At 62.1% G+C, this 57,671-nt stretch carries 45 protein-coding genes and 3 pseudogenes (2 of these 48 cut by a window edge); 27 read left to right on the top strand and 21 right to left on the bottom strand.

What is annotated here, in order from left to right:
• Together PW947_RS03960 and kdsD are read right to left on the bottom strand one after the other, a co-directional pair.
• A protein-coding gene (locus tag PW947_RS03960; RefSeq protein WP_299629764.1) for an HAD hydrolase family protein crosses the window boundary here: on the bottom strand, positions 1-242 show its 5' end (the start). The gene continues 295 nt to the left of window position 1, outside the view; the window shows 242 of its 537 coding nt (coding positions 1-242); its start codon is at positions 240-242; its stop codon lies off the left edge, out of view.
• Complete coding sequence (gene kdsD / locus PW947_RS03955) at positions 242-1,225, bottom strand: arabinose 5-phosphate isomerase KdsD (RefSeq protein WP_299629763.1); 984 nt, start codon at positions 1,223-1,225, stop codon at positions 242-244. The genes PW947_RS03960 and kdsD overlap by 1 nt, the downstream gene beginning before the upstream one ends.
• 148 nt (positions 1,226-1,373) lie before the next feature.
• Here kdsD and PW947_RS03950 point away from each other — a divergent pair, with 148 nt between their 5' ends.
• The 5 genes and pseudogenes from PW947_RS03950 to purU form a co-directional block, all read left to right on the top strand.
• A complete protein-coding gene (locus PW947_RS03950) occupies positions 1,374-3,374 on the top strand; it encodes a monovalent cation:proton antiporter family protein (RefSeq protein WP_299629762.1) in 2,001 nt (666 codons plus the stop codon).
• Positions 3,375-3,453: 79 nt separating this feature from the next.
• Positions 3,454-4,020 (top strand): adenine phosphoribosyltransferase, encoded by a 567-nt coding sequence (locus PW947_RS03945; RefSeq protein WP_299629761.1) that lies wholly within the window; start codon positions 3,454-3,456, stop codon positions 4,018-4,020.
• 69 nt (positions 4,021-4,089) lie between these two features.
• Positions 4,090-4,704, top strand: a complete 615-nt coding sequence (locus tag PW947_RS03940) for a LysE family translocator (protein ID WP_299629760.1) — start codon at positions 4,090-4,092, stop codon at positions 4,702-4,704.
• Positions 4,705-4,712: 8 nt separating this feature from the next.
• Positions 4,713-5,564 carry an NUDIX hydrolase family protein gene (locus PW947_RS03935; RefSeq protein ID WP_299629759.1) on the top strand — a complete coding sequence of 284 codons (852 nt, stop codon included), beginning with the start codon at positions 4,713-4,715 and terminating at the stop codon, positions 5,562-5,564.
• Positions 5,565-5,653: 89 nt separating this feature from the next.
• Positions 5,654-6,520, top strand: a pseudogene (gene purU / locus PW947_RS03930) (formyltetrahydrofolate deformylase); the annotation flags it as partial.
• A 953-nt stretch (positions 6,521-7,473) separates the two neighbouring features.
• Here purU and PW947_RS03925 read toward each other — a convergent pair.
• Positions 7,474-8,694, bottom strand: coding sequence for a PepSY-associated TM helix domain-containing protein (locus PW947_RS03925; protein ID WP_299629758.1), 1,221 nt, complete (start codon positions 8,692-8,694; stop codon positions 7,474-7,476).
• Here PW947_RS03925 and PW947_RS03920 point away from each other — a divergent pair.
• The gene (locus PW947_RS03920; protein WP_299629757.1) at positions 8,693-8,839 is read left to right on the top strand and encodes a hypothetical protein; all 147 of its coding nucleotides are present in this window, start codon (positions 8,693-8,695) and stop codon (positions 8,837-8,839) included. The genes PW947_RS03925 and PW947_RS03920 overlap by 2 nt on opposite strands.
• A 280-nt stretch (positions 8,840-9,119) precedes the next feature.
• A complete protein-coding gene (locus PW947_RS03915) occupies positions 9,120-11,330 on the top strand; it encodes a TonB-dependent receptor (protein WP_299629756.1) in 2,211 nt (736 codons plus the stop codon).
• A gap of 78 nt (positions 11,331-11,408) precedes the next feature.
• On the opposite strand, the gene PW947_RS03910 is transcribed toward PW947_RS03915, so the two are convergent.
• Together PW947_RS03910 and uvrA are read right to left on the bottom strand one after the other, a co-directional pair.
• Positions 11,409-12,494, bottom strand: a complete 1,086-nt coding sequence (locus PW947_RS03910) for a hypothetical protein (RefSeq protein WP_299629755.1) — start codon at positions 12,492-12,494, stop codon at positions 11,409-11,411.
• A gap of 60 nt (positions 12,495-12,554) precedes the next feature.
• Positions 12,555-15,428 carry an excinuclease ABC subunit UvrA gene (uvrA, locus tag PW947_RS03905; protein WP_299629754.1) on the bottom strand — a complete coding sequence of 958 codons (2,874 nt, stop codon included), beginning with the start codon at positions 15,426-15,428 and terminating at the stop codon, positions 12,555-12,557.
• Between the two features lie 278 nt (positions 15,429-15,706).
• On the opposite strand from uvrA, the gene PW947_RS03900 reads away from it, so the two are divergent.
• The 5 genes from PW947_RS03900 (at position 15,707) to PW947_RS03880 (ending at position 19,610) form a co-directional block, all read left to right on the top strand.
• Complete coding sequence (locus PW947_RS03900; protein ID WP_299629753.1) at positions 15,707-16,897, top strand: MFS transporter; 1,191 nt, start codon at positions 15,707-15,709, stop codon at positions 16,895-16,897.
• Positions 16,898-17,013: 116 nt separating this feature from the next.
• Positions 17,014-17,562: a single-stranded DNA-binding protein gene (locus PW947_RS03895; RefSeq protein WP_299629752.1), complete on the top strand. Its 549-nt coding sequence runs from the start codon at positions 17,014-17,016 to the stop codon at positions 17,560-17,562.
• A 691-nt stretch (positions 17,563-18,253) separates the two neighbouring features.
• Entirely contained in the window at positions 18,254-18,646 is a 393-nt protein-coding gene (locus tag PW947_RS03890; protein WP_299629751.1) for a hypothetical protein, read from the top strand.
• A gap of 71 nt (positions 18,647-18,717) precedes the next feature.
• The gene (locus tag PW947_RS03885) at positions 18,718-19,071 is read left to right on the top strand and encodes a hypothetical protein (protein ID WP_299629750.1); all 354 of its coding nucleotides are present in this window, start codon (positions 18,718-18,720) and stop codon (positions 19,069-19,071) included.
• A gap of 95 nt (positions 19,072-19,166) precedes the next feature.
• Entirely contained in the window at positions 19,167-19,610 is a 444-nt protein-coding gene (locus tag PW947_RS03880) for a lytic transglycosylase domain-containing protein (protein ID WP_299629799.1), read from the top strand.
• Positions 19,611-19,642: 32 nt separating this feature from the next.
• Here the strand turns inward: PW947_RS03880 and PW947_RS03875 are convergent, their stop codons facing one another.
• The 3 genes from PW947_RS03875 to PW947_RS03865 all read right to left on the bottom strand — a co-directional run bounded on the left by PW947_RS03875 (position 19,643) and on the right by PW947_RS03865 (position 21,649).
• Positions 19,643-20,446, bottom strand: a complete 804-nt coding sequence (locus PW947_RS03875) for a hypothetical protein (RefSeq protein WP_299629749.1) — start codon at positions 20,444-20,446, stop codon at positions 19,643-19,645.
• A gap of 94 nt (positions 20,447-20,540) precedes the next feature.
• Positions 20,541-21,281, bottom strand: a complete 741-nt coding sequence (locus PW947_RS03870) for an LrgB family protein (protein ID WP_299629798.1) — start codon at positions 21,279-21,281, stop codon at positions 20,541-20,543.
• On the bottom strand, positions 21,281-21,649 hold the full coding sequence (locus PW947_RS03865) for a CidA/LrgA family protein (RefSeq protein ID WP_299629748.1): 369 nt from the start codon (positions 21,647-21,649) through the stop codon (positions 21,281-21,283). The genes PW947_RS03870 and PW947_RS03865 overlap by 1 nt, the downstream gene beginning before the upstream one ends.
• A gap of 365 nt (positions 21,650-22,014) precedes the next feature.
• Here PW947_RS03865 and PW947_RS03860 point away from each other — a divergent pair, with 365 nt between their 5' ends.
• Positions 22,015-23,580 carry a methyl-accepting chemotaxis protein gene (locus PW947_RS03860; RefSeq protein WP_299629747.1) on the top strand — a complete coding sequence of 522 codons (1,566 nt, stop codon included), beginning with the start codon at positions 22,015-22,017 and terminating at the stop codon, positions 23,578-23,580.
• Between the two features lie 1,061 nt (positions 23,581-24,641).
• Here PW947_RS03860 and PW947_RS03855 read toward each other — a convergent pair.
• The 6 genes and pseudogenes from PW947_RS03855 to PW947_RS03830 form a co-directional block, all read right to left on the bottom strand.
• Positions 24,642-25,505, bottom strand: a complete 864-nt coding sequence (locus tag PW947_RS03855; RefSeq protein ID WP_299629746.1) for a c-type cytochrome — start codon at positions 25,503-25,505, stop codon at positions 24,642-24,644.
• Positions 25,502-27,131 (bottom strand): annotated as a pseudogene (locus PW947_RS03850) (b(o/a)3-type cytochrome-c oxidase subunit 1). The gene PW947_RS03855 and the pseudogene PW947_RS03850 overlap by 4 nt, the downstream one beginning before the upstream one ends.
• Positions 27,118-27,690, bottom strand: a complete 573-nt coding sequence (locus PW947_RS03845; RefSeq protein ID WP_299629744.1) for a cytochrome C oxidase subunit II — start codon at positions 27,688-27,690, stop codon at positions 27,118-27,120. Before PW947_RS03845 ends, PW947_RS03850 begins: the two are co-directional and overlap by 14 nt.
• 2 nt (positions 27,691-27,692) lie before the next feature.
• On the bottom strand, positions 27,693-27,869 hold the full coding sequence (locus tag PW947_RS03840; protein WP_299629743.1) for a hypothetical protein: 177 nt from the start codon (positions 27,867-27,869) through the stop codon (positions 27,693-27,695).
• An 83-nt stretch (positions 27,870-27,952) separates the two neighbouring features.
• Complete coding sequence (locus PW947_RS03835) at positions 27,953-29,224, bottom strand: cytochrome c (protein ID WP_299629797.1); 1,272 nt, start codon at positions 29,222-29,224, stop codon at positions 27,953-27,955.
• Between the two features lie 146 nt (positions 29,225-29,370).
• On the bottom strand, positions 29,371-30,150 hold the full coding sequence (locus tag PW947_RS03830) for a c-type cytochrome (protein ID WP_299629742.1): 780 nt from the start codon (positions 30,148-30,150) through the stop codon (positions 29,371-29,373).
• A gap of 691 nt (positions 30,151-30,841) precedes the next feature.
• On the opposite strand from PW947_RS03830, the gene PW947_RS03825 reads away from it, so the two are divergent.
• From PW947_RS03825 to PW947_RS03805, 5 genes are all read left to right on the top strand, one after another.
• Entirely contained in the window at positions 30,842-31,501 is a 660-nt protein-coding gene (locus tag PW947_RS03825) for a response regulator (protein ID WP_299629741.1), read from the top strand.
• Between the two features lie 154 nt (positions 31,502-31,655).
• On the top strand, positions 31,656-32,348 hold the full coding sequence (locus PW947_RS03820; RefSeq protein ID WP_299629740.1) for a response regulator transcription factor: 693 nt from the start codon (positions 31,656-31,658) through the stop codon (positions 32,346-32,348).
• A 138-nt stretch (positions 32,349-32,486) separates the two neighbouring features.
• The gene (locus PW947_RS03815) at positions 32,487-33,131 is read left to right on the top strand and encodes a response regulator transcription factor (RefSeq protein ID WP_299629739.1); all 645 of its coding nucleotides are present in this window, start codon (positions 32,487-32,489) and stop codon (positions 33,129-33,131) included.
• Between the two features lie 235 nt (positions 33,132-33,366).
• Positions 33,367-34,122 (top strand): aquaporin Z, encoded by a 756-nt coding sequence (gene aqpZ / locus PW947_RS03810; RefSeq protein ID WP_299629738.1) that lies wholly within the window; start codon positions 33,367-33,369, stop codon positions 34,120-34,122.
• A gap of 14 nt (positions 34,123-34,136) precedes the next feature.
• The gene (locus tag PW947_RS03805; RefSeq protein ID WP_299629737.1) at positions 34,137-38,594 is read left to right on the top strand and encodes a transporter substrate-binding domain-containing protein; all 4,458 of its coding nucleotides are present in this window, start codon (positions 34,137-34,139) and stop codon (positions 38,592-38,594) included.
• A 133-nt stretch (positions 38,595-38,727) separates the two neighbouring features.
• On the opposite strand, the gene PW947_RS03800 is transcribed toward PW947_RS03805, so the two are convergent.
• Positions 38,728-39,663, bottom strand: coding sequence for a LysR family transcriptional regulator (locus PW947_RS03800; RefSeq protein WP_366146090.1), 936 nt, complete (start codon positions 39,661-39,663; stop codon positions 38,728-38,730).
• 479 nt (positions 39,664-40,142) lie between these two features.
• On the opposite strand from PW947_RS03800, the gene PW947_RS03795 reads away from it, so the two are divergent.
• The 3 genes from PW947_RS03795 (at position 40,143) to PW947_RS03785 (ending at position 43,130) form a co-directional block, all read left to right on the top strand.
• Complete coding sequence (locus PW947_RS03795; protein WP_299629736.1) at positions 40,143-41,279, top strand: porin; 1,137 nt, start codon at positions 40,143-40,145, stop codon at positions 41,277-41,279.
• Positions 41,280-41,478: 199 nt separating this feature from the next.
• Complete coding sequence (locus PW947_RS03790; RefSeq protein WP_299629735.1) at positions 41,479-41,913, top strand: CHRD domain-containing protein; 435 nt, start codon at positions 41,479-41,481, stop codon at positions 41,911-41,913.
• Positions 41,914-42,113: 200 nt separating this feature from the next.
• Positions 42,114-43,130: an alpha/beta hydrolase gene (locus tag PW947_RS03785; RefSeq protein ID WP_299629734.1), complete on the top strand. Its 1,017-nt coding sequence runs from the start codon at positions 42,114-42,116 to the stop codon at positions 43,128-43,130.
• On the opposite strand, the gene PW947_RS03780 is transcribed toward PW947_RS03785, so the two are convergent.
• Positions 43,100-43,948: an EcsC family protein gene (locus PW947_RS03780; protein WP_299629733.1), complete on the bottom strand. Its 849-nt coding sequence runs from the start codon at positions 43,946-43,948 to the stop codon at positions 43,100-43,102. The two genes, PW947_RS03785 and PW947_RS03780, sit on opposite strands and share 31 nt — an antisense overlap.
• Before the next feature lie 134 nt (positions 43,949-44,082).
• Here PW947_RS03780 and PW947_RS03775 point away from each other — a divergent pair, with 134 nt between their 5' ends.
• Complete coding sequence (locus PW947_RS03775; RefSeq protein ID WP_299629732.1) at positions 44,083-45,678, top strand: MDR family MFS transporter; 1,596 nt, start codon at positions 44,083-44,085, stop codon at positions 45,676-45,678.
• A 36-nt stretch (positions 45,679-45,714) separates the two neighbouring features.
• Entirely contained in the window at positions 45,715-46,215 is a 501-nt protein-coding gene (locus PW947_RS03770; RefSeq protein ID WP_299629731.1) for a MarR family transcriptional regulator, read from the top strand.
• Positions 46,216-46,305: 90 nt separating this feature from the next.
• Here the strand turns inward: PW947_RS03770 and PW947_RS03765 are convergent, their stop codons facing one another.
• Complete coding sequence (locus PW947_RS03765) at positions 46,306-47,583, bottom strand: amino acid deaminase (protein WP_299629730.1); 1,278 nt, start codon at positions 47,581-47,583, stop codon at positions 46,306-46,308.
• A gap of 143 nt (positions 47,584-47,726) precedes the next feature.
• Here PW947_RS03765 and PW947_RS03760 point away from each other — a divergent pair, with 143 nt between their 5' ends.
• Genes PW947_RS03760 through PW947_RS03750 form a run of 3 tightly spaced genes read left to right on the top strand, consistent with a single transcriptional unit; the run spans position 47,727 to position 50,537 of the window.
• Complete coding sequence (locus PW947_RS03760; RefSeq protein WP_299629729.1) at positions 47,727-48,623, top strand: MurR/RpiR family transcriptional regulator; 897 nt, start codon at positions 47,727-47,729, stop codon at positions 48,621-48,623.
• 3 nt (positions 48,624-48,626) lie between these two features.
• On the top strand, positions 48,627-50,105 hold the full coding sequence (locus PW947_RS03755; RefSeq protein WP_299629728.1) for a D-aminoacylase: 1,479 nt from the start codon (positions 48,627-48,629) through the stop codon (positions 50,103-50,105).
• A gap of 54 nt (positions 50,106-50,159) precedes the next feature.
• Positions 50,160-50,537, top strand: coding sequence for a RidA family protein (locus PW947_RS03750; protein ID WP_299629727.1), 378 nt, complete (start codon positions 50,160-50,162; stop codon positions 50,535-50,537).
• Between the two features lie 688 nt (positions 50,538-51,225).
• On the opposite strand, the pseudogene PW947_RS03745 reads toward PW947_RS03750, so the two are convergent.
• The 4 genes and pseudogenes from PW947_RS03745 to ilvA all read right to left on the bottom strand — a co-directional run bounded on the left by PW947_RS03745 (position 51,226) and on the right by ilvA (position 56,173).
• Positions 51,226-52,453: pseudogene (locus PW947_RS03745) on the bottom strand (IS256 family transposase).
• A 419-nt stretch (positions 52,454-52,872) separates the two neighbouring features.
• Positions 52,873-53,697: an NADPH-dependent 7-cyano-7-deazaguanine reductase QueF gene (gene queF / locus PW947_RS03740; RefSeq protein ID WP_299629726.1), complete on the bottom strand. Its 825-nt coding sequence runs from the start codon at positions 53,695-53,697 to the stop codon at positions 52,873-52,875.
• Positions 53,694-54,611 (bottom strand): 5'-nucleotidase, encoded by a 918-nt coding sequence (locus PW947_RS03735; protein ID WP_299629725.1) that lies wholly within the window; start codon positions 54,609-54,611, stop codon positions 53,694-53,696. Before PW947_RS03735 ends, queF begins: the two co-directional genes overlap by 4 nt.
• A 38-nt stretch (positions 54,612-54,649) precedes the next feature.
• Positions 54,650-56,173 (bottom strand): threonine ammonia-lyase, biosynthetic, encoded by a 1,524-nt coding sequence (ilvA, locus tag PW947_RS03730; protein ID WP_299629724.1) that lies wholly within the window; start codon positions 56,171-56,173, stop codon positions 54,650-54,652.
• Positions 56,174-56,711: 538 nt separating this feature from the next.
• On the opposite strand from ilvA, the gene PW947_RS03725 reads away from it, so the two are divergent.
• On the top strand, positions 56,712-57,671 hold the start of the coding sequence (locus tag PW947_RS03725; RefSeq protein WP_299629723.1) for an FAD/FMN-binding oxidoreductase. The gene runs 3,135 nt beyond the window's last position; only the first 960 of its 4,095 coding nucleotides appear in the window; the start codon lies at positions 56,712-56,714; the stop codon falls past the right edge of the window.

Raw genomic sequence — 57,671 nt, 5'->3', positions numbered from 1 at the left:
GTGATGCGCAATTCCTTTGCGCGCACCGCGACGATGCCGGATTTGCGGCCGGTGATGATCGCCGTTTCGATGCCGGCTTCGCGCAACAGCTTCACGCCGTGGCCGTCCATCGAGTTGAAGACTTTCATCGTGTCGCCTTCGGCCGTGAACAGCAGGCCGCCGTCGGTCAGCACGCCGTCGACGTCGAAAATCATCAGCTTGACGCGGGCTGCGCGTTCAGTGGCGGTAAGGGTCGCGGCCATCAGATCACCTTTTTCGAGAACAGGTCGTGCATGTTGAGTGCGCCGATCAGCTTGCCTGCTTCGTCGACGACCAGCATCTGATTGATGCGGTGGCGCTCCATCAGTTCCACTGCTTCGACAGCGAGCTGATCCGGACCGATGGTACGCGGACCCGCCGTCATCACCGACGAGATCGGCAAATCGCGGAAATCTCCCGCGCGTTCGAGCACGCGGCGCAAGTCGCCGTCGGTGAAGATTCCGGCCACGCGGCCTTCCGGATCGACGATCGCCGTCATGCCCATCCGCTTCGCGGTCAACTGGAACAGCGCGTCGCGCACGGTGGCGTCGGGTTCGACCTGCGGAATCTGGTCGCCGGTGCGCATCACGTCGCGCACGTAGGTCAGCAGGCGGCGGCCCAGCGCGCCGCCCGGATGCGAGCGCGCGAAGTCGTCCGGGCCGAAGCCGCGGGCGTCGAGCACCGCGACCGCGAGCGCGTCGCCGAGCGCGAGCGCGGCTGTCGTGCTGGCGGTCGGCGCGAGATTCATCGGGCAGGCTTCTTTCGCGACCCCCGAATTCAGATGCACGTCGGCGAGCTGCGCGAGACTCGATGTCGGGCGTCCGGTCATCGCGATCAGTTTTGCGCCGAGCCGCTTGATGAGCGGCAGGATCGACATCAGTTCTTCGGTTTCACCGGAATTCGACAACGCAATAAACACATCGTCGGCCGTTACCATGCCGAGATCGCCGTGACTGGCTTCCGCCGGATGCACGAAGAACGCGGGCGTGCCGGTGCTCGCGAGCGTTGCCGCCAGCTTGCGGGCCACGTGGCCGGATTTGCCGATGCCGGACACGACAACGCGCCCCTTGCAGCCAAGAATGAAGTCGATCGCGCCGACGAATGCATCGTCGAGCTGATCGCGAAGCGCGCGCACGGCGTCCGCTTCGATGTCGAGCACGTCCCGGGCAAGTGCGAGTGCCCGGTCGCCATTGATTTTCGCTATCATGCGCGGAGTATAGCAAAGGCGTTTGTTCGCCGCGCCGGCTCCGCTGGTCCCAGCCGCTGCCTTCACCGGCCCCTCAACCTTGTCGCACGGGCGTTTCGTGCGACGGTTCCGTTGACGAACGAGGACGCTTTCCAATGCTTTTTTGCCGATGATTTCCCCGCTCGAAATGACGCTGTTCCTGCTGCTGGCATCGGTGGCAGGGGTCGTCGTGTTCCGTTTTCTGAATCTTCCGCCGATGCTCGGTTATCTGACCGTCGGCATCATCGTCGGGCCGCATGCATTCGGGATCGTGCCGGATTCGGCCGGTGCGCAGAACCTCGCGGAATTCGGCGTCGTGTTCCTGATGTTCTCGATCGGGCTGGAATTTTCGCTTGCGAAGCTGCGCTCGATGCGTCGTCTCGTGTTCGGACTCGGTTTGTTGCAGGTGCTCGGCACGATCATCGTCGCGCTGATCCTCGGTTTTGCGCTGCAACGATGGGTGCATATCACGTGGCAGGCGTGTATCGCGCTGGGCGGCGCGCTGGCGATGTCATCGACGGCGATCGTCAGCAAGATGCTCGCGGAACGGCTCGAGATCGAGACCGAGCACGGCCGCAACATCTTCGGCGTGCTGCTGTTCCAGGATCTGGCGGTGGTGCCGCTGCTGATCGTCATCGCCGCGTTCGGCGGCAAATCCGAAGATCTGGTCGCCGCGCTCGGCATCGCGGCCGTCAAGATCGTGATTGCGCTGGCGTTGCTGCTGATCGTCGGACAGCGCTTCATGACGCGCTGGTTCAACGTGGTCGCGCGACGCCGCTCGCAGGAACTGTTCATCCTGAACCTGCTGCTGGTCACGCTCGGGGCGGCGTTCATCACGGATAAATTCGGCCTGTCGCTCGCGCTCGGCGCGTTTATCGCGGGCATGTTGATCGCCGAGACGCCGTACCGGCATCAGGTGGAAGAAGACATCAAGCCGTTTCGCGACGTGCTGCTCGGACTGTTTTTCGTGACCACCGGGATGCTGCTGAATCCGCGCGTGATCTGGGAGCATCCGCTGATCGTGCTCGCGTTCCTGATCGGCCCGATCGTGCTGAAAGCGGTGATGGTGACGGGTTTGTCGCGGCTGTTCGGCGCGTCGCCGGGCGTGGCGATGCGCACCGGTATTGGCTTGGCGCAAGCGGGCGAATTCGGTTTCGTGCTGCTGAACCTGATTCTCGACAAGCATCTGGTCGATGCCACGCTGCTTCAGGCGATCCTCGCCGCCATGCTGCTGTCGATGCTCGCCGCACCGTTCATGATCCAGAACGCCGACCGGATCGTACTGCGGCTGTCGTCGACGGAATGGATGATGCAATCGCTGCAGATGACGCGTATCGCCACGCAAAGCCTGAAGCAGAGCGGCCACGTGATCATCTGCGGGTACGGTCGTGCCGGTCAGAATCTGGCGCGGATGCTCGAACACGAAGGCCTGTCCTACGTCGCGCTCGATCTCGACCCCGACCGTGTGCAGGCGGCGGCAGCGGCCGGGGAGTCGGTGGTGTTCGGCGATGCCGGCCGGCGCGAGTCGTTGCTGGCGGCCGGTTTGCATCGCGCGGCGGCGGTCGCGATCACCTATGCGAACACGCCGTCGGCGTTGCGGGTGCTGCACAACATCCACGAGGAAGAGCCGACCTTGCCGGTGATCGTCCGTACCGTGGACGACGCCGACCTCGAAAAGCTGCTTGCGGCGGGCGCGACGGAAGTGATTCCGGAGATCGTCGAAGGCAGTCTGATGCTGGCGTCGCATACGCTGGTCGTGATGGGTGTGCCGATGCGGCGCGTGGTGCGGCGCGTCGAAGAACTGCGTGACGAGCGTTACAGCCTGCTGCGCGGCTACTTCCACGGCGCCGACGATGACGACGACGACGGCCACGAACAGGTGCGGCTACAATCGGTGCCGGTCGATCCCAGCTCGGACGCGGTGGGCCGTACGCTGGCCGAACTCGGCCTGTTCGACGTCGGCGTGGATGTGACGGCAATCCGGCGGCACGGCATTCGCGGCGTCGAACCCGATCCGTCCACCAAACTGCGCGCGAGCGACATCGTTGTGTTGCGCGGCTTGCCCGAAGCGCTCGCGCTGGCCGAAGAACGGCTGTCGAAGCACCGGCGCGCGGGCGCCGCGGCGGTCTGATCGACGCGCGGGCCGCCGGTCGGCCTTGCGCAATCGGGCCGCACCGTCTACGTTCAAGAGCTATCTATCTGGAGTCATCATGTCCAACGCGCCAGTGAGCGCGCCGCTCGACGCGGCCGGGTTCGTCAAGAGCAGAATCCGCACGGTGCCCGACTGGCCGCAAGCCGGCGTGCAGTTCCGCGACATCACGCCGTTACTGCAAGACCGTAAATCGTTGCGGGTGCTGATCGATCTGTTCGTGCAGCGCTATATCGACGCGAAGCTCGATTACATCGCCGGACTGGACGCGCGCGGCTTCATCATTGCGCCGATCATCGCGTATGAACTGAACCTCGGCTTCATCCCGATCCGCAAGGCGGGCAAGTTGCCGTACAAAACGGCATCCGAGTCGTATTCGCTCGAGTACGGCACCGCGACCGTCGAAATTCACGTGGACGCGTGCAGTGCGGGCGACCGGATCGTGATCGTCGACGACCTGATCGCGACCGGCGGCACGATGATGGCGGGCAAGACATTGCTCGAACGGCTTGGCGCGGTGGTCGTGGAAGGTGCGGCGATCATCGATCTGCCCGAACTCGGCGGCGCGCAACTGCTGCGCGGCGCGGGTTTGCCGCTCTATACCGTGACGACTTTCGCCGGCGACTGACGACTGATAGCGTTCCCACGTGATGCAGACGTGTCGCCCGATTCTCTGTGTTGATGATCGACTGAGCCTATGCCCAACTTCCTGCTGTTTCTCGCCACGTCCATCGCGATCACACTCGCGCCCGGTCCCGACAATCTGCAAGTGCTCGCGCGCGGTATTTCGCAAGGCCGCGCGGCGGGTCTCGTCGCGGCATGCGGCTTCGCTGCGGGAATCGCGTTTCACACGACGCTGGCGGCGCTCGGCGTTGCCGCGTTGTTGCGCTCGTCGCCGCTCGCGTTCGAAGTCGTGAAACTGGCGGGCGCGGCGTATCTGGTGTGGATCGGCATCAAGGCATTGCGCAGCCAGGGACTCGCGACCGCGCACGCGCGCGCGCCGCAGCCGCTTTCGACCGTGTTCCGGCAAAGCGTGCTCGGCAATATCCTGAATCCGAAGGTGACGCTGTTCTTCGTCGTGTTTCTGCCGCAATTCGTGAATCTGCACGGCACGCAGAATGTGACGCTGCAAATGCTCGAACTCGGCGCGCTGTTCATGTTGCAGACCGTGGTGGTGTTTTCGCTGTTCGGCGTGTGCGCGGGCATGATCGGCGCGTGGTTGAAGCGTCGGCCGCGCGTGGGCGTGTGGCTCGACCGGCTGGCCGGCGCGACCTTTATCGCGATCGGCATTCGCGTCGCGCTGCGCGACTAGGACGAACCATGACGTTGCCTTGCATCATCGCCGCGCGCCAGTTCGATCCCGCCGCGCATCGTGCGTTCTGGATCGATGCGCAGGCCGTCGGCTGGATCCGCGTGACGGATTTGCCTTTGCTCGAACGCTGGCCGGATATTTTCGAGTTCGACGCGGATCGCGTGACGCTGTCGGCCGCTTTCGATACCGTGGATTTGCGCAGTGCCGCGTTGGGCGCGGTGATCGGCGCGCTCGCTGCCGACGGCCGGATTCCGGGCTGGCGCAACGAGACCTACGCGATCCGCAACGCGTTCGATGCACCGCCGCTGGCGTATATCGAACGCGCGGCCTCGCGCTTCTTCGGCACGCTGACCTACGCGGTGCATCTGAACGGCGTCGTAGAATATGCGGATCGCGCGCCGCTGATGTGGATCGCGCGGCGCAGCGACACCAAGGCAACTGATCCAGGCATGCTCGACAACGTCGTCGCGGGCGGGATTGGTTGGGGCTTTAGCGTCGCACAGACAATCATCAAGGAATGCTGGGAAGAAGCCGGTATTCCGGAAGAGATTGCCGGGCGCGCGGTGGCGGGGCGGACGGTTCATGTCTTGCAGACCTTGCCGGAGGGCACGCAATCCGAGCAGATTTTTATTTACGATCTCGCGTTGCCGTCGCCGGAAGAATTCGCGCCGCGCAATCAGGATGGCGAAGTGGGCGAGCATCGGCTTGCGCGCATCGATGAAATCGCGGCCTGGATCGAAGCCGGCGCGATGACGGTGGATGCGAGTCTCGCGACGCTCGACTGTCTGTTGCGGCGCCGCTGGATCGACGAAGAAGCGTGCACGGGAATCGACGCGTTATTCGTTGCCGCGACTGTTTAGGATTATCTGTTCGCGTGCGCGCGATCCGTTTTGACGGATCGCGGCATATCGAACGGTTCACGCATTGAAAGAAGGGAGTCACCCAGGTCATGTCGACCGATCACAGCTTTATTCTCAAACTGTCGTGCGCCGACCGGCCCGGCATCGTCCACGCGGTCTCGGGCTTTTTGTTCGAGCGTGGCAGCAATATTCTCGACTCGGCGCAGTTTGGCGACAGCCATACGGGTGAGTTCTTTATGCGGGTGCATTTCCAGCAGGTGGGCGGCGACCCCGGTCTGGACGCATTGCGGACGTCGTTCGGGCTGTTAGCCGATGAATTCGGCATGCGTTGGGAGTTGCACGATGCGTCGGTGAAGCCGCGTGTGGTGATCATGGTGTCGAAGATCGGACACTGTCTGAACGACCTGTTGTTCCGGTATCGCACGGGACAACTGGCGATCGAGATTCCGGCGATTATCTCCAATCACAAGGAGTTCTATCAGCTGGCCGCGTCGTACGATATTCCGTTCCATCATTTCCCGTTGCTGGGCGGCACAGCTGACGCGAAGGCTGCGCAGGAAGCGCGCGTGCTGGAAGTGATTGGCGAGCACCGGGCGGATCTGGTTGTGCTTGCGCGCTATATGCAGATTTTGTCGCCGCAATTGTGTGAAAGCCTGGCTGGACGTGCGATCAATATTCACCATTCGTTCTTGCCGAGTTTCAAGGGCGCGAAGCCTTATTATCAGGCGTTCGATCGTGGTGTTAAGTTGATTGGCGCGACCGCGCATTATGTGACGACCGATCTGGACGAAGGCCCGATTATCGAGCAGGAAGTCGAGCGGGTCGATCACAGCATGACGCCGGATCAGCTCACCGCGATTGGGCGTGATGTGGAGTGTGTGACGCTCGCGCGTGCCGTGAAGTGGCATGTTGAGCATCGGATTTTGATTAATGGGAGTAAGACGGTGGTGTTTAGGGCTAAAGGTTTGGTTTTTGGTTTTGTTTTTGTTTTTGCGGTTGTCCCGGTTTCGCGGTGGTCTGCCTGGATCGTCCCTGTGCGGGACCGCACCTACTTTTCTTTGCTCGCGCAAAGAAAAGTAGGCAAAAGAAAGCGCGTTTGCACCGACGCTTCGTAGCGAGTGGCGTCGGTTCATTTACCGGTAGTGGACCGCGCACGATTTGAGTTGCCGCACCGCTTAACGTGGTGACAAGGCAGTCATTCGTTCCGGCTGTTCGCTTCGCGACAGCCGATGGGCACAGCCCCGTCTTTATCTCTCGGCGCCATTCGCGCGCTGCGCTCCGTCTGTCACAACACCCACTTTCCTGGCATGCGCCGGTCTAGTCTCGCGCGCAAAATTCCTGGCTACGCGGAACGTCGAAACCGTCGTGAAGGCGGGTGAATGCCGTGGGGCAAACTGGGCTTTGGGCCGGGTGCTGGAGTTGTCGTGAAGGCTGGCGAATCGCGTGGCGTGAACCGAGTTTTGAGCTGACGCCGGAACCGTCGAAAAGACAGGCGATGGTGTGGCGCAAACCGGGCTTCGATCCGACGCAGGAACAGTCGAAAATACGGGCGAATGCCGTGCCGCAAAGCGGGCTTCGATCCGGCGCCGGAACAGTCGAAGCGGCGGGCAAATGACGTGGCGAAAATAGGTTTTTGAAGCAGGCTACCGCCGCGAAGCGGGCGGGATGTGCGGGCGCGGACCACCACGTCAGGCGGCGCGGCAACTCCAAACGTGCGCGGTCCACTACCCGTTCTGAAAGGACGCCACTCGCTACGAAGTGTCGGTGTAAACGCGCTTTCTTTTGCCTACTTTTCTTTGCGCGAGCAAAGAAAAGTAGGTGCGGTCCCGCACAGGGACGATCCAGGCAGACCACCGCGAAACCGGGACAACCGCAAAAACAAAAACAAAACCAAAAACCAAAAACCAAATCAAAACCTGGCCGCCGCGCCAGCGGCCCGAGCCTTCGCCCCTTCAGCCGCCTTCCTCCTGGCATTCAACTTCTTCAACCAGATCATCAACCCCGTCGCACTCAACACCGCGACCAAAACCCCCAAAACACTCACCAGAATCCGCCCACCCAATCCAATAATTCGACCCGAATGCAACGGAAACTGCGCCTGCATGAAGATATCCCCCGCCGACCCCGTCCCCGGTATCGACGATCCCACCAGCTTCCCATTCAACGCATCGAAATAAAGCCACGGATTACCCAACCCGGCTCCGCCATGCTCATTCCCGGCCGCGAAAAATCCGATCGCGTAAGCATGCAATCCCGGCACCCAGTACAACGCGCCAGGCGGCACGCCGAGTTGCTTGTCCTTGCCGGTCTGCGCAGCAATTTCAACGATCCGCTCTCGGCTGACCGGCTTCTCGCCGGCCCCCGGCGCACGCAACAACGCAGGAATATCGACGAGGTTCGGACTCAATGTGGATACCGTCGAGACCACCGGCCGCACCACCGGATCCGACAGATTCATCGAGATCGACGTCAGCGCCATGATCCCGAGTAAGCCCCAGATCCACACGCCGCCGGAACGGTGCAGGTCGAACGTCAACGCATACCCGCCGCGCTTCACGCGAAACGCGAACGACTTGCGCCACGCCTTCGGGCTCGGAAACGACAGCACCAGCGCAATCACGCTGTCGAACAGCCACACGATCCCCACACATCCCATCAACCACGTGCCCCAATCGATGCCGCCCGTGAACGGCAATTGCAACGTGTAATGCAGCTTGTAGATGAACGGAATCAGGTTCAGACGCGTCACCGAAAACGCGCCCCACTCACGACGGCCCTGAACCTCGCCGGTCGATGGATCGACGGCGATCTGCGAGAAATCCACCGTATAAGGCTGCCCCGTCGACGGGTTGGTGCGCGGCATCACCATCGCCTGCAACGTTTGACCCGGCTCGATCGACAGCGGTAAATACGTGACCTCGATGCGCGGATCGGCGGCTTCGATACGGTGCGACAACTCGACCGGCGATAACGGCGTGCCCTGCGTCCGCGCGTTGTAAAACGACGGATTCAGCAACGCGTCCAGTTCGTGGTCCCACGCGATGATCGCGCCCGTCAACCCGGCGAGAAAGAGAAATAGCGCCGTGCCCACGCCAAACCAGCGGTGTAGCTGCACCAGCACCGGCCTCATGCGTGCGCTGACCGCAAGGCGGTCCCATTCGTTGTTTTTTGTTGCATCGGCGGCGGTATCGATTGGTGAAATGGCGGCGGTGATTTCGTTCGACGGGCAACCCTCGCGTCACGACCAGCCTGAAACGAAAACATTCGCGCAGTGATTGCGCAAATGGGAATTATTCGCATCTTAAGGGCCGTTGGCCGCTGTAGCAAGACTTTCGTAAGCCTTTCATGCGTCGACGCGTTGGAAGGGCTCGATCGCGAACCTTTTTAAACGGGCGTTGCGCGCGAGTGCCTGAGCGGTCGGGGTGCGTCAACTGCGGCAAAATGTCGCAGTTTGGAATTTACAAATACAGTACAGATTTTGGCAATATTCGGCCCCGTTACTAGTGAGAATTATTCTCATTAGCAGATTGCGATACGATCGACGGGGACTGACACATGGAAGGCGGAGTTCAAAAAGCGGGCGGTGTGATGCGGGCGTGGCGCCTGCGACCGATGCACGTCGCGGTAGTCGTGGCGTTCGCCGCGAGTCAAAGCGCATTCGCGCAACAAACGGATGCCGCCTCGACCGACGCGACCAGCGCAACGAGCGCATCCAGCACAACCGCCGCGCCGGACCACGCGCTGCCGACCGTCAAGGTGACAGGCGCGGCCGCCGATGCGTCGTTGCAAAACCTGAACCAGGACGTCGGTGGCGGCGCGCTCGGCGCACGCTCGCAACTCGACACGCCGTTCTCGACCACGGTCGTCACCACCCAGCAACTGCAGGACATGCAGCCGATCAAGCTCGGCCAGGTCTTCGCGCAGGACGCATCGGTGTCGGACAACAGCAATCCGTACAACGCGTGGGCGGCGTATGTATCGGTGCGCGGGATGCAACTCGACTGGCAGAACGGTTTCAAGATCGACGGCATGCCGTACAACGGCTACGGCATCACGATGCCGTATGAACAGCTCGAACGCGTCGAATTGCTGAAGGGCCTGTCGGGCTTCATGTACGGGTTCGGCTCGCCGGGCGGCGTGGTGAACTACGTGACGAAGAAACCGCCGCAAAACGACACGCCAATCCGCAGCGTCGACGTCGGTTATCACAGCGACGGCGTCTGGTCCGAGCATCTGGATCTGGGCGGCCGCATCGGTCCGGACAGCATGTTCGGCTATCGCCTGAATGCGACGCACGAAGAAGGACAGACGTATAACGACGGCGACGTTCGCCGCGACACGTTCTCGTTCGCCGGCGACGCGCGCATCACGCGCGACCTGACCGCAACTTTCAGCGCGCTGTATCAGGATCGCCACGGTTCCGGCTTCACGTCGTCGATCTACACCGGTCTCTACACAGGCACGTCGTTGCCGGGCGTGGTCAGCGGCGGCAGCAACAATCTGTCGGTGGCCGACCAGCATCTGGACACCAACCTTCAGTTGTACACCGCCGGTCTGCGCTACAACCTGAACGACAACTGGACGCTGAGCACGACCTACAGCTTCAGCAAGACGATGCGTTACCGGAACGAGAGCACGTACTACCTCGAAGACGCTGCCGGCGACTACTCGGACGCCCGCTACGCCGGTAACGAAGGCCATCACATGACGGCCTGGCAGGCAATGGCCGAAGGCAACGTGAAGACCGGTCCGCTGCAGCATCAGATCGTGCTGGGCGTCGCGTATCAACGTCAGACCAACGACTACGAAGCGACCTCGTTCTACGACACGATCGGCACCGGCAACCTGTATCAGCCGAACACCAATCACTACGACAGCTACGGCCAGCAGTTCAACACGTACCGTAACGCCGACATCACGCAGAAAGCCGCGTTCGCCAGCGACACGATCAAGCTGACGAGCCGCTGGTCGGTGCTCGGTGGCGTGCGTTACACGAACTACGAGCAGCACGGCTACGCGCTCGGCGGCGCAACCACGTCGACATACACGCAAAACGGCGTCGTCACGCCGAGCGTCGCGCTGATGTTCAAGCTGACGCCGCAGACCACGCTGTACACGAGCTACGTCGAATCGCTGGAAGCGGGCAGCATCGTCGGGACCACGTATTCGAACGCGGGCGAGCAGTTGAAGCCGCTGCGCAGCAAGCAATACGAAGTGGGCGTGAAGACCGAAAACTCGCGCTGGAGCGCGACGGCTGCGCTGTTCCGCATCGAACGCGGCGCCGAATACGCGAACAGCTCGAATGTGTACGTGCAGGACGGCGAGTCGATCTTCCAGGGCGTCGAAGCGGGCACGGACGTGCATATCGGCAATCACTGGACGGTCGGTGGCGACGTGATGTGGATCGCGACGAAGTACGACAAGGGTTCGTCGTACGACGGCAATCGCGTCGCGGGTGCGCCGGGCTTCGTCGCGGCAGCACACGTGAACTACGCCGTGCCTTACGTGCCGGGCCTGAATGTGGGCGCGGACATGAAGTACACGGGCAACACGTCGGTGCGTCCGGCCGGCGACCTGAAGACTGCGGGCTACACGCTGTTCAACGTGGGCGCGAGCTATTCGACGAAGATCGGCGGCTACGGTGTGACGCTGCGTGCCGCGCTCGACAACATCACGAACCGCCGTTACTGGATGTTCCAGTACGCCGACTACATCGCGCCGGGCGATCCGCGCACGGTGTCGTTGAATGCACGGATCGACTTCTGATCGGGCGGGTTCAGGAAACAAAAAAGGCGGCGCAGATGCGCCGCCTTTTTTTCGTCTACCGCGATTCGATCGACTGTTTCAAACCAGCCGCAAATAGATCAGCTCACGCTTGAGATACGCATAGAAAATCGGTGCGGCGACCACGCCGGGCACGCCGAACGCCGCTTCCATCACCAGCATCGCGACCAGCAATTCCCACGCGCGTGCTTCGATCTGTCCACCGACGATACGCGCGTTCAGGAAATATTCGAGCTTGTGAATCAGGATCAGGAAGATCAGCGCCGTGACCGCCGCCGGAAAACTGACCGACAGCGCCACCGCGACGATGATCGTGTTCGAGATCAGATTGCCGATGACAGGCAGCAGACCGACGATAAACGTCACCAGCACCAGCGTTTTCGACAGCGGCAAACGCTGATGGAAGAGCGGCAGGAAGATCAGCAGGAACAGGCCGGTGAATACGGCATTGATCGCCGAGATCTTGACCTGCGCGAAGACGATCCGGCGAAACGCGTCGGCGAAGCGCGACACGCGCGTGACGAAGGCGGTGGACAGCGGCAGACGCTGCATTTGCCGCTGCGCGCCGATCGCGATGATCGCACCGATGATCATGCCGATCAGGATATGCGTGAACGCGCGCGCCGCGCTCTTGCCGCCTTGCTGCAACATGCCGGCATTCTGCTGCATCAGCGCGGCGGCTTTTTCCTTCATCTGCTCGGTGTCGACCGGCAACGACGACGCGATGAACTGCGGAATCCGTCCGCGCGCCTGGTCGATCAACTGCATGGCCTGATCGAGCAGCTTCTGCACGCTCGGTACATCGTTCTCGAAATGCTCGATGATGCCGACCGTCAGCCCCGTCAGCACGCCGACGATCACCGCGGACAGAATCACCACCGACAGCCAGCGCGCGCGCTTGCTCGACATATGCTTTTCGATGCGCGGTGAAAGCATGTGCACCAGCTGAAACACCAGCATTCCGGCGAGCATCGCGCCGAGCAGCTTCAACTCCAGCACACCCCACATCGCGAGCAGCATCATCACGTAGCTGCCGATTTCGACTGCTGACAGCTTTGGCAGGCTCATGTCGCTGGTGAGCCTGACCGGGCGAGGCCGCAGATCTTGCACGTGCCCGTTATCGGGCGCCTCGTTACGCTTGCGCATGGCTTGGTTCCATCTCCGACTCTGGTTTCGCCGCGCGCGGAATGTCGTCCGGACGCTGCGTCATTTCCTGGCTGCCGCACGTTTGAGCAGCGGCGCCAGATATTTCCCGGTAAAACTTGCCTTCGACTTCGCGACTTGCTCCGGCGTGCCTTGCGCAATGATCTGACCGCCGCCGGCGCCGCCTTCGGGACCAAGATCGATCACCCAATCGGCAGTTTTGATTACATCGAGATTATGCTCGATGATCACCACGGTATTACCCTGGTCGCGCAAACGATGAATCACTTCGAGCAGCAACGCGATGTCATGAAAGTGCAGTCCTGTTGTGGGTTCGTCCAGGATATACAGAGTGCGACCCGTATCGCGCTTGCTCAGTTCCAGCGATAGTTTGACGCGCTGCGCTTCGCCGCCCGACAACGTGGTCGCCGACTGGCCGAGACGGATATAGCCCAGACCCACGTCGAGCAGCGTTTTCAGCTTGCGCGCGACCACCGGCACCGGCTTGAAGAACTCGTATGCGTTCTCCACCGTCAGGTCCAGCACTTCGCTGATGCTCTTGCCCTTGTACTGGACTTCGAGCGTTTCGCGGTTGTAGCGCTTGCCGTGGCACACGTCGCACGGCACGTAGACGTCCGGCAGAAAGTGCATTTCCACCTTGATCACGCCGTCGCCCTGACACGCTTCGCAGCGTCCGCCTTTCACGTTGAACGAGAAGCGCCCGACGTCGTAGCCGCGTTCCTTCGCGGACGGCACGCCGGCGAACAGTTCACGGATCGGCGTGAAGAGGCCCGTGTACGTGGCCGGGTTCGAGCGCGGCGTGCGGCCGATCGGCGATTGATCGACATTGATGACCTTGTCGAAATGTTCGAGGCCTTCGATCGATTCATACGGCGCCGGCTCCGTCGACGATCCGTACAGATGCTGCGACACCGCGTGGTACAGCGTGTCGTTGATCAGCGTGGACTTGCCCGAACCGGACACGCCGGTAATGCAGGTCAGCAAGCCGACCGGCAGATCGAGCGTGACGTTCTTCAGATTGTTGCCGTACGCCTCGACGATTCGCAACTGGCGTTCGTCGGGTGAGCGGCGTTCGTCCGGATATTCGATATTGAGCGCGCCGGACAGATACTGGCCGGTCATCGACGCGGGGTCGGCTTCGACCTGTTTCGGCGTGCCTTCCGCGATCACCATGCCGCCGTGCTCGCCCGCGCCCGGTCCCATGTCGACCACGTAATCGGCCATCCGGATCATGTCTTCGTCGTGCTCGACCACGATCACGGAATTGCCGAGATCGCGCAGATGCTTGAGCGTCGCGATCAGCCGGTCGTTGTCACGCTGATGCAGACCGATCGACGGTTCGTCGAGCACGTACATCACGCCGGTCAGGCCGGAGCCGATCTGCGACGCCAGCCGGATGCGCTGCGCTTCGCCGCCCGACAGCGTTTCCGCGCTGCGCTCCAGCGACAGGTAATCGAGCCCGACGTTGTTCAGGAACATCAGACGCGCGACGATTTCCTTGATTACGCGGTCGGCGATGTCGCGTTTCGCGCCTTCCAGACGCAGCGTCTGGAAATAGCCGAGCGCGTCGCGCAGCGCCCAGCCGCTGATTTCGTAGATGCCGCGCGCGTCGCCGTCGTTGCCGATCCGCACGAATCTCGCTTCGCGGCGCAGGCGCGTGCCGGCGCAATGCGGACACGCCTGATTGTTCTGATACTTCGCGAGTTCTTCGCGGACTGCGACGGAATCCGTCTCGCGATAGCGCCGCTCCAGATTCGGGATGATCCCTTCGAACACATGCTCGCGAATCGACGTGCGGCCGCGCTCGTTCATATAAGAGAACGGAATGGCCTGCTTGCCGGAGCCGAACAGCAGGATCTTGCGGACCTTTTCCGGCAGATCCTCGACGGCGGTGTCGATATCGAATTCGTAGAACGCCGCGAGGCTCTGCAGCATCTGGAAGTAGAACTGGTTGCGCCGGTCCCAGCCCTTCACCGCGCCCGCCGCCAGCGACAGCGACGGATGCGCGACCACCCGTTTCGGATCGAAGAACGTGATCTGGCCGAGGCCGTCACATTCCGGACACGCGCCCATCGGGTTGTTGAACGAGAACAGACGCGGTTCGAGTTCCTGAAGCGAGTACGAGCAGATCGGACACGCGAACTTCGAGCTGAACAGATGTTCCTTGTCCGTATCCATTTCGAGCGCGATCGCGCGGCCGTCGGCGAGGCGCAACGCGGTTTCGAAAGATTCGGCCAGCCGCTGCTTCATATCGTCGCGGACCTTGAGCCGGTCCACGACCACGTCGATGGTGTGTTTGTCGTTTTTCTTCAGCTTCGGCAGCGAGTCGACGTCATAGATTTTTGCCTCGCCTTCGTTCGCGGTGCCGCCGCCCGAACGCACCCGGAAGCGGATGAAACCTTGCGCCTGCATCGCCTCGAACAGCTCGGCGTGCTCGCCCTTGCGGTTCGCGATCACGGGCGCGAGGATCATCAGCCGGGTGTCTTCGGGCAGCGCGAGCGCCGCGTCGACCATCTGCGACACGCTTTGCGCTTCGAGCGGAATCTCGTGGTCGGGGCAGTACGGCGTGCCCACGCGCGCGAACAGCAGCCGCAGATAGTCGTGGATTTCCGTGACCGTGCCGACCGTGGAACGCGGGTTGTGCGACGTCGCTTTCTGTTCGATCGAGATCGCAGGCGACAATCCTTCGATCAGATCGACGTCGGGTTTCTCCATCAGTTGCAGGAATTGCCGGGCGTATGCGGACAGACTTTCGACGTAGCGCCGCTGTCCTTCCGCATAGAGCGTATCGAAGGCAAGCGACGATTTTCCCGAGCCAGACAAGCCGGTAATGACGACCAGTTTGTGACGCGGAAGATCGAGGCTGACGTTCTTCAGGTTGTGGGTACGAGCCCCACGGATACGGATTTGTTCCACGCGTTGATCCATGCCCTGACGGAAAGAAGAAGAGGCTAAACCTGCTACTATAACGACTTTTCAAGACCGTCGTGACAGCTCGCTGACAGCTTGTAATAACCGTCCAGCGGGCTTCGGGGCGATGGTCATGTGTCGCGGCGAGTGCTTTCAAGATGAGGCCGTTCGCTGCGTCTGCAAGACGCACACAATCGCAGCCTTCCAGCGCAACAGCAGGTTCCAGGCCGAAGCGCCGAACCGCATGTTTGACCTGCCGCCAGTTCATTCCAAAAACGTTCCCGATGTCCAATCCATCTGCTACTACTTCACGCATGAGCGCGCCTGAAATGCGCGCGACCGTGTCACTTGCGGCCATTTTCGCGCTCCGCATGCTGGGCCTGTTCATGATCATGCCGGTGTTTTCGATCTACGCGAAGACGATTCCCGGCGGCGACAACGTGTTGCTGGTCGGGATTGCGCTCGGCGCTTACGGCGTCACACAATCGTTGCTGTATATCTTTTACGGCTGGGTGTCCGACAAGATCGGCCGCAAGCCGGTGATCGCAATCGGCCTCGCGATCTTCGCGATCGGCAGTTTCGTTGCGGCGGGCGCGCACGATATGACGTGGATCATCGTCGGACGGGTGATCCAGGGGATGGGCGCGGTGTCGTCGGCGGTGATCGCGTTTATCGCCGATCTGACGCGCGAAGAAAACCGCACCAAGGCGATGGCGATGGTCGGCGGCAGCATCGGCGTGTCGTTCGCGGTGGCGATCGTCGGGGCGCCGGTGGTGTTCCACTACGTCGGCATGAGCGGTCTGTTCACGCTGGTCGGCGTGTTCTCGATCCTCGCGATCGGCGTCGTGCTGTGGGTCGTGCCGAGCGCGCCGAAGCCGGTTCACGTGCGCGCGCCGTTCTCCGAAGTGCTGCACAACGTCGAGTTGCTGCGCCTCAATTTCGGCGTGCTGGTGCTGCACGCGACGCAAACCGCGTTGTTCCTCGTCGTGCCGCGCATTCTCGAAGACGGCGGCTTGCCGGTCGCGTCGCACTGGAAGGTGTACCTGCCGGTGATGGGTCTTGCGTTCGTGATGATGGTTCCGGCCATTATCGCGGCTGAAAAACGCGGCAAGATGAAGATCGTGCTGCTGTCGGCGATCGGGCTTATCCTGATCGGCCAGTTGTTACTCGGCGTCGCTCCGCATACGATTCTAAGTGTGGCCGGGATCCTCTTCGTGTACTTCCTCGGCTTCAATATTCTTGAGGCGTCGCAGCCTTCGCTGGTGTCGAAACTCGCGCCGGGCACGCGCAAGGGCGCGGCTGCCGGCGTGTACAACACCACGCAGTCCATCGGTCTTGCAATGGGCGGGATGCTGGGCGGCTGGTTGCTCAAGGTAGATGGAGAGAGCGCCGTCTTCTTTGCGTGTTCGGGACTCGTATTCTGCTGGCTTATAATCGCCGCAAAGATGAAAGCGCCTCCCGCGCGCAAAGCCTGACAGGCTTTATCGGAACTCAAGGCGGTGGGCTGATCCGCAGCGTTCTTCCGGCCACCGGCCGAAAGATTGACCGCTCTGCGCCGCACCGCCCGTAACGGAATCAACAGGAGAAACTCATGGCATCCGTGAACAAGGTCATTCTCGTCGGCAACCTCGGCGCCGAACCGGAAGTCCGCTATCTTCCGAGCGGCGACGCAGTGGCGAACATTCGCCTTGCGACGACGGACCGGTACAAGGACAAGGCGAGCGGCGAATTCAAGGAAGCGACCGAATGGCACCGCGTGGCGTTCTTCGGCCGTCTGGCCGAGATCGTCAACGAGTATCTGAAGAAGGGCTCGTCGGTGTACATCGAAGGGCGCATCCGCACCCGCAAGTATCAGGCGCAAGACGGCACCGACCGTTACGCGACGGAAATCATCGCTGACCAGATGCAGATGCTCGGCGCCCGCAGCGGCGGCGGCATGGGCGGCGGTGACGAAGGCGGCGGTTACAGCCGTGGCGAGTCGTCGGAACGTAGCGGCGGCGGCGGTGGCGGTCGTTCGATGAGCAGCGGCGGCGGCGGTGGCCGTGGCAACGCGGGTGGCGGCAGCGGCGGCGGTTCGAGCCGCCCGAGCGCGCCGGCGGGCGGCGGCTTCGACGAAATGGACGACGATATTCCGTTCTAACTTCGCATAATCCGAAGCAGTTAAAAAGAACCCCGCCTTTGTGCGGGGTTTTTCTTTTTTATATCGCAGATTGCGAAGGCATGTCGAAAATACACGCGACATTCCACACCGGCGAATCGGGCTCCGGTTGAAAAATCAATATCAAACATGTGACACATCCGCAGCAACGAATTGAAAGACGCGCGTTTGACACGTCCCCAATTTATCGCGTCTTCCGGGTGACGCTGCTATGGCATAATTTTTTCCGGGATCTGTCGCAAAAAGCTGCTGGGTGCTTTGTGCAATGGCCGATTCGCGGCTCATGACCGTCGTATTCCGTCAGCCGCCATTCCCCGGAAATTTTCGCTTTCACATCGCATAGCGCGATGTTTCAAGTGGTCTCCGCTGCGCAATCATCAGGCTTTTTAAAAACGCCCACAACCGTAATTCAGGTTGTGGGTTTTTTATGGTGCGCCAGAAACGACGCGTTTCGTACGATTTAAACGTGGCGTGAAAGTTTTACCTCTCCGGTCCGATTTCCACCGGTGGTGCGTGATCGAAACTCGCAGGGCAACTTCACCGGATTCGCCGGTTTATTCGTCATGCTTCGCAATCGTTTGCGTTGATCGAGGAAAACTTTTTTCTTTTTGAATTCAAAGGTATTCGTCAGATCAAGTTTTGATCATGGCCTGCCGAAATACGAGCATGAGCGATGAAAACTGATGGAGGAAGCGTGAAGCGGCTGGTTCCAATTTTTCTGGTGTTTCTTGCGATGACCGGATGCGCGCAGTTGCAATCCGGCGATGCCGCCCGCAACGACAAATCGGCCGCAGCCGGCGACGTCATGACATTCGCGATTCCGCCCGACGCGCTCGGCGCACGCGATCCGCAACTCTCTGCCGTGCTCGCCAAAGCCGGCGCAGTCGCCGCCTCGCAGAAAAAGCCGACGACGATTCTCGTCATCGCCTTGAGCCAGGACTTCACCTATCTGAACCAGGCAATCTGGAAGGGCGTGCCCGCGCAGCACGCGCAGAAGATCACCCTCGAAAATCAGACGGCGGGCCTCGGCCAGCCGTACAGCGTGTCGATCCGGGTGACGCCATGACCGCTGCCACGCATCGCCCCACGCTTCACTCCGCCAATCTTCCCGTGACTCTCTTCGCCAGGAACCAGCCGATGTACCGACTCTTTCTCCTGACCGCCGGACTGTTGATGGCCGGCTCCGCGCTGGCCGGTTCGCTCGCCGCCGACGGCCCGTCCGGCGCAAGCGCCATGCAGATCCCCGCCGCCGCCGACAAGGTGTATCCGCCGCTGCCGACGCTCGCGATGCTGCCGCCCGGCAGCGCCGACGACACCGATCCGTTGCCGTCGAAACCCGCGACGCGCTTCAGGAAGAAGTCGCGCGCATCGTCTGCGCCGGCGCAGGAACGCCGGATTTTCAATCCGGCAGCGAAGCTCGTCGTGTCCGACGCGTCGCGCGCGTATCTCGATACGATCGGTCGCCAGCTCGAACTGGCACTGAACAAATGACGGCCGTACGCGAGAGAACCATGTTCATCAAAACCGACCTCGCGGCGCTGCGCGCGCCGCTGTTCCGACGTGTTGCGCGCGCGGTGCGCGGCGCGATGGTGAGCGCGCTGGCGCTGCTCCTCGTGATGATCGCGAACGTCGCGTATGCCGCCGACGGCAAGGAATGCTTCAACGAAGCTGCCGCGTATCAGGGCGTGAACCCGCAGGTGCTGCGCGCGGTCGCGTGGTACGAATCGAAAGGCGACGCGGCGGCGGTTCATCAGAACTCGAACGGCTCGATCGACGTCGGTCAGGCGCAGATCAACTCGATTCACTTCAGCGCGCTCGCCCGGCAAGGCGTACCGCATCGTGCGCTGACCGATCCGTGCGTCAACGTGTATGTCGCTGCGTGGTTGCTGAAGCAGAAGATGATCAAATACGGCAACACGTGGGCCGCAATCGGCGCGTACCACTCGGAATCGCCGAAGCTGCGCGACGCGTACGCGCGCAGCATCCAGAAGATCCTGATTGCGTGGGGCGAATTGCCCACCACGCCTTGAGCGTGTCGCTCGCGTGAAACGGACGAAGCAGGTTATCGACGCATATGCGCGAGCGCATCGCGCATCGGCTGGCTTGAAATGATGATCGGTCCGGAAAACGGCGTGTCGAGATCGACGATCACGTAAATCGCCGACGCGATCGACACCGCGCCGAGCGTGATCGTCACGAGTGCCAGCGCATTGCGCGGTGTGATCAGCCCGAAGCTCAGAAAAATCACCACCAGCCAGAACGCGAGCGTCAGCAGGAACGGTTTCGAGATCGAACTGTGCGCTTCCTCGATCAGTTTCCAGCGCGCATCGACGGCGCGCGCGAACAACGCGTTGCCGTTGTCGCGCAAGGTTTGATGCAGCGAATCGTGCGCGCTCAGCCTGCGCATCTCCACACCCGCCAGATTCAGCATATCGCCCAGCCGCGTGTTTTCCAGCCGGTCGGGCTGCGTCGGTGCGGGCAGATCTTTCGGATAGTCGTCGCCGCTGGGCAGCGTTTCGGACGGCCATGTATTCGCGATCGCGGCCGCCGTGTACGCGCGCAGCAGACGGCGGGTGGAATCGGTATCGCCGCCGTACTCGCGCAAGGTCGTGTCGAGTTCGATCAGCGTCGCCGCGTATGCGCGCAGGTCGTTGCTGGCTGTGTCGAAGCTGCTTTTCGCCGACGCCGTCATCAAACCGAGCACCAGCGCCGCGAATGTCACCAGCATTCCGATCACCAGTTGAACCAGTTGCACCGTCTCGTGCTTCTTGTGCTCTTCCGGCAGCAGCGGACGCACGATCACGCCAATCAGCGTGGCGGTCAGCAACAGCACAAACACCAGAAGCGCGGAGCCGATTTCGTGCATGAGCGCGGTCGGGAGAGGTGAAAGCTTCGTTACTTTCCATCAAGTCGACGCGCGCGGCAAGGCGCGCGACGACGGGGTGCGGTTGCCGACCCGTTCAGCGAACCAGCCAGCCCGCGATCACCGGCATCAGTACCGGCACGACGAACGCGGTGAAGACGCCGTTCAGTCCCATGCCGAGACCGGCGAACGCACCCATTTCCTCGCTGACCTGAAACGCGCGCGCGGTGCCGATTCCGTGTGACGCGATGCCGAGCGCGAAACCACGCACTTCGGGTTCGGTGATACGCAGCAGATTGAGAATCGAGCGTGCGAATACCGCGCCGAATACGCCGGTGGAAATCACCAGCACCGCAGTCAGTGACGGAATTCCACCGATCTCCGTCGCAACGGCCATCGCGATCGGCGTGGTCGCGGATTTGGGCGCGAGCGACGCGATGGTTTGCGACGACGCACCGAACAGCGCCGCGATTCCGACCGCCGACACGATCGCCGTCAACGAACCCGCCACCAGCCCGCCGAGCAGCGGCAACGCCGCGCGCCGCAACTTCGGCCACTGCCGGTACAACGGCAACGCGAGCGCGACGGTCGCCGGGCCGAGCAGAAAGTGGACGAATTGCGCGCCCTCGAAATACGTCAGATACGGCGTATGCGTGACTTCGAGCAACGCGACGAGCAGCGCCACCGCAATCAGCACCGGATTGGCGAGCGGGTTGAAGCGTGCTTTCGCGTAGATCGTCTGGGCGATCAGATAGGCGATCAGCGTGATCGTCAGGCCGAGCAGCGGCGTCGCTTCCAGATACACCCAGATCGCGCCGAGTTTGGGGAGCGCCGTCATCATGCGTTCTCCGCCGATACCATGCCGCGTCGCTGACGGCGCAGCAACGCACGCGTGACCAGCGCGGCAACCGCAATCGCGAGCGTCGTGCTGACCGCGAGCGACACCACCACCGCGAGCGCATCGCCGCGCACCTTGCCCGCCGACACCATGATCCCGACGCCCGCCGGAATGAACAGCAGCGACAGATGACGCAGCAATTCGAGCGCGGTCGGCTCGATCTCGTCGGCGGTGGACGGCCGCATCATCACGAAACCGAACAGCAGCAACATGCCGATCACCGGTCCCGGTACCGGCAGATGAAACACGTAAGACACCCCTTCGCCGAGGCATTGAAATAACAGCAGCGTGGCAAGCGCACGAAGCATCGCTTTGATCCTTGTTAATGATGATTTCCCAATTATCGGGTAAATGTCGTCGCGCCGGATTTTCGACCGAATTAACTGGATCGTGATGGGCCGGTGATTCAGTGGCGATTGCGCGGAAACTCCGCGTTTACCCGATTTCTTACTCTGTATAACCGATTCATTTGATGCGGCGCAAAAGAAGGCACAGTGCGGCTTAAATTAATCGGTGATCCATAAAGTTTTCAGAAATCCCGCCGTTGATCCAATCAGTGTGGCGTTCGCTTAAGTTCTATCCAGTTGCGGTCCCGGCCGGTCGGCATGGGCGCAGCACGCCCGATGAAAAGCCGAGACGCGCTTCCGGTCGGGCAGCCTATGGAGACAGGGTTATGTTGAAGAATATGTCGATTCGCGCGTGTTTGACCTTGATGATCGTGTTCTTCGGAATCGTGCTGTTGATTGGCGCGGCTGCGGGATTGCTGTCGTTGCGTGCGAACAATATGTCGTTGCAGCAGATGTACACTGTCGATACGCCCGCGGTGGCGGACCTCGAAGGCAGTGCGGGTCAATTGCTGCGACTGCGGCTCGCGCTGGCAACTTACGCATCGCTCAACGATTTGAACGATCAGGACGGCGCGACTGCGGTACTCAAGCGTTTCGACCAGTATCTGAAGATTTCGAATGACCGTTTATCCCATTACATGAGCCGTGCCGATTCCGGCGACGAAGAGCAGCGTCTGATCAAGGAGATGCAGGATCAGCGCGATATGTTTTTGCATAAAGGCGTCGAACCGGCGATGGCCGCATTGAAATCCGGCGATAAGACGGCGTTTCAGGAATTGCAGGCGCATCAGTTGCCGGGTCTTTATAGCGCGTATGAAAAGGCGATGCTGAATCTGGAGAAACTGCAGCTCGATCATGCGGAGAAACGCTTTCAGGATGCGCAGGCGTTGTTCTACGCGATCAGTGTGGCGGTTGCGGTTGGCATGGCCTTGGCGCTGGTGTTTTCGTGGCTGGGACGCGTGGTGCTGGTGAAGGCGATCGTCGATCCGGTCGACGCGACGATTGCGCAGTTTCAGCGGATTGCCAGCGGCGATCTGACGGGTCGCGTGACGGTCACGAGCGACAACGAAATGGGGCGTCTCGCGACTGCATTGCGCAAGATGCAGGAATCGCTGGTTGCGACGGTGGGCACCGTTCGTCAGGGAACCGAATCGATCGATACGGGCGTGAGTGAGATTGCGTCGGGTAATGCCGATCTGTCGCAACGCACGGAGGAGCAGGCCGCGTCGCTGGAGCAGACCGCGGCGAGTATCGAGCAACTGACTTCGACGGTGAAGCAGACGGCCGACAACGCGAAGCAGGCGAGCCAGCTGGCGCAGGGCGCATCGACGCTGGCCGCGCAGGGCGGCGCGCTGACGCAGCAGGTGGTCGGCACGATGCATAACATGGTCGACGATTCGCGGCGCATTGCCGACATCGTCGGGGTGATCGAAGGTATTGCATTCCAGACCAACATTCTCGCGTTGAACGCCGCAGTCGAGGCAGCGCGCGCGGGCGAGCAGGGACGTGGTTTTGCGGTGGTGGCGAGCGAAGTGCGGTCGCTTGCGCAGCGCAGTGCGGGCGCGGCGAAGGAGATCAAGACCGTGATCGACGATTCGACCGCGCGGGTTCAGAGCGGTGCGCAACTGGTGGAGCGGTCGGGTTCGACGATGACGGAGATTGTCGATGCGATTACGCGGGTAAGTTCGATCATGGGTGAGATTGCCGCGGCCGCGACCGAGCAGAGCACCGGGATCGATCAGGTGAATCTTGCGGTTGCGCAGATGGATGAGGTGACGCAGCAGAATGCAGCATTGGTGGAGCAGGCCGCTGCGGCGGCTGGGTCGCTGGAAGAGCAGGCGAGGAAGTTGAGTGCGGCGGTGGCGGTGTTCAGGACGGAAGGGGTGGTGTAGGGGGATGGGTTTGGGTTGGGTTGGTTTTGGTTGGTTTGGGTTGGGTTGGTTGTCCCGGTTTCGCGGTGGTCTGCCTGGATCGTCCCTGTGCGGGACCGCACCTACTTTTCTTTGCTCGCGCAAAGAAAAGTAGGCAAAAGAAAGCGCGTTTACCTCGCACTTCGTAGCGAGTGGCGTCTAGTATTTTTCGGGTAGTGGTCCGCGCACGATTTGAGTTGCCGCACCGCTGGACTTGGTGACGAGGCAGTCATTCGTTCCGGCTGTTCGCTCCGCGACAGCCGACGGGCACAGCCCCGTCTTTTTCTCCTGGCGCTCTTCGCGCGCTGCACTCCGTCCGTCATAACACCCATTTTCCTGGCATGGGCCGGTCTGGCCGCGCGCGCAAAATTCCTGGCTACGCAGAACGTCGAGACCATCGTGAAGGCGGGCTGATGGGATGGCACAAATAGGGCTTTGAGCCGACGCTGGAATTGTCCTAAAGACGGGCGGATGCCGTGACGCAACCGGGTTTTGAATCGACGCCGGAACCGTCGAACACGGGGGCGAGTGACGTGGCGCAAATGGGTTTTGAATCGACGCTGGAACCGTCGAGACGGCGGGCGAATGTCGTGGCGCAAATGGGTTTTTGAATCGACGCCGGAACCGTCGAGACGGTGTGCAAGTGACGTGGCGAAAATGGGTTTTTGAAGTGGGCTACCGCCGCGAAGCGGGCGGGATGTGGCGGCGCGGACCACCACGCCAAACGGACCGCCGAGTCAAAACGTGCGCGGACCACTACCCGAAAATTGACAGACGCCACTCGCTACGAAGTGCGAGGTAAACGCGCTTTCTTTTGCCTACTTTTCTTTGCGCGAGCAAAGAAAAGTAGGTGCGGTCCCGCACAGGGACGATCCAGGCAAACCGACGCGAAACCGGGACAAGCGAGCGTAAAAACGGGACAAGCGAACGTGAAAACGGGACAAGCGAGCGCAACCCCGGGACAACCAAAACAAAACCCAGGCAAACCACCGCGACCCCGAGACAACCAAACAAAAACCCATCCCGCCGAAGGCCCCCCACCATCACTGCTGCGCAGCATAATACCGAGCCAACGCATCAATCTCCTCTTGAGAAAGATGCCGGGCAGCATTCCGCATCTGCTCATTGATATCGTTATGCCGATCGCCCTTGGCAAACGCCGTCAACTGTCCCACGAGATAAACCGACGACTGCCCGCCGAGCCAGGGCGCGGCACCTTTGCGATCCAGTTGCCCATGACACGCCGCGCAAGGCGCGATATTCCGGATCGGATCGCCCTGCATCGCCAGCCTGACAGCACTGCGCCCAGCAGCATCGTCCGAAGCAGAAGCCGAACCCGAATCCGAACCGCCCGCCGCGTTCCCCGAACTCTCCGCCGGCCCCGTCCGCGACAACGACGCGTAATAGTTCGCGAGATCGTGCAAATCCTGATCGCTGCGATTCGCGATGATCGGTTGCATGATCGCGCTCGGCCGCATCCCGCTCTGGTAATCGCGCAACTCCTTGTAGATCACGTCCGCGTATTGCCCGGCCAGTACCGGCGCAGTCACCTGCACGATCCCATGCACGCCATGACACATCGAACAGTTCTGCGTCGCGATCGTCGCGCCCCGGCCGATCGAATCGGCACTCGCCGTCACATGCGCCAACGGCGGCAACACCACCACGTCGCTCGGTTTGTCCCCGGTCGAACCCGCAGCGGCGGTCGCGTCGTTGCCATACCACGTAGACGGTGCGCCAGCGGCCCGGCATATCGTCGTCCACAACCCCTCGTTGCTGAAGTCGGCATGCTGCGACGGCAACCAGATAAAGCCGATCAATCCGGAAATCACCGCTATCGCAATCACACCGCCCACGCTGACCGTGAACCAGGGATTGCGCAAGGAAATCACGCGTTCGTCGCTCATCGCTGCGCTCCCACGACGACCGCCGGCACCGATGTCTGCTGCAATCGCAACAGCTGCATGATCGGCACGCTGTAATTCACGACGGTCAAACCGATCATCAGCGCGACCCACAAGCCGAAGCTGTTCAACGCGGCCGGCACGTGATGCACCGGATGCGTCGCGACGCTGAAGCCGGGAAACTCGGGCTGCGTCTGAGCGGGCCCGAATTGCGACTTCGCGAGGATATACACGAACAGCACGCCCGATATCACCAGCACCACGCCGCCCAACGCCGATACCGCCACCCAGATGGCCTGCGCGTCGAGTCCGGGAGCGCTGTAGTCGTAATACGCCATCCGGCGCGGCGCGCCGAGCAGCCCGACGTAGTGCCACGGGATCGTCACGACCATCATGCCGATGAACCACAGCCACAACTGCGTGCGTACCATCCTCAACGACCCCAGCGAGCGGCCGGTCAGATACGGCCACAATTCATACGCAATCGCGAAATACATGATCACGATCGCGCCGCCGAAAATCAGATGGAAGTGACCGGTCACCCACTGCGTGTTGTGAATGGTCGAGTTCAACTGGTAGCTCATGTTGATCAACCCGCCCGCGCCGCCGAAACCAAGCATCACGAACGAAAACGCCAGCACCAGCATCATCGGGTTTTTCCATGGCAATGCCTTCAGCCAGCCGAATGCGCCCGTGCCGCCGCGAAGCCGCCCGGCAATCTCGACGGACGCGCAGATCGTGAACACGGTCAGCAACGTCGGCACGGAAACCATGCCCGTGAACACTGCATGCAGAAACTTGAAGCCGGAGCCGACCTGCGGATCGGCGAACAGATGGTGGATGCCGATCGGCATCGCGAACACCAGAAACAGGATGAACGACACGCGCGCCATTGAGTCGCTGTACAGCCGTCCGCCGATCGCGCGCGGCACCAGCGTGTAGTACGCGATATACGCGGGGAACAGCCAGAAATAGACGATCGCGTGCAGCGTCCACGAAAACAGCACGCGCGCGAGCCCGGCGTCGATGGTGTTCTTGAAGCCCAGCGCAACCGGCAGGATCTGGAACAGGATCTCCAGCGCTGCGCCCACGGCGGTCCATGCCCACAGATACGCGCCCGCCACGTTCGCATACATCGCCAGCGGCACCGGCTTGCCCGGATTCACCTTTTTCCATACGTGCAGATTGACGCCCATCAGCGCCACCCAGATCCACGATCCGACGACGACCAGCACCACGCCGATGTAGTACAGCGGACTGCCGATCATCGGTGGATAAAACGTGAACAGCACCGATGCGTTGCCCATCGCGACCGGAATCATCGCGAGCACCGCGCCGACCGCCAGCACGATCAGCGCGGCCCACGCCCATTTGAGCCCGACCAGTCCCTGCTTCAACGCCAGTTCGACGATCGCGTAGCCGAAGCCCATCGCGACGAGCGTCGGTAGCACATAGGCCATCACCGTGCCGTGCGCGGTGACGGAGCGGTAATAGAGTTCGGGGTCGCCGATCCAGGGCATGCAGCGGACTGCGCACCAGCATCTGCCACGCGCCCAGAAACAGCGCGATCACGAACGCGACGAAGGCGAGCCAGAAATGCGCGAGAACGAGTCGCTTAGCGTGAAACACAGCTGAGCCTCCGGGAGTTTTTTGCCTGATCGAAGAAAGCGGCCTTGTCGATCACTTTCACGTGCGCCCACATCGTCTGGTGGCCGAAACCGCAGAACTCGTGACACGGCATCAGGTGCTCTGCGGGTGTGTCGAAACGGGTGGTCAGCGTCGAGATGTAGCCCGGCATCACCATCGTGTTGATGTTGGTGTCCGTCACGAGCAGGCCGTGAACGACGTCGGCGCTGGTGGTGCGGATCGTCACCGGCGTGTCGGCAGGCACCAGCAGGCATTGCGGCGTGAACGAGTACTGCTGGGCGACGAACCGCACCACCACCGAGCCGTCCGGCTGCACGGCGGTGCCAAGGTTGTCCTCGACGAATTCGCCCGAGAGTTGCAGCCGCGACGGGTCGATGGTTTCGACCCGCGACGGCGGCATGAACGCGTAATGCACGCCGGCAAACACGACCATCACCAGCAACAGCAGGATCAGTCCGACGACGAAGATGGCCCAGCGCCGTTCGGCGCGCAAGGCGACCGCGTGACCGCGGCCCGGATGGTTGGGTGTTTCGGTCGACATGGTTACTGGATCACACCGCGCGGTAGGAAAACGAAGAAATAGAACGCGAACCAGATCGCGATCACGATGACCGTCGCGGTCCCGGCCACGGCGATCGCGCCGGCCGGTCCGGCGGCGAGCACGCGTTCGACGTCCTCGTCGGTGGGTGGGGCGTCGTGGCTCGGGTCGTTGGCGTCCATCGGCGTTGTCTCCGGAACAGCAGTTCAGCCGCTCGGGCTGGATAGCGTGAGTGGGTGTTTCGGCGCGAGGCGTCGCCGCCCGCTCAGTGCAGCGGCGCCTTGCGCAGTTCGTTCGCTTCGCGCGCGGTGACCGGCTTGCCATGATTGCCCCACGCGGTACGGATATACGTGACCACGGCGGCGGCATCGGTATCGCTCAACTCCTGGCCGAACGGCGGCATGCCGTAGGGCTCGGGATTGCGTGCGGTGCCGGGTGGAAAGCCGCCGTTCAGCACGATGCGGATCGGATTGACCGCCGAGTCCATTTCGATCGACTGGTTACGGGCGAGCGGCGGATAGTGCTGCAACTCGCCTTCGCCGTTCTTGCCGTGGCAGATCGCGCATTTCGCGCCGTAGATCCTCTCGCCGAGCGCAAACACCTTCGTGTCGGTTTTGGCGGGCGGTCCGGATTTGCGGCCGCGATCGTTGTCGGGCAAGGTCTTCAGATACACGGCCATCGCCTTGACGTCGTCGTCGCTCATGTACTGGAGGCTGTGATACGTGACTTCGGCCATCGGGCCGTACACCGCACCGCGATCCGAAATGCCGGCCTGCAACAGATCGACGATGTCTTTTTCGCTCCAGTCGCCGAGGCCGCCGTCCTTGTCGGAGGTCAGCGACGGCGCGTACCAGTTCTGGATCGGGATCAGGCCGCCCGCGAACTGCTCGCTCTTCGACGAGCCGCCGAGCAGATTGATCTTGGTGTGGCACATCGTGCAATGTCCGAGGCCTTCGACCAGATACGCGCCACGATTCCATTCGACGGACTTGGTCGGATCGGCCTTGAACTCGCCTTCGCGGAAATACAGCGTGCGCCACGGGATCAGCATGTTGCGCTGGTTGAACGGGAACTTGAGCGCGTGCGGGCGATTCGGCAGGTTCACCGGCTCGGTGGATTTCAGATACGCGAAGATCGCGTCGGAGTCCTCACGCGTGACTTTCGTGTATTGCGCGATCGGCATTACCGGATAGATCAGCCGGCCGTCGGGCATCTTGCCGGTTCGCATCATGTGGAAGAACTGGTCGGCGCTCCATTTGCCGATGCCGTACTCGCCGTCGGAACTGATGTTCGGCGAATAGAACGTGCCGAACGGCGTTTCCATCGGCAATCCGCCGCCGAATTCCTTGCCGCGCGGCGCTGTATGGCACGCGACGCAATCGCCCGCGCGGGCGAGATATTCGCCGCGTTTGACGATGTCGGTGCTGGTCGCGGTGGCGGCGGCGTGCGCCGCTTGCGCTTTCGCATCCGATGCGGGCGCGGCCGCATGCGCCGCGACGATCGTCGGCGAATGCGGGACGAGCGCGGCAAGCATCATCGCGGCTGCCGCGATCAACTGACGGGGAAGCCGGCTGCGAAGCCGGCTGGTGAGGCCGCCGGAAAACCGGCTGGAAAGCCGGCGCGCGGCGGCGCGAACGGCCGGCTGCGGCGCGGCGGCGGAGCGGATCGGGCGGAAGGTCGGCTTCATTGCGGTTGGCTCCCGCATGCCAGAGGCAGTCGTTCGGCGGACGACGGCGCGGGACGCGGATCGGCCGGACGCGGTTGACGCGCGAGCCAGCTCGACACGGCGGTGATGTCCTTGTCCGTCAGCTTGACTGCGATCGAATGCATGCAGTCGGGCTCGACCGCGTGACGCGTGCCGGAACGCCAGGTGCCCATCTGTCCGGCGATATAGCTCGCGTGCAGACCAAGCAGCCCCGGAATGCCGGGCTGCGCGCCGGTCAGCCGCGCGCCATGACACGCGGCGCAGGCGGGCAACGCGCGGGCGGGATCGCCCTGTTTGACGAGATGCTCGCCGTACTGCAACACGGACGCCGCAACCGGGCTCGAATCCGCGTTTGGATACGGCGGTTGCAGGTCGGCGAAATACTGGCTGATCTTGTGCAGGTAATCGTCGGGCAAAAACGCCAGCAGATAACCCATCGGCGGGTAGGTCCGGCCGCCGTCGCGAAATGCGATCAGCTGGTTGAACAGGTAGTCGGCGGGCTTGCCCGCGATTCGCGGAAAGTAGTCGTTATTCAGTCCCTGGCCCTGCACGCCATGACACGACGTGCACGCCCGCACCCGCTCGTCCATCGCCGACGGCATCGGTCCGGCGACACCGGGCGACGCGGTCGCGCCGGACATCGGCGGTGGCGGTGCGGACGGCGCGTCCGTCCCGGCGCCAAAAACGGCGCCGGCGCGCAACGCGCTCAGTAGGCACAGGAGGAGTAGGACCGAAGATCCAATGTTTCTGCGATGCACGCCAAGCCTCGTCGGAGAAAGTGTACGTATTTCTACGCTTATCTTTTCACGCGTTCTTTGATCTAGAGCAAGTCAATAGCGCAATGCAATATTGACTTTGACTACTAAGCGATGAACAAAACTTTAGGGCGAGAGCGACACACCACTCAGGCGCGGATTGCGCGGAGTGGCTGTTTTAAACATTGGCCGGTGCGTGGAAGCGGAGTCCACCGCACTGCGGGGCAAGAAACTTATTTTCTGCATGCCTATGTATCGGGTACTGAGATTGCAGGATTTTGCGGGGTGCGTCAATGAGATTTAAATGACAGGAATCGGCCGCACGGCCTTGACCGACGCCGCTCCGCAGCGGTGGCGCGTGTGCCGTTTCCGGTCGCGAAATAATGAATGACGCAATTCAACTGCCGTTTAACTTCGCGCAAAGTGGACCGTACGGAATTGTCATTACAGCATTTTTAAATACAAAAAAACCCGACGATTTCATTCAGGCATTTCACAAACCCGTTGCTGCGAAATGTGCATATCGCTGCTTTAAGAAAGCTCCCATTTCGATTTGCTTACATCGATGGTGTGATTGTCGCGCTCGACGCGTCGCATGCGATGCAGTCAATCGGGCATGTCTGAAAAGCGCGTGTCGATATGTGTCCGCGAACGCGCGCTGTACACGTACATACAACAATCTAGAGAGGTCACGATGAACCTGCGCGTCATCCTGGCGGACGACCATCCGTTCGTTCTATCCGGCGTCAAAGCCGCGCTCGCTTCCGACGCCGGTATTTGCGTCGTCGGCGAGGCATCGACCCCCAGCGGACTGATCGATCTGCTGAAGAAAACACCCTGCGATGTCCTCGTCACCGATCTGACCATGCCCGACCCCGATCCCACCGTCGACGACGGCATGTCGCTCGTGCAACGCATCGCCGACACCTGGCCCGCGTTGCGGATCGTCGTACTGACGGGCATCACGAACGGCTCGCTGCTGCGCGCGTTGCACACGCATTGCGGCGTCGCGATTCTGGACAAGATCGGCGTGCTGACCGATCTGCCGGCGACGGTTCGCGCGGTCGCGGCCGGCCAGGTTCAGCTCAGCCGCGCCGTCGACGAATGGGTGGCCGACGCGCCGCCCAACGCACCGCCCGACGATCCGCACTATCTGTCGCGTCTCACTTCGCGCGAAGCCTGGGTGGTCAGGATGTTCGCGCAAGGCAACTCGATCGCGAAGATTGCGGTGCTGCTCGATCGCGATCCGCGCGTCGTCCATCGTCTGAAGCGCGCGGCAATGATCAAGCTCGGCGTCACCAACGATCCCGCGTTGTTCACCTTCATTCGCCGTCAGGCGTCGCCCGGAAAGTAGCTCGCATGCCGAACGATCGAACGCCGATGACAACCATGTCGTATTTCAGAGCAATCTTATGTCTGACGAATAACAAATGTTTGATGCTCGCCAATGGACCGGTTGCAGCGAAAGCGAGTGGAGAAGACATGACAATACCGGGGGACCCGAACGCATGACCGATTCAGAAGATGCGAAAAAGCCCATCAAAGCCATCATCGCGGACGACCACCCGCTCGTTCTTCTGGCCATAGAGCACTTGCTATCGAGTGTGCCGAACATGCAGGTGGTCGGTCGCGCGGTCGACGCGACGCAACTCTTTTCGAAAGTGAGCCGGATCGAATGCGACATCGTCGTCGCGGATCTTTATATGCCGGGCGGTCTGACCGACAACGCCATGTCCATCATCGACGAATTCAAGTGTCGCTTTCCGCATGTCGCGCTCGTCATCCTGACGATGGAAACCAAAGCCGATGTGTTGCAGCAAGTGATCGCACACGGCGCGGACGCGGTGATCAGCAAAGAGGACCGGATCGATCTGATTCACGTTGCCATCGTCTCGGCGATTGCGCGCGAATGCTACGTCGGGCCGGTCGTGCGTTCGTCGATCGCCGACGCCACGCTGATCCGTCGGCGCGACTACGTCCATTCGGTGCTGTCGCGCCGCGAACTCGACGTATTCACGCAGTACGCGTCCGGCATGGGCGTGACCGAGATCGCGTCGCGACTGGGTCGCAGCGTCAAGACGATCAGCGCGCAGAAGTGCACGGCCATGCGCAAGCTGTCCTTGCATAGCGACGCCGAGCTCTTCCGGTTCGCCGCCGAACATGGCGTGATCCCCGAAGACAGGCAACGCAGGCGAAGCTGAGACAGGGACGCGCCGCATAGGCCGGTTCGCGCAATGCGTGAGAGCCGGTAGACGTGCAGCGTGTTCAGAACGATTCAAAGACCGGCGCGCCTGGGGACGCGTTGCGCAGGTGCGCCGGTCTCATCGCAAAACAAAAATATGACAAAGATAATTCGCGTAATTGTTGCCGACGATCACGCTTGCGTGCGGCTCGGCGTTTGCCATCTGCTCGAAGCACGGCGGTCGGTGGCGATAGTCGGTGAAGCGCCGGACACGGAAACGCTCGCCGAATTGATGGACAGCACGCCGCACGACGTCATCGTGTCCGACATCTCCATGCCCGGCATTCATGGCGGCATCAATGCAGTGCCATTTTTACGCCGCATTCTGCGCGATTCGCCGCCGCCGCGTGTCGTCGTATTGACGATGATCGGTCATCCGAATCTGCTGACGGGCTTGTTGCAGATCGGCGCGATGGCGATCGTCGATAAACGCGACGCGGCGCATGCGCTGGTCCTCGCCATCGACGCGGTGATGGCCGGCGACGTGTATCTGTCGCCGCTCGTCAGCGAAGCCATTTATCCGGATGGCGATCTGGCGCAGCCGCGAACGGGCATGTTGAGCGCGCGGGAGTGGGAAGTGTTCCGGTTTTATGCACAAGGCATGCCGGTATTCGAGATTGCGCAGCGGCTCGGCCGAAGCGGAAAAACAATTAGCACCCAGAAGCGCAGCGCGATGCGCAAGCTCGGGTTGGCGTGCGACGCGGAGTTGATCGACTATGCGCGCCAGCTTGGTTTGAACTGATCGACTCGCGAAGAAACGTCTGCTTGAGCGAAAGAAATTTCTCACCTTTCAGACTCGTCCGATTAGCCCCGCGGATGCCGGCTCCGATAATTTTTGGATCGAGGGCGGTCATCGGTTCGACACGACGTGTCGTCATTCCGATGGCTGTGCCTGAGTCCGAAATTAAAAAAAGCATGTCCGAAGATGGGCGCGTTCGCGCTTCCGCTCGCCATGCAATCAGATAGGCGAGTGCAACATGGCGAATTTGGGTAGGCGGTTGTTGGTGGAAGCGGCGGGCACGGCGTGGCTGGTGTTTATCGGTTGCGGCAGTGTGGTGCTGAACGCGGGTTCGATGCAGGCTGGTTATGGCGCGCTCGAAGTATCGCTGGCGTTCGGTCTCGCGCTGGCTACGGCGACGTACGCGGTCGGTCGGTTATCGGGTGCGCATTTCAACCCGGCGGTCACGGTCGGTTTTGCCGTCGCGCAACGTTTCCCGGTCCGCGATCTGGTGCCGTACATTGCCGCGCAAATTCTCGGCGCAATTGTGGGCACGGCGCTGCTGGTGTATGTGGCGAGCGGTCGGCCGGGGTTCGAGCTGGCAGCGAGCGAAATCGGCGCAAACGGCTTCGGCGATCACTCGCCGTCCGACTATCAACTGCATTCCGCGCTGGCGCTCGAGTTGATGATGTCGTTCGCGTTCGTCACCGTGAATCTGATGATGGCGCGAAAAAGCACGTCGCAGACTATCGCGCCGCTGGTCAATGCAGCGTGTTTCGCGATGATTTACCTGCTCGCCATTCCCGTCACCAATGCGTCGATCAACCCGGCTCGCTCGACGGGGCCCGCGCTGTTCGTCGGCGATTGGGCGCTCGATCAACTGTGGCTGTTTTGGGCCGCGCCGCTGACGGGCGCGGTGCTCGCGGGCTTTTTGTATCCGCGGCTGTCCGGACCGGCGTCACGGCGCGGCGCACGGCTCGACGCGCACCACGAAGCGCGCCACGAAGCGGTTTGAGTCTGGGCACGCTCATGTCCTTTCAAACTGCCGTGAATCGTACGTACGCTGTGGTCCGCAATGCGGCGCGCCGCGTGTGGTTCGCCTGCCTGTGCCTGTTGTTGCTCAGCGTCGTCGACGTGTCACCGGCTTTCGCCGATGGCGCGTCGAGCGTGACGACCGGTGCCGCGCCTGTCACGTTGAAGGTTGGCTTGCTGCAGGCCGGCTGGCCGCCGTTCGAAAACATTACCGACGGCCGGCTGACCGGACTCAGCGCCGACTACCTCCGTGCGTTGACGGGCACGTCCGTGACGATTGCGCCTGTCGTGTTCAGCGACATGTCACAGCTTCTCGCGGCGGCCTGCGCTGGCAAGGTCGATGTGCTGATGAGCATCGCGCGAACGCCGGAGCGCGAGCACTGTCTGCGCTTTACTACGCCGTATTTCCGCGCGTCGACGTCCGTGGTGATTAACCGCGACGGCGCGCTCAAAGTGGCGGGCCCTTCTGACCTCAGCAACGCGCGCATCGCGATCGAAAAGGGCTTCGCGCTGGAACGGTCTCTGAGGGAACGCTTTCCGCGCGCCCGTTTCACCACCTATCCCGATACGGGCGCGGCGCTGCAGGCCGTTATCGTGCAGGCGGCGGACGTGTACGTGGGCTTCACGCCGACGGTGCAATTCGGTCTTGCCGACACGCGTGCGCGCGAATTGCGCGTGGCCTTCGAGGAAACTGGCAAGACCGGCGAGTTGCGGTTCGCGGTGCCGCGCTCGCAGACCGCGCTTCGCGACCAGCTCGATACGTCGCTGACCCGGCTGCCGGCCGGCACCGAAGCGCACATGCGCGCGCGCTGGCTTGGCAGTCGTGCGGCACAGACGCGTGACGCTTCCCCACGCCGTCTCGTGCTGACACCTGACGAGCAGGCCTGGTTGCTTGCGCTGCCGCCGTTGACGGTCGGCTTCGACAGCGGCTGGCCGCCGTTCAGTCAGGTCGATCCGGCCGGTCGAGCGGGCGGTGTCGCCGAAGCGTATCTGGACTACCTGAGCAGGGTGCTCGGCATCACGTTGACTGTCGCGCCCGTCGATAACTGGGCAAGCGCCATTTCATCGTTTCAGCAAGGCGATCTCGCGATGCTGGCCACCGCGTCGCGCGCGGACGTGCGCCTCGCCCAGTCGCTACATACGCGTGCGTATGAAACCTGGCCGCTGGTGATCGTCGGTCGTCAAAGCGAACCGGCGGCGCGCGGCCCAGCGGATTTCGCCGGACGCCGCATCGCCGTTTCGACTCATCTTGCCGGCTCGATGCCACCCGACCTGCGCGCCATTCCGGACGCCACGATGATCGTCGTCCCGACGCTCGATGCCGCGCTCGATCTCGTCGAGCAGGGCCGCGCCGACGTCGCGATCGGCAATTCCGCCGCCGTCGATGTCGAACTGACGCAGCGCGATGTCGGCGCGCTCAAGATTCTCGCCACGCTCAATCAAACCGATGGGCTTGGTTTCGCCGTGCGTCCCGATCTTGCGCCGCTGGTCGGTCTGATCGACCGTGCGCTGGTGGCCATGCCCGCGTCGGACAAGCAGCGCATTCACCAGAAGTGGATCGGTGTCGCACAGAATGCGTCACCGGTCTGGAGCATTACGGCGGTCCGGCTGTTGCCGCTGCTGATCGGTATCGCGGTTGCGCTGCTGGTGACGCTGCGCGCCTACATGCTGCTTCAGCGCGAAGTGAAGTTGCGCAAGCACACGGAAGGCGAACTGGCCACGCAACTGAATTTCCAGCAGACCATGATGGAGATGGTGCCGTATCCGCTCGTCGCAAAAGACCTGGACGGGCGATATATCGCCATCAATCGTGCATTCGAGGAATGCTCGGGCTTGCAACGCGCGCACGTGATCGGACGGCGCAGCGTCGAAGTGGAGGCGTGGGGCTCGGCGAATACCGGCAGCATCGAAAGCATGACGCGCCATATGCTCGAAACGGGCGAGCGTGCGTTTGTGGAGCTCGAATTTGCCGGGCGCGCGGGCGATATCCGGCATGGCCTGTTCTGGTCGGCGATGTGTCATGGCGTTAGCGGAAAGCCGGTTTGCGTGCTCGGTACGATGGTGGACATCACGGATATTCGCCGCACCGAAATGCTCGCGCGCAACACGGAGCGGCGGCTATTCGACGTGACGCGATCCTTGCCTGCGGTCGTGTTCCAGTTGCGACGTGACCCTGACGGCACTTACACGATGCCGTATATCGGCGGTGACACGACGCATCTGGTTGGCGTCGAGGGTAACGTCCGGATGCAGCGCGGCGAGGTCGATTTCGGGCGTGTATTCGAAGACGATCTGCCGTTGCTGCTCGCCGATCTGTCGCGCTCGGCCAGCGACGGCACGCCATTGCATATGGAATTTCGCCTGATCGGCGACGAAGGTCTGAAGTGGGTTCGCGCGGAACTCGTGCCGCGTCGCGAGCCGGACGGCAGCGTCGTGTGGAGCGGCTATTGGGTCGATGCAAGCGTCGAACATGCGCGCTCCGATGAACTCGCTCGCGCCCGCGACCAGGCCGAAGCCGCGTCGCGCGCAAAAGACGATTTCCTCGCCATGATGAGCCACGAAATCCGCACGCCGATGAACGGTGTGCTCGGTCTGGTCGAAGTGCTGGAGCGCACGCCGCTCAATGCGGATCAGGGTGAAATGCTCGGCATGATCCACGAATCGGCAGGGGCGCTTTTACAGATTCTCGACGATCTTCTCGACTTCTCGAAAATCGAAGCCGGGCGTCTGACGCTGGAAGCCGAACCGATCGACATTCGCGAAATGGTCGATAGCGCGGTCGGGTTGCTGGCGGGACGGGCGCATGAAAAAGGCCTGAAGGTACGCGTCGATATCGCGCCGGAAGTGGCCGCCACATTGCGCGGCGACAGCGTGCGCCTGCGACAGATCCTGTTCAATCTGCTCGGCAACGCGATCAAGTTCACGCAGACGGGCGAAGTCGATGTCAACGTGACGGTCGCGCGCGATATCGGCGCGCGGCAAACCCTTGAAATGACGGTCGCCGACACGGGCATCGGCATCGACCCCGAAGGGCAGGCGCGGCTGTTCGAACCGTTCGTGCAGGCGGAATCGTCAACGACGCGGCGTTTCGGCGGGACGGGACTCGGCCTGACCATCTGCCGCAAGCTGATCGATCTGATGGATGGGGAACTGACGTTGCACAGCGTGCCGGGCGAAGGCACGCAGATCACCGTTCGCATCACGATGCCGGTTGAGATGTCGATGTATCGGCTCGGTGGTTTGCGCGGCAAGCGAGGGGTGGTGATCGTCAGCGATCAACGTGTCGCGCAGGCACTTGTTCATTTCGGGCAGGCGCTCGGTATCGCCTTGCGGCGCATTGCGCCCGGCGCAGCGGAACTCGACGATCCGCTCGCATTCGCGAACCTCGATCTGATTTTCGTGAGTGAAGACGTCGATCTTCCAGCGGCGGCGCGTGGAAGTGCGCGTGTCGTGTGTCTGACAGAAAAACCGAAGCCGACGGGCTACCGCATTCTCGACGATACGGTGCGGGTGAGCATCAATCCGTTGTCGTGGCGTGGACTCAACGCGGCTTGCGCGGCCGCGCTGACGGGGTTATCGACGCCGTCGCCGCGCAGCACCGGCGCAGCCGAGGCAATCGCCGCGCCACCCGACCGGGAGCGGGCAATTGCAAGCGGCCGCTTGATCCTCGTTGCCGAAGATCATCCGGTCAATCAGGAGTTGATCCGGCATCAACTCGCGCTGCTCGGGTTTGCATGCGACGTCGTCAACGACGGCGCAGAAGCGCTCGCCGCGCTGGACGAAACCATCTACGCGTTCCTGATCACCGACTGTCATATGCCGAATCTGTCTGGTTATGAGTTGGCGCGGAATGTGCGCGAGCAGGAGCGCGACGGTGGGGGAACCCGTCACTTGCCGATTCTCGGCATCACCGCGAACACCGCACCGGAAGACTTGCGGCTCTGTCGCGATGCCGGGATGGACGACTGTCTTGTGAAGCCGACGCGGCTGGCGACGCTGCGCGAATATCTCAGCCGATGGTTCGGCGTCGATACGGCGCGCCCCGTTTCCGCAGTGGAACCCGAAGGTGGCGGCGCGGCGCCCGGTCTGTCGATGCCGACGTTGAACCGCGCATTCGTGCCGGTCGATCTCGCACATATGACGCAGCTTTGGGGCAGTGAATCGACGGTGAAGGCGTTGTTGGACTCGTTTGTCACATCGGTTCGCGACGACGTGCGGGCGCTCGCACCGTTGCTCGACACGGCGCATGTCGAATCGCTGCGAGAGTGGCATCACCGGGTGTCGGGGGCGGCGGGCGTGTTGCAGTATCCGCCGCTACTTGCGGCGTTGCAGGACTATCGCATCGGGATGACGTCGAAAAGTGCGGACGCATTACGCGAGGACGGCGCGGCGCTGGCCGTTCGCTGCAATGCGATGCTGGACGGCATCGAAGAGCAGGCGGCGTTGCTCGCGTGAGTCAGCGCGAGCGCCACCGCATCTCGTACAGGCGAAAAAAAACGCGGCCTAGGCCGCGTTAAGACTTGGAGACCTCTTCGATGAAGAAGTCACTTCTCGCAATGCGAAGGATACTCGCGGTCGGCGTTTTCATTTATCGCAAATCTCGCAATTCACTGTTTGAAAAATCCATCGGGAGGGGCGGTAACGCGCCGCCCCTGAAGTAAGCGACCGTGAAATCGACGAAGGAGCGCGTTTTAGCCGGCACATGACGCCGCCCTGGATATACCAGCGACACTTCCTTGTCTGCGTGGACGATCCGATAGGTTGGCAGCACATGAATCAGCGCGCCGTTTGTGAGGTCGGCCGCGACATGATTTTCCGGAAGAATGGTGACGCCCATGCCGGCAAGCGCCGCCTGGCGCAACATCACGGCATTGTTGACCGCGTAGGCGGGCTCCAGCTCCACTGTTTCTTCGCGGCCGTCAGGGGCGGCGAAATCCCACGCCGTGCTGTGAATGTTCGCCGACGGCGCGAGGAACGTATGCAATGCGAGATCCGGCGGCGTAGAAGGCAAACCGTAAGCCGCGAGATAGCCGGGCGACGCAACCGCAATGGCCTTGACCACGAACAGCGACCGTTTGATCAACGTTCCCGAACTCACCTGACCCGGTCCGACGATGCCCACGTCGAAACCTTCCTCGATCAGATCCACCGGCCGATGCAGCAACGTGACAGCAAGCTTCACGTCAGGATGAGACGCCCGGTAACGCTGCAACAGCGGTGTAAGACCGAATAACGAAAACGACGCAATCGCCACGAGCTTCAGTGTGCCCGCCGGGACGCTCGAACTCGTCGCGACGCGTGACTCCATCGTTTCCAGTTGATCGAGCAGTTGCCTGCACCCCTCCGCATATTCAAGACCCGCTTCCGTCAGCGACACGCTGCGCGTTGTCCGGTTGATCAAACGCGTACTCAGATGCGACTCGAGCAACGCGACATAACGCGTCACCACTGCATTGGACAAGTCCATGCTGGCCGCCGCCCGTCCGAACGAGCCGTTTTCCGCGACCTGTAAAAAGACCCGCATGGCCTGCAACTGATTCATCTTCAAGGTAAGGCTAAAACCGATTGGCAACGGGTGCGAAGCAACTGCATGGATGTGCACCGGGTAAGTATCAGCACGAACCCGGATTTTCGGATCTTAGTTCAACTGCATCGTCCGGGGGTGCAGCGTAATCAGAAGCGTGCGTAGGGATATCCCGAATCCTTTTTGTGGTTGAACGACAACGCTTTATTTAGATAAGGATCGCGAAGCAGTTAAGGAGATAGGGCGAGGCCTTGAATAGAAAGCGTTAGTCGGTGGTTGAGCTGAAATATTCGAGTAATTCAAAAAGGCTTTTGTGTTTGCCGACGTGGTCGCAACGAAAGTCGTCAACCTAAACTCGGTTCTGCAGATCAGCCGGTGTCCGGTCAAAAGCGGGCAGCGTTGGCGCGGCGCACATGCATGAACTGCACTCGCGCTGTGCAGAAAAATCGGATCAACAGGTCCAGCATTTAGGAATCGACATGAAAAAGGCATTAGTTTTCGCGGCTGTTTCGGCCACCTTCGCGAGTGCGGCTTACGCGCAAAGCAGCGTGACGCTCTACGGCGTGGTCGACGCAGGCTTTAGCTACGTGAACAACGAAATCACGACCAAAGCAAACGGTGACGTCAGCAAGGGCGCGGCGTACCGGATGACCAGCGGCAACCTGTCGGGAAGCCGTTGGGGCTTGCGTGGCGCGGAAGACCTCGGTGGTGGCATGAAGGCCATCTTCACGTTGGAAAGCGGCTTCAACGTGATGAACGGTACGTCGGCGCAAGATGGCCGCATGTTCGGCCGTCAGGCGTTCGTCGGTGTGTCGTCGCAATTCGGTACGCTCACGCTCGGTCGCCAGTACGACTCGATGGTCGATTTCGTCAGCCCGTTGACGGCGGCCGGAAGCTGGGGCGGCACGTACTTCTCGCACCCGTTCGACAACGACAACGCCGACTCGTCGCTGCGTATCAACAACGCGGTCAAGTATCAGAGCGCGAACTATGCCGGCCTGTCGTTCGGCGGCCTGTACGGCTTCTCGAACCAGACCGGCGGCTTTGCAAACAACCGCGCGTACAGCGTCGGTGCGGGCTATCAGAACGGTCCGATCAAGCTCGGCGCGGCCTATCTGCAAACCCAGGGCGTGAATACCAACACCGGTGGCGCAGTGCAGGACGCGCCATCGGCGGATGGCATCTCGCCGGCGTTGATGAGCAAGAATCAGCGTACGTGGGGCGCGGGCGGCAGCTACGAATTCGGACCGGCTAACGTTGGTGTCGTCTACACATCGACCCGCTATCAGTTCGCGTTGAGCGACGGTTCGCTGCGTCTGAATAACATCGAAGTGAACGGCCGCTACAACCTGACGCCGGCACTCGCACTGGGCGCGGCCTACACCTACGTGCAGGGCAAGGCGACGGGCGGCGGCGTCGCTGCTGCGACGCACTGGAACCAGTTCGGCCTGCAAGCCGACTACGCGCTGTCGAAGCGCACCGACCTCTACGCCGAAGGTGTCGCCGCATTGGGCACGGAGAGCGCGAAGGGTTCGACGCAGATCTACGGCACGAACGCGCCGTCGTCGAGCAAGACGCAAGTCGTCGTGACGACGGGCATTCGTCACCGCTTCTAAGCAGTAGTCGAGCTTCGTGAGGAAAGGCGCCGTGCACGGCGCCTTTCCGCTTTCTTGCCTTGCACGTGAATGTCTACGTCAAGTCACGGTTTGCGCCCATACACTTTTGCAAAGGTTTTGCTCTAGTATGTGGTGGCGTCGCGGGCAGGGTGGCGGGTGTCCGTCGCTTTGCAGCGCCGCATTGAGCACGGAGACCACCATGTTTGCGCTTCGAAACCTGAGTTTGATTGCGGTATGTCTGGCGTTCGCGTCCAGTGCCGCGTATGCCGATACCGTCGCGCTCAAGGCCAACCTGCAACCGTCGAGTGAAGTTCCGCCGCGCGTCAGTCACGCACACGGCGAGCTCAATGCCAACTTCGACACGTCCACCCGGTCGTTGCAATGGACGGTCACTTATGACGGCTTCACATCGGCGGTGACCGGCGCGCATTTCCACGGTCCCGCGCCCGTCGGCCAGAACGCGAAAGTTCAGGTACCAATCGAAAAGAACGCACTCGCCAGCCCGATCAAAGGCTCCGCCGTGCTGACGGAACGCCAGGTCACCGATCTGATGGCCGGTCAGTGGTACTTCAATATCCACTCGGCGCAGAACCCGGCAGGCGAGATTCGCGGCCAGGTGTTACCGGCGAACTGAGCGTCGCCGCGGATGACACGTCAGGCGTCGGCATGGCCATTCGCGCCGTCGGCATGATTTGCGCTGCATGATGGGCACAACGCACGCTACCCACGTCATCGCCTCATCGCTTCCATTGTCTCGAATTAGAAGTCGTCGTCCAGCGGCGTCGGGCAACACGCACGTACCATGACATATGACCGTTCATGGAGTGTGCCCCGATGAGTTGGCAAAGTTCGCTGGCCTGCTGGTTTTTGCGTCGGCAGTTTCGGCCGGCTACGATGAAGTCCGAGATCAGCGTCGAGTACGCGCGCAAGATGACGGCGAAGCGCGCTTACTCGCCGAAAGTGCCGCGCGGCTGGCGGCTTCGCGAGCAATACGGCGCGGACGCAGACCCGTTGCGCGGCGAATGGATCGAACCGCTGCCGAACGTACCGGACGTACCGGACACGCCGGGCATGTCAGCCCCGTCGGCGCACCGCACAACCCTTCTTTATCTGCACGGCGGCGGCTATTACTTTTGCTCGCCGCGATCGCATCGCTCGATCGTGTTCGGCCTCGCGACCCGCGCAGGCGCGTCCGCGTTTTCGCTCGACTACCGGCTGGCACCTGAACATCCGTTTCCCGCCGCACTCGACGACGCGCTCGCAGCGTATCGCCGGTTGATCGCGGACGGCATTGCCGCGCAATCGATCGTCATTGCCGGCGACTCGGCGGGCGGCGGTCTCGCGCTCGCCACGCTGGTTGCGCTTCACGACGCCGGCGACGCAATGCCCGCAGGCGCGATGCTGTTTTCACCGTGGACCGACCTCGCCGCGACCGGCGCGACCCTCAAGAGCAACGACGGTGTCGATCCCATGTTCCATGGCGAATCGATCGAACGTGCCGCGAAGCTGTATCTCGCGGAGACGCCCGGCACGCATCCGTACGCGTCGCCGGTGTATGCGGATCTGCGCGGCTTGCCGCCGTTGTCGATTCAGGCGGGCAGCACGGAAGTGTTACTCGACGATTCGCTTCGCGTCGCCGACAACGCGCGTCGCGCGGGCGTGCCCGTCGATATGCAGGTGTGGCCCAAGATGCCGCACGTGTGGCAGATGTTCACGCCGTTTATCCCGGAAGCGAACCGCGCGCTGGATCGCGCGGCCGCGTTTATCCGCGAGGCCACGCGCGACGCGCACGACCGGATGTCCGAATCCGGACAATCCAGTCAAGCGTCCAGCGCGACGTCGATGGTCTGATACGCGGCTTCGACCACGTCCGTGCCGTACTGGCGCTCCAGTCGCCGCACCGTGAAGTGGCCGTGCGCGACGTGCTGGAAGTGGTCGATAAACACGGTGTTGACCATTGCACCGAGCACGGCGCCGATCGCCGGGATCGATTTGGCTGCGATCTGTTCGCTGACCTGCACCGAAAAACGCCCGGCGATCGTGTTGAGCAAGCGCAGCAACGCGGCCGAACCGTGCGTCGTAAAACCCTTGCTCGCAATCTCCGTCGATGCCTTCGATACGGCCTGCGCCAGCGCGCCGCGCATGATGAAGTAGCCGAAATCCGCATCGTCGTCGGACTTCGACGTGCCGCCCATTCCCAATACCGTCAGACACTGCAATTGGGCGTCGATACCCGTCAGATTCTCGCCTTCGCTGCGTGCGATATCGCAAATCGAGCGGAACATCAGCGTCGTCGTGACCGGCAATTCGACCGGCAATGCGAACAGACCGAACGCGCCACCCGCTGCGCCGGTGGTCGCCACCGCGAACTTGTGCAGCAGATTGCTCGGTTTATCGGGCGTGGCGAGCGACATCGCCGGATCGCTGCGGCCGAGCGTGCGCAGCGCGATCTGCAAGCATTTGCGAAGCGCGGCCTGAGTCGCGTCGGTGACTTTTTCGTTGGCTATCGCGGGCATTCGCGCAATCAGCTTTTCGAGCGGCGAGCCGACGATGCTCGCCAGTTTCATCGCCAGCGCGGGACTTTCCAGTTCGTGCTTCGCGCGTCGGAGCGCGATCAGATCGTCATTCGACAGCGTCGTCGGCGACGCGGTGAGCGGCGTGGACTCCATAAGCCTCCCTTGTTGAAACCCTGTGATTTGTATGACCAACCCATCACAAAACAGGTCGGTTCGTGACGGATTAGAGCCGCGCAAAGTGGTATGATTCCCGATCGCTTGACGCGTCAACTATTGCGCTATCAAAAATGGCTGTCCATACCGCCGCCCATCACTCGAGTGGGCAAGTTTTACCGTTCCGTGAATCTCTTCTGGCGATGCTCGGCATCTCCTTCGTCACGATGCTGGTCGCGCTCGACCAGACCGTGGTCGGCACCGCGCTGCCCACTATCGTCGCCGAACTGAAGGGTTTCGAGTTGTACGCGTGGGTCGCCACGTCGTATCTGCTCACTTCCGTGATTACCGTGCCGATCTTCGGGCGGCTCGGCGACTATTACGGTCGCAAGCCATTCGTGATCGCGTCGATCGTGCTGTTCACCGCGGCTTCGGTGTTGTGCGGCGCCGCCGACGACATGCTGTTTCTCGTGCTCGCGCGCGGCCTGCAAGGCATCGGCGGCGGCATGCTGGTCGGCACGGCGTTCGCCTGCATCCCCGATCTGTTTCCCGACTCCGTGATCCGGTTGCGCTGGCAGGTGCTGATGAGTTCCGCATTCGGCATCGCGAACGCGGTCGGGCCGTCGCTCGGCGGTTTTCTGACGCAGTACTACGGCTGGCGCTCGGTGTTCTACGTGAATCTACCGGTCGGCCTGTTGTCGCTGTTTTTCGTGTGGCGTTTTCTGCCGCATCTGCGGCATGTCGCGCACGAAGGAAAGATGCGTCTCGACTGGCCCGGCGCGCTGCTGATCGCCGTTGCGCTCGGCTGTCTGCAACTGTTCGTCGAACTGCTGCCGAAGCACGGCGTCACGTGGACCGCAGCGACCTTGCTGGCCGTCAGCGTCGCGTCCGCCTATGGGTTGTGGCAGTGGGAAAAGCGCTTTCCGCAAGCCATTTTGCCGGTCGACATGTTTCGCAATCCCAGCCTCGCTGCGCTGTTCACGCTCGCCGTGCTCGGCGGTTTCACGATGTTTTCGCTGCTGTTTTACGCGCCGCTGCTGTTTCAGGGCGGTTTCGGGATGTCGCCGAAAGACGCCGGTCTGGTGATTACGCCGCTGGTCGTGTTCATCACGATCGGCAGTATCGCCAATGGCCGGATCGTGTCGCGGATCCGCAATCCGAATCTGATGCTGTATCTCGGCTTCACGTGCATGGCGCTGTCGTGCCTCGGCACGGTGATCGCCACCCGCTCGATGCCGCAATGGATGTTGATGGCGTTCATGATGGTCGGCGGTCTCGGACTCGGCTTCGTGATGCCGAACCTGACGATCTTCGCGCAGCAAACCGCCGGTCGCGAACATCTCGGTATTGCGACCGCGCTGCTGCAATCGTTGCGGATGATCGGCGGGATGATCGGCACGGCGCTGACCGGCACGCTGATCTCGCATATGTACGCGAGCGGCGTGCGCAGCGTGCTCGATCGCGATCACGCGAGCCAGTGGTTCGTCGATCTCGGCGACCCGCAGATCCTGATCAATCACGACGCGCAGTCGCGTCTGCTCGGTCAGATGACCAACACCGGCCATAACGGCGCGATGCTGCTCGAAGCCGCGCGCGAAGCGCTGGTCGCGGCGATTCATATCGGGCTGGCGCTGGCCGCGGTGATCGCGGTCGTATCGATCTGGCAAAGCCGCCGTGTGCCGCAGATCAAGCTGCAACGCCACGTCGAGCCCACGATTCTCGCCGACTGAGCGCCGGGCTCCCACATACCGCTTCAAAGACACATCATGGAAGAACAGGACCGCGTCGCTATCGTTCATCAATTCGGACGCACGTATCGGAGTTTCATGTCGGCGTTCGAGGCGCAAGTCGGCCATCCGTTGCCGCGTTGGCGCATCCTGCTCGCGCTGCACGAACAGGACGGCGAGTCGTCGCAAAAGCGGCTGGTCGAGCGTCTGCGGGTCGATCCCGGCATGCTGACGCGTCAACTGAAAGCGCTCGAAGCGCTGGGATGGATCGCGCGCAGCATGGACACGCGCGATAACCGCATCACCAATGTGCAACTGACCGACGCCGGTCGCGAGGCGACGCAGGCAAGTCTGCCCGCGCGCAATGCGTTCTTGCACGACACGATGGCCGCACTTCCCGACGACGCGCTGGCGGCGTTGTCGAACGCGTTGAAATTGCTGGAGGTGAGAATCGGCGAGGTCGGCGCGGCGTCGACGAGCGGGTCGGGGGCGCCCGGCGCGGCCGCGAAAGCGGTCCGGACGGAAACCGGCGGGCTGTGAGCGCTGATTGAAGTCGGGCAGTGAAAGACAAACGGCGCGAGTGAATACTCGCGCCGTTTGTCCATATAAGGCGATCTGCGTCGTTCGCGCTCAGAAGAACGTTTCGATCACTTCCGTCACGTCGTACGATGCATCGACCACCAGCAACTGACGCCATTTGTCGAACGTCAGGCACGGATGCGAGATGTCGAACGCAATCATGTCGCCCACTTTCAGGTCAGCGCCCGCCGGAATCTTCAGATACGCGTGCTGATCCATCATGCCGGTAATTTCCCAGCCTTCGCTCGCGGTAACCGCGCGCGGCGCTTCGGTGCCCGGACGATAGTGACGCGCCGGCTCGGGCATGCCCGCATCGAATGCGGCGTCGCGCTTGCCCAGACCGATGATCGCCCGCTCGGGTTCGGGAATGGACTGCACATAGGCCCAAAGCTGTAGCGCGGGCAACAATCCTTCACCCATTTTCTTTGCCACGGGATTGCGCGCGAAGATATCCGTCTGCGCCTTGCGATACACCCCGACGTCGTGTGTCAGATAGCATCCCGGTCGCAGTACGACTTCGACGCGCCCCGCGTCGGACGCCTTCGCGAATTCTTCCGCCACCACGTCGTACCACGCAGAACCCGCGCCGGACAGCACAGCCGGCGTGCGCGCGAAGCGTCCTTCGTCCACCAGCGCGCGCGTGATGTCTACCGCGCTGCGCAAGAACGCGCGCACTTCGTCTTCTTCTTTCAATACGCCTTCGTACAACTCGACGCCTGCCAGCTTCAGCGTATCCGGATAGCGCGCGATCGCGGCAAGCACTGCGTGGCGTTGCGCGTCGTCGCGCACGCCGGTGCGGCCGCCCGGCACGCCGAGTTCGAGCAGCACCTGAAGCGGCTTGTTGACCGAGCCGAAGAACGCGCCCAGCAGATCGACGCCTTCGACGGAATCGACGAGGCAGAAGAACTCGAAATCGGGATCGCTGAGCAATTCCGCGATCATCGTCATGTTGCGGCGCCCGACCAGCTGATTGGCTAGCAGCACGCGCGACACGCCGCCGTGATACGCGGCGCGCACCTGATGCGCGGTGGCGAGCGTCAGGCCCCACGCGCCGGTTTCGAGCTGACGGCGGAACAGTTGCGGCGCCATCGTGGTCTTACCGTGCGGCGCGAGCTTCACACCGTATTCGGCAACGAACGCCTGCATCCATTTCAGGTTGTGCTCGATCCGGTCCGCGTACAGCACGGCGGCCGGCAGGCTTACATCTTCGTTCAGCAGATTCCATTCAAGACGCGCCGCGTCGGTCAGCTGGATCGTGGCGCCCGGGACCTGCCCCAAACCCTTGCTGTACGGATCGATTGTCGCGCCCTGATAGTTTGTAACTTTCATGTCACACTGCTCCATCGGCCAGATAAATCGGAATTGATTTGACTCGGATATGTTACCGAAAGTAGCATTGAACCGAAAATGTTATTTAGTACCACGGCATTCGGCGGCAAGGTGCGTGCCGTTTTGCGTCCCCACGGTGTCATATGAATTCAACAGTCGAACCGCTCGCTTTCGATATCGTCGCGCGCATTGCCGAATGCGCGCCGGATCTGCGTTCGGCCGAGCGCAAGGTGGCCGCGCTGATCCTCGACGATCTGACGGGCGCATCGCGCGCAAGCATCGGCGCGCTGGCGGCGCAGGCGCAGGTGAGCGTCGCGACCGTCACGCGGTTCGCGAAAGCGGTCGGGTGTCGCGATGTGCGCGAACTGAAATTGCGGTTGGCGCAAGCAGCGGCGGTCGGACAGCGTTTTCTGCAGCCCGGTCCGGCCGCGATCGACGGCGCGCCGCACTCGATCGCCACGCGTGTCTACGATGAATTGCAGACGGTGCTCACGCATAACCATCAATTGTTGCGGCAGGCGCCGATCGCCGAGGCGGCCGCCGCGTTGCGCGACGCAAAAATGATCTACGTGTTCGGCATGGGCGGCGGCTCGACCGCACTCGCCGACGAAATGCGCTTTCGTCTGGTGCGCCTCGGCCGTCCGGTCGCCACGTATCAGGACGGTTTGCTGCAACGGATGGTCGCGAGCACGGTGTCGCGCGATCACGTCGTGATTGCGCTGTCCACGACCGGCCGGGTGCCGGAAGTGGTCGATAACTGCCGGATCGCGCGCAGTTACGGCGCGACGCTGATCACGCTGACCGCGCCCGCGTCGCCGCTCGCGCGGCTGGCCGACTGGCTGATTCCGATCGTCGCATTCGAAACCGACTTTATCTACAAGCCGTCGTCGTCGCGCTACGCGATGATGATGGCACTCGACGTGCTCGTCACCGAACTCGCCGTCAGTCAGGGCGACGAGAGCCGCGAATTGCTGCGCCGCATGAAGCACGCGCTCGACGCGCATCGCGGTGGCGGCGACCGACAACCGCTAGGAGACTGATACATGCATTCGCATCCTGAAGCTGCAGATACGTTGATCGTCGGCGCGTTGCTTTACGACGGCACGGGCGCGCCGCCGGTCGAGCGCGACGTCGCGATTCGCGCCGGCAAGATCGCGGCGATCGGCAATCTGTCGAACTGGCTTGCCGAAGAGGTGATCGAGGCGAACGGCCGCGCGCTGGCGCCGGGCTTCATCGACGTTCACACGCACGACGACACGCACGTCATCCGCTCGCCGCAGATGTTGCCGAAGATCACGCAAGGCGTGACGACGGTGATCGTCGGCAATTGCGGGATCAGCGCGTCGCCGGTGACGTTGAAGGGCGATCCGCCCGATCCGATGAATCTCCTCGGCGAGCGCGACGCGTTCAGTTATTCGACGTTCGCCGCATACGTGGACGCCGTGAATGCCGCGCGTCCGGCGGTCAACGTGGGTGCGCTGGTCGGTCATACCGCGCTGCGCAACAACCAGATGGACCGTCTCGACCGCGCCGCCACCGACGCGGAAATCGGCGCAATGCGTGCGCAGCTCGAAGAGGCGTTGGCGCATGGCGCGTTGGGATTGAGTTCGGGGCTGGCTTACGGGTCCGCGTTTGCCGCGCCGACCGAAGAAGTGATGGCGCTGGCCGAACCGTTGGCCGCCGCGGGCGCGTTGTACACGACGCATATGCGAACCGAGTTCGACGCGATTCTCGATGCGATGGACGAGGCGTATCGGGTGGGGCGTCATGCGCGCGTGCCGGTGGTGATTTCGCATCTGAAATGCGCGGGGCCGTCGAACTGGGGGCGCAGTGTGGACGTGCTGGCGTCGCTGGATGGTGCGCGCAAGATGCAGCCGATCGGTTGCGACTGTTATCCGTACAACCGGAGTTCGTCGACGCTGGATCTGAAGCAGGTGACGGGCGACATCGACATCACGATTACGTGGTCGGAGCCGCATCCGGAAATGGCGGGCAAGCTGGTGAAGGAGATTGCGGCCGAATGGGGCGTGACGCAGCAGGAGGCGGGCAAGCGCTTGCAGCCGGCGGGCGCGGTGTATCACAACATGTCGGAGGACGATGTGCGGCGCATCCTGTCGCATCCCGCGACGATGGTCGGCTCGGACGGATTGCCGAACGATCCGTTGCCGCATCCTCGTTTGTGGGGCGCATTTCCGCGCGTGCTCGGGCACTACGTGCGCGACGCCGGACTGTTGCCGCTCGAGGAGGCGGTGCGCAAGATGACGGGTCTGACCGCGCGGCGTTACGGATTGACCGAGCGTGGCGAAGTGCACATCGGCTATCACGCCGATCTGGTGTTGTTCGATCCGGCGAAGGTGCGGGATGCCGCGACGTTCGAGAAGCCGCAGCAGGCGGCCGAGGGAATCGATGCGGTGTGGGTGAATGGCGTGTTGTCGTATCTCGACGGTGCGGCGACGGGTGAACGGGCGGGGCATTTTGTGGCGCGCGGCGCGAAGGTCGTCGATGCAGCCGGTGTTTTCTGATTTTGATCCAGCGACGATTGAATTGCGCGGGATGACTTTTTAAGGAGTGTTGAGATGAAGCGTTATGGCGTGGAAGGTGGGAAGGGAACGGGCGGACAGACGATGCCGTTTGCGCGTGCGGTCGAAGCCGACGGCTGGTTGTTCGTGTCGGGGCAGACGCCGATGGAAAACGGCGAAGTGATCAATGGCGGGATTGTTGAGCAATCGCACAAGGCGATTCAGAACGTTTTCGCGATTTTGAAAGAAGCCGGGTATGGGGCCGAGCATGTTGTTCGATGTGGCGTGTGGCTCGATGATCCGCGGGATTTTGCTTCGTTCAATAAGGTGTTTAAAGAGTACTTTGGGGAGAACCCGCCGGCGCGGGCGTGTGTGGTGTCGAGTATGGTGATTGATTGTCGGGTTGAGGTGGATTGTGTTGCTTATAAGGGGTGAGGGGTAGGGTTTGGATTGGTTTGGTTTGGTTTGGTTGTCCCGGTTTCGCGTTGGTTTGCCTGGATCGTCCCTGTGCGGGACCGCACCTACTTTTCTTTGCTCGCGCAAAGAAAAGTAGGCAAAAGAAAGCGCGTTTACACCGCCACTTCGTAGCGAGTGGCGTCTAGTATTTTTCGGGTAGTGGTCCGCGCACGTTTTGACTCGGCGGTCCGTTTGGCGTGGTGGTCCGCGCCCGCACTTCCCGCCCGCTTCGCGGCGGTAGCCCACTTCAAAAACCCATTCGCGCCTCGTCATTTGCCCGCCTCTTCGACGGTTCCGGCGTCGGTTCGAAACGCGGTTGCGTCAGGTCACTCGCCCGCCATTTCGACGATTCCGGCGTCGGTTCGAAACCCGGCTGCGTTACGTCGCTCGCTCGCCGTTTCGACGGTTCCGGCGTTCGATCCAAGGCCCGGTTGCGGCACCGCATCCGCCCGTTTTTAGGGCAATTCCAGCGTCGGCTCAAAGCCCTGTTTGCGCTATACCATTCGCTCGCCTTCACGACGGTTTCGACGGCGTGATTGGCTAGGAATTTCGCGCGCGCGACCGGACCGGCGCATGCCAGGAAAGGGGGTGTTGTGACAGACGGAGTGCAGCGCGCGAAGAGCGCCGAGAGGAGCCTGTCAGAAATTTTGTGTGCGAGTCATGGTACTCATGGCCCGACAGTAAAGCGGTCTTCAAACTGGATGGCGAACTCCGTTCGCGCCGCGCTCCAGCACAGGGGCCTGTTGGTCCACTTGCCGACGATGTAGCGCAGGCTCAGCCAGATGAGTTTGAGCGCGGCTTCGTCGGATGGAAAGTGGCCCTTGTTGCGGATCGATTTGCGCACCTGGCTGTGCAGGCTCTCGATCGCGTTGGTCGTGTAGATCAGCGTGCGCACCGGCGCGGTGAACGCAAAGAACGGCACGACCTCTTCCCACTGCCGTCGCCACATCGGCACGATCGCCCGGTAGCGCTGGCCCCACTCGCCGGCCTCGAAGCGCGCCAGTTCCTGTTCGGCCGCCTCGGCGCCCGTCGCGGTGTAGACCGGCCTGAGCGCGGCGGCCAGCGCGGCGCGCTCCTTCCAGGTGGCGAACTGCATCGAGTTGCGCAGCAGGTGCACGATGCAGGTCTGGACCACCGTCTGCGGGAACACCGACACGATCGCCTCCGGAAACCCCTTGAGCCCGTCGACCACCGCGATCAGGATGTCGCGCGTGCCGCGCGCCTTCAGCTCGCTCATCACCCTGAGCCAGAACCGGGCGCCCTCGGTGTGCTCGATCCAGATGCCCAGCACGTCGCGGTAGCCCTCACAGTTCACGCCGATGGCCAGATACACGGCCTTGTTGCGCACCAGCCCCTCATCGCGGATCTTCACGCGCAGCGCATCGAAATAGACCAGCGCATACACCGGATCGAGCGGGCGCTCCTGCCAGGCCCGGACCTCGTCGAGCACCGCGTCGGTGACCGCCGACACCAGCTCGGGCGAGATCTCCAGGCCGTAGAGTTCGGCCACGTGGGCACTGGATATCGCGCGTACTCATGCCGCGCGCGTACAGCGCGATGATCTTCTGGTCGAAGCCGGGAAAGCGGCGCTGGTATTTGCCGATGAGCGCCGGATCAAAGCGGCCGTGGCGATCGCGGGGAATCGCCAGCTCCAGCGGGCCGTCCTCGCTGAGCACGGTCTTCGCGCTCGATCCGTTGCGGTGGTTGCCCGCGTCGTGCTCGAGCGGCTGGTCCAGATGCACGTCCATCTCGGCGTTGAGCATGCGCTCGGCCAGCGCCTTCTTGAGTTCACCGAGCAGGCCCTGCGAACGCAGGACCGTCTGCGGATCCTGCCCCTTGAGCAGTTCGTCCAGCACCGCCGGATCGAACCGGCTCCTCGTCTTGCGCGTTGCCATATGACTCTCCTTGGCCCGTTACGGGCAATCATATGACTCGCAGACACAAAATCGCTTACAGGCTCGCCGAGAGAAAAAGACGGGGCTGTGCCCGTCGGCTGTCGCGGAGCGAACAGCCGGAACGAATGACTGCCTTGTCACCAAGTCGAGCGGTGCGGCAACTCAAATCGTGCGCGGACCACTACCCGAAAAATACTAGACGCCACTCGCTACGAAGTGTCGGTGTAAACGCGCTTTCTTTTGCCTACTTTTCTTTGCGCGAGCAAAGAAAAGTAGGTGCGGTCCCGCACAGGGACGATCCAGGCAGACCAGCGTGAAAACGGGACAACCAAACCAACCAACCCAACCAACCCCAACCAAACCCACCGCAAAATCGGAACGAACAGAGGCCAGCCCAGCGCAGCCAACCCCCAAAACCCTTATTGCCGAGCCGTCCTCAAATTATCCGGCATCGCCGAATTAAAATTCGTCCGAAACGGATTGATATCCAACCCACCGCGCCGCGTATACCTCGCATAAACCGCAAGCTTCACCGGCTGACAAGCCTTCAGAATATCGATAAAAATCTTCTCGACGCACTGCTCATGAAACCCCGTGTGCTCACGATAAGAAATGATATATCGCAGCAACCCCGCATGATCGATCTGCGGCCCGACGTAGTGAATCTGCACGCTGCCCCAGTCAGGCTGACCGGTCACCGGACAATTCGACTTCAGCAAATTCGAAAACACGGTCTCCTCGACCGGAGATTCGTCCAAAGCAGCCGTCAGCAACGACGCATCCGGCTGATAAATGTCCGTATCGAGATCCAGACGGTCGAGCGACAACCCTTCGAACTCTTCCATCTTCAGCTTGCCGAATTCATACGGCGACGTCAGATGAACCGACACTGTCGCCCCGCATGAAGCCGACACGTCGCGCTTGATCGTGTCGCGCACCGCATCCGCGGAATCGAACGCGCTCTGCGCAAACGAGCCCAGATAAAGCTTGAACGACTTCGACTCGACGATATTCGGCGATTCCGCCGGCACGTAGAACGTCGCAATCGCAATCTGCGGCTTGCCCCGCGAATTCAGCCACGACAACTCGTAAGCGTTCCAGATGTCCGTGCCGAAGAACGGCAACTGCGCGCCGATCCCAATCGGTTCGCGCGCGTTCTTACGCGCAATCGGAAACAGCAGCGATGCGTCGTACTTTTCGGTGTAAGCGGCAGGTTTGCCCAGCGGTGATTGTTCGGGTGTCATGGTGCATTCACGATGCCACTCAGCACGTGCCCCGTCGCCGTCACGACGCGAGCCGACTCGCAGTGGCCAATTTGATCGTCGAAGAAAAAGTCCGGCTCGAACTCGCGCAAAAACGCGCTCTTGTCGAGACCGCCCAGGAACATCGCTTCGTCGATTTCGATGTTCCATGCCATCAAGGTGCGGATCGCCCGCTCATGCGCCGGCGCCGAGCGCGCTGTCACCAGCGCCGTGCGAATGCGCATCGGCGCGGATTGCGTCGGCGCGGCGTCGTCCGCGAGTTTCTGCAACCGGTGCAACGCTTCCAGCAAAGGCTTCAGCGGCCCGTCGGCCAGCGGTAAATCCTTGTTGCTGATCTCGTGCCCGACAAACGCACGCAAACCGTCTGCCTGAAAAATGCGCTCCGCTTCGTCGGAAAACAGCACGGCGTCGCCGTCGAATGCAATCCGGATCTCGTCCGGATACTTGCTCGCCATTTTCGCCGATTCCGGCAACACCCGCGCGGCCGGAAAACCGGCGGCCAACGCGTCGCGCACGTCATCCTGATTCGCAGACAGAAACAGCGACGCGTTCAGCGGCTTCAGATACGCGAACGGCGCACGCCCACGCGTGAACACGCCTCGCTCGACGCTCAGGCCATGCTCGCGGCACGAATGAAACGCCCGCAAACCGCTGATCGGATCGCTGCGCGACAAGATCACCACTTCGACCCGATGGCCGCCCGCGTTCAACGCGAGCAGCTTGCGAATCAACGGAAACGCGACGCCCGGCTTGGCCGGCACGTTGAGCCGTTCGCGCTGCAAAGCCTCGTACGCGCGCAGGTTGCCTTCCTCGTACACGCCGTTCTCTTCCTCGAAATCGAACAGCGCGCGCGAGGAAATCGCCACGACCAGCTTGTCATCCAGCGAAAATGCCATCCGCGAAATCCGTGTGAAGCGTTAAGCGAGTTGCCGCATCAGGCCAGAAACAGCTTGTACACCGGGTTCGTGCTTTCTTCCCAGTAAGGATAGCCGAGCGTGGCAAGGAAGCGGTCGAACTCGCTGCTTTCGTTCGACGGCACCTGAATGCCGACGAGGATCGAGCTGTAATCCGCGCCCTGATTCCGGTAATGGAACAGGCTGATATTCCAGTTCGGCGCCATCGACGACAGGAACTTCATCAGCGCGCCCGGCCGCTCCGGGAACTCGAAGCGGAACAGGCGTTCGTCGTGCGCGAGCGGCGAGCGGCCGCCCACCATGTAGCGGATATGCTGCTTGGACAACTCGTCGCCGGTCAGGTCGACGCTGGCAAAGCCGTGCGCGTCGAACGCCTGCGCGATCTGCGCCGACTCGCTGCGATTCTTGGTCTGCACGCCGACGAAGATATGGGCGGACTTCGCTTCCGCAATCCGGTAGTTGAACTCGGTGACGCTGCGGGTGCCGACCAGCTCGCAAAAGCGCCGGAAACTGCCGCGCTCTTCCGGGATCGTCACGGCGAACACCGCTTCGCGCGCCTCGCCGACTTCGGCCCGCTCCGCGACGAAGCGCATCCGGTCGAAGTTCATGTTCGCGCCCGACGTGATGGCGATCAGCGTCTGCCCTTCGATGCCTTCACGTTCCGCGTACTGCTTGGCTGCGGCAACCGCCAGCGAACCGGCCGGTTCGAGGACGCTGCGGGTGTCCTGGAACACGTCCTTGATCGCGGCGCACAACGCGTCCGTGTTCACGACCAGCACGTCGTCCAGATATTCCTTGCACAGCCGGAAGGTTTCTTCGCCGACCAGCTTGACCGCCGTGCCGTCCGAGAACAGGCCCACTTCGTTCAGCGTGACGCGCTCGCCGGCCTTGATGGACTGCGCCATCGCGCAGGAATCTTCAGTCTGCACGCCGATCACCTTGATCTCCGGACGCACCGCTTTCACGTAGGCGGCGACGCCTGCCGCCAGTCCGCCGCCACCGATCGGAACGAAGATTGCGTGAATCGGACCTTGATGCTGGCTCAGAATTTCCATCGCGACCGTGCCTTGACCGGCAATCACGTACGGATCGTCGAACGGATGAACGAAGGTCAGCTCGCGCTGCGCCTGCAGCTTGACCGCATGCGCGTACGCGTCGCTGAACGACTCGCCCGCCTGGACGACTTCGACCGTCGGGCCGCCATGCGCGCGTACCGCGTCGACCTTCACTTGCGGCGTAGTGACCGGCACCACGATGATCGCTTTCACGCCCAGCCGCGCGGCCGCCAGCGCCACGCCCTGCGCGTGATTGCCCGCCGAAGCGGTGATTACGCCGCGTTCGCGGGCCTCGGCCGGCAGGTTCACCATCTTGTTGTAGGCGCCGCGCAACTTGAACGAGAACACCGGCTGGTTGTCTTCCCGCTTCAGGTAAACCGGGTTCCGCAGCCGTGCGGACAGGTTCCGCGCATGTTCGAGTTCGGTCTCGCGGGCCACGTCGTAGACGCGCGCGGTCAGGATTTTCTTCAGGTAGTCGTGAGAAGCCATGCGGGGAGGCGCGGTGCGCGTAATTGAGGCGGGAAAATGTCAATAATAGCGCCAACGACCTTCGTTCTGGCCTTAAACAGGTAGATCGTTAGCCGTTTGACCGATCCTCGCGAACACCCCGCGCTACTGCGCCCGGACCCGAAAGCCGACCGTCCGGTTGGCGATTCTCCGTGCGAACGTGACGCCAACGTGTCCGTTTCCCTCCGCTAAAACGCCTGTCGCAGCGCGATTCGAGCGTCAACGCGCAGTCCGATCATGCGGTAGAATCCGATTTTGGAATAAGGATCGGAAGATGCACTGGCAGCCTCAGATCGCCCATTTAATGCCTGCGCCGCGCGAGTCTCGTCCCGCGGCTGAACGGCATGCACGGCACGCACGATCGTGTAGCGGTATCTGAGCGCCGCGAAGCGGCTGGCGTGCGTCCACCGTCGGCAAGTGCTTCGCTTCCAATAGAAGATTTCCAGATTTGCGCCCCACGCGCATCGTCGGCTGGCGCCTCGTCCGAGGCGCGTCTTGCCGACCCACCGAGTCGTCCAACATGAACGCACCTCAAGTATTCGATCCGCACGGCGCCGCCGCGGCGGTTGCAGTCGACCTCGAACCGCGCCTGCGCGAAATTCCTTACAACTACACGTCGTTTTCGGATCGTGAGATCGTCATCCGTCTGCTCGGCGACGACGCATGGGCCGTGCTGGCCGAACTGCGCGCCGAACGCCGCACCGGCCGGTCGGCGCGGATGCTGTACGAAGTGCTGGGCGATATCTGGGTCGTGCGCCGCAATCCGTATCTGCAGGACGACCTGCTCGACAACCCGAAGCGTCGCGCGCTGCTGATCGAAGCGCTGCATCACCGTCTGACGGAAATCGAGAAGCGCCGTCGCGCCGATCTGGTCGAACACAACGACAACGCCGGTGTCGATCGCGCGGCACGTGTCGAAACGCTGGTCGCCGCGGCCCGTCGCGCGGTCGACGCGTTCGAAGCCGAGTTCGCCAAAACCGCCGATCTGCGCCGGCGCGCAACCCGGGTGCTCGGTCGCCGCACGCAGAAAGACAACATCCGCTTCGACGGCATCGCGCGCGTGTCGCACGTGACCGACGCCACCGACTGGCGCGTCGAATATCCGTTCGTCGTGCTCACGCCGGACACGGAAGAAGAAATCGCCGGCCTGATCAAGGCGTGTTTCGAACTCGGACTGACCGTGATTCCGCGCGGAGGCGGCACCGGCTACACCGGCGGCGCGGTTCCGCTGACGCCGTTCTCGGCTGTCATCAACACCGAAAAGCTCGAACAGCTCGACGCGATCGTGATGAGCGATCTGCCGGGCGTCGAGCGCAAGATACCGACTATTTTCTCGGGCGCGGGCGTGGTCACGCGCCGCGTGACGGAAGCGGCGGAGCAGGCCGGTTTCGTGTTCGCGGTCGATCCGACCTCGCTCGACGCATCGTGCATCGGCGGCAACGTCGCGATGAACGCGGGCGGCAAGAAGGCCGTGCTGTGG

The sequence above is a fragment of the Paraburkholderia sp. genome (assembly GCF_028283785.1).
GTDB lineage: Bacteria > Pseudomonadota > Gammaproteobacteria > Burkholderiales > Burkholderiaceae > Paraburkholderia.
This window is presented reverse-complemented; position numbering and strand designations above follow the sequence as displayed.

Bases quoted from the DNA above. Each gene is read 5' to 3' on its own strand.
- PW947_RS03890 (WP_299629751.1), top strand. From the start codon at position 18,254: ATGAAAACTGATGGAGGAAGCGTGAAGCGGCTGGTTCCAATTTTTCTG.
- kdsD (WP_299629763.1), bottom strand. From the start codon at position 1,225: ATGATAGCGAAAATCAATGGCGACCGGGCACTCGCACTTGCCCGGGAC.
- PW947_RS03750 (WP_299629727.1), top strand. From the start codon at position 50,160: ATGAAGCGTTATGGCGTGGAAGGTGGGAAGGGAACGGGCGGACAGACG.
- PW947_RS03805 (WP_299629737.1), top strand. From the start codon at position 34,137: ATGTCCTTTCAAACTGCCGTGAATCGTACGTACGCTGTGGTCCGCAAT.
- aqpZ (WP_299629738.1), top strand. From the start codon at position 33,367: ATGGCGAATTTGGGTAGGCGGTTGTTGGTGGAAGCGGCGGGCACGGCG.
- PW947_RS03945 (WP_299629761.1), top strand. From the start codon at position 3,454: ATGTCCAACGCGCCAGTGAGCGCGCCGCTCGACGCGGCCGGGTTCGTC.
- PW947_RS03825 (WP_299629741.1), top strand. From the start codon at position 30,842: ATGAACCTGCGCGTCATCCTGGCGGACGACCATCCGTTCGTTCTATCC.
- PW947_RS03870 (WP_299629798.1), bottom strand. From the start codon at position 21,281: ATGACGGCGCTCCCCAAACTCGGCGCGATCTGGGTGTATCTGGAAGCG.
- PW947_RS03895 (WP_299629752.1), top strand. From the start codon at position 17,014: ATGGCATCCGTGAACAAGGTCATTCTCGTCGGCAACCTCGGCGCCGAA.
- PW947_RS03735 (WP_299629725.1), bottom strand. From the start codon at position 54,611: ATGGCATTTTCGCTGGATGACAAGCTGGTCGTGGCGATTTCCTCGCGC.
- PW947_RS03950 (WP_299629762.1), top strand. From the start codon at position 1,374: ATGATTTCCCCGCTCGAAATGACGCTGTTCCTGCTGCTGGCATCGGTG.
- PW947_RS03760 (WP_299629729.1), top strand. From the start codon at position 47,727: ATGAATTCAACAGTCGAACCGCTCGCTTTCGATATCGTCGCGCGCATT.
- PW947_RS03885 (WP_299629750.1), top strand. From the start codon at position 18,718: ATGTACCGACTCTTTCTCCTGACCGCCGGACTGTTGATGGCCGGCTCC.
- PW947_RS03910 (WP_299629755.1), bottom strand. From the start codon at position 12,494: ATGCGCAAGCGTAACGAGGCGCCCGATAACGGGCACGTGCAAGATCTG.
- PW947_RS03875 (WP_299629749.1), bottom strand. From the start codon at position 20,446: ATGCACGAAATCGGCTCCGCGCTTCTGGTGTTTGTGCTGTTGCTGACC.
- PW947_RS03915 (WP_299629756.1), top strand. From the start codon at position 9,120: ATGGAAGGCGGAGTTCAAAAAGCGGGCGGTGTGATGCGGGCGTGGCGC.
- PW947_RS03765 (WP_299629730.1), bottom strand. From the start codon at position 47,583: ATGAAAGTTACAAACTATCAGGGCGCGACAATCGATCCGTACAGCAAG.
- PW947_RS03840 (WP_299629743.1), bottom strand. From the start codon at position 27,869: ATGGACGCCAACGACCCGAGCCACGACGCCCCACCCACCGACGAGGAC.
- PW947_RS03855 (WP_299629746.1), bottom strand. From the start codon at position 25,505: ATGAGCGACGAACGCGTGATTTCCTTGCGCAATCCCTGGTTCACGGTC.
- PW947_RS03845 (WP_299629744.1), bottom strand. From the start codon at position 27,690: ATGTCGACCGAAACACCCAACCATCCGGGCCGCGGTCACGCGGTCGCC.
- PW947_RS03780 (WP_299629733.1), bottom strand. From the start codon at position 43,948: ATGGAGTCCACGCCGCTCACCGCGTCGCCGACGACGCTGTCGAATGAC.
- PW947_RS03815 (WP_299629739.1), top strand. From the start codon at position 32,487: ATGACAAAGATAATTCGCGTAATTGTTGCCGACGATCACGCTTGCGTG.
- PW947_RS03785 (WP_299629734.1), top strand. From the start codon at position 42,114: ATGAGTTGGCAAAGTTCGCTGGCCTGCTGGTTTTTGCGTCGGCAGTTT.
- PW947_RS03865 (WP_299629748.1), bottom strand. From the start codon at position 21,649: ATGCTTCGTGCGCTTGCCACGCTGCTGTTATTTCAATGCCTCGGCGAA.
- queF (WP_299629726.1), bottom strand. From the start codon at position 53,697: ATGACACCCGAACAATCACCGCTGGGCAAACCTGCCGCTTACACCGAA.
- PW947_RS03775 (WP_299629732.1), top strand. From the start codon at position 44,083: ATGGCTGTCCATACCGCCGCCCATCACTCGAGTGGGCAAGTTTTACCG.
- PW947_RS03940 (WP_299629760.1), top strand. From the start codon at position 4,090: ATGCCCAACTTCCTGCTGTTTCTCGCCACGTCCATCGCGATCACACTC.
- PW947_RS03820 (WP_299629740.1), top strand. From the start codon at position 31,656: ATGACCGATTCAGAAGATGCGAAAAAGCCCATCAAAGCCATCATCGCG.
- PW947_RS03935 (WP_299629759.1), top strand. From the start codon at position 4,713: ATGACGTTGCCTTGCATCATCGCCGCGCGCCAGTTCGATCCCGCCGCG.
- PW947_RS03755 (WP_299629728.1), top strand. From the start codon at position 48,627: ATGCATTCGCATCCTGAAGCTGCAGATACGTTGATCGTCGGCGCGTTG.
- PW947_RS03770 (WP_299629731.1), top strand. From the start codon at position 45,715: ATGGAAGAACAGGACCGCGTCGCTATCGTTCATCAATTCGGACGCACG.
- PW947_RS03860 (WP_299629747.1), top strand. From the start codon at position 22,015: ATGTTGAAGAATATGTCGATTCGCGCGTGTTTGACCTTGATGATCGTG.
- PW947_RS03920 (WP_299629757.1), top strand. From the start codon at position 8,693: ATGCGTGCGCTGACCGCAAGGCGGTCCCATTCGTTGTTTTTTGTTGCA.
- PW947_RS03900 (WP_299629753.1), top strand. From the start codon at position 15,707: ATGTCCAATCCATCTGCTACTACTTCACGCATGAGCGCGCCTGAAATG.
- ilvA (WP_299629724.1), bottom strand. From the start codon at position 56,173: ATGGCTTCTCACGACTACCTGAAGAAAATCCTGACCGCGCGCGTCTAC.
- PW947_RS03835 (WP_299629797.1), bottom strand. From the start codon at position 29,224: ATGATGCTTGCCGCGCTCGTCCCGCATTCGCCGACGATCGTCGCGGCG.
- PW947_RS03880 (WP_299629799.1), top strand. From the start codon at position 19,167: ATGGTGAGCGCGCTGGCGCTGCTCCTCGTGATGATCGCGAACGTCGCG.
- PW947_RS03925 (WP_299629758.1), bottom strand. From the start codon at position 8,694: ATGAGGCCGGTGCTGGTGCAGCTACACCGCTGGTTTGGCGTGGGCACG.
- PW947_RS03795 (WP_299629736.1), top strand. From the start codon at position 40,143: ATGAAAAAGGCATTAGTTTTCGCGGCTGTTTCGGCCACCTTCGCGAGT.
- PW947_RS03790 (WP_299629735.1), top strand. From the start codon at position 41,479: ATGTTTGCGCTTCGAAACCTGAGTTTGATTGCGGTATGTCTGGCGTTC.
- PW947_RS03800 (WP_366146090.1), bottom strand. From the start codon at position 39,663: ATGCGGGTCTTTTTACAGGTCGCGGAAAACGGCTCGTTCGGACGGGCG.